Source organism: Stieleria sedimenti (assembly GCF_025060895.1).
Taxonomy (GTDB): Bacteria; Planctomycetota; Planctomycetia; order Pirellulales; family Pirellulaceae; genus Stieleria; species Stieleria sedimenti.
This window is the reverse complement of record NZ_JANZKV010000001.1, coordinates 1-41,896: the sequence shown is the minus strand read 5'-3', so window position 1 is coordinate 41,896 and position 41,896 is coordinate 1. Positions and strand designations below refer to the sequence as shown.

The following is a 41,896-nucleotide window of genomic DNA, read 5'->3' as shown; positions in this document are numbered from 1 at the left end:
ATTGGCCTAAAGGCTAAACACCAACGTCGTCAGCGCGACAGCCAGCCTAGGTCCACGACCAGGCAGCAGTTGTCGCAGATCGAGAGTTGGACGTGTTCTGAGACGGGAACAGATTCGTATTCGCCAAGGTCGCTGAGCCGAAGCAGTTGAACGGAGATGTCGCGGGGATCGGCGATCAGATACCAGGGAACTCGGTTCTCTTGATACAGCGTTCGCTTCTGTTTCGTGTCACGGTCTCGCGTGGAATCGGACAGCACTTCGACGATCATCGCCGGGGTCGATTCGATATGCCCCTCGGGAGGCCCGCCGCAAAGGACGCTTGCATCAGGGCGAACAATCGTGTCGTCCGAGATGATCCAGTCGATCTCGGCGAGCACGCAGGCATCGCACTGGGCTTGATCGATTGCAATCGTCAGCGCGGTACAGAGTTTGACGAGCAGTCCACCGTGCCGGCCGAACGGGCTGGGCGTCATCGCGACGGCCGTCCCGTGCCACAATTCCCAGTCGCCTTCCCACTGTCGGTAATCCGCGACGGTGTAGTGCGGGATATATCGGGCAGCTTCACTCATCCATCACATCTCGAGGGACGACCTGGCGGCTAGGGAACAAACTTTACACGCATCAGTTTAACATGAACTGGGAATCGACACAGCGTTGGTCTTGTTTGATTCCCATGGTGAGTCGTGGGATTAACGGGTGTCGCGGAGGCGAGCTTGCTTTTGAAGTGCGTCGACTTCATCGATGATCTCCAGCAATCGCCGGCCGAACGAAGTCAAATCGTATTCGACCCTCGGTGGGATTTCGGGATAGCTCGTTTTTTCGACCACGCCAAATTCGACGAGACGCTTCAGCCGCTCCGCGAGTACTTTCGCCGTCATCCCTTCGACGGCCCGTTGCAACTGCCCCGGTCGCTTCACGCCGACTTCGATGTGTCTCAGCAGTGCCACCATGTATCGGCACCCCAAACATTTCTCAAAGACCTCGGTCACCTCTGGATCGCTCATCGTTTTTGAATCCCTCCCTAAAAGAAAGTACCCCACAAATTTGTGCCCAGTTGCCCTCGCCGAGTACCCGGACATGATACCGGTACGGTCGAAAAACTACCTTCGCCGACACGCCTTCGGCAACCGCCCAAATTCAGATTGGAGAATTGAGATGAATCACCTGTTGCACATCGATTCGAGCCCGCGGTTTGATCGCTCTCACACGCGTCGTCTAACCGCCGAATTCGCGGAACGTTGGAAACGCACCCATCCGGACGGTACGGTGACGTATCGGGACATCGGTCGAGACCCGTTGCCACATGTGACGCAGGATTGGATTGCCGCCGCATTTACGCCTGCAAATCAACGCAGCGTGGAAATGCAAACGGCCTTGCGGTTGAGCGACGAACTCGTCGACGAACTCTTCAGCGCCGACCTGATTGTCGCCGGGATCCCATTTTACAATTTTGGCATGCCGAGCGGCTTCAAGGCCTATGTCGACCAAATCGTTCGTGTCGGTCGGACGTTCGATTTTCATCCCGATGATCCAGATTCAGCCTACACACCACTGGTTCGCGGGAAACGTCTCATCGCCGTGATCTCACGAGGCGACGGCGGCTACGGGCCCGGCGGTCGCAATGAACCCCTGAACCACCTTGATCCCCACTTGCGAACGGTGTTCTCTTTCATCGGCGTGGAGCAGGTCGAAATCGTCGCTGCCGAGAATGATGAACACGGGGGTACCGCTTTGGCCGATTCCTTGGACTCGGCTCGCGGCAGGCTGCTGAGACTCGCCGGAGACAGTTCGGTCTGCCGTTCCGATCACGGCTGACCCTGTGCCCTGGCAATGCTGCCCTGGCAATGCAGTCGGTAGCGGGGGGCGCCGTGAGGGAGTGTCTGTGCGAGAACGCTCGTGCTGGTACTCGATTTCCCCCGGGGGCAATTTTCTGCCGCGAAGTGGTACCGCGGCGCCGCGCGAATTAGACTCTCTGCTGCGAGGTGGCCGTTCGATTTCGAATCTGATTCGGATCGCTCGTGCGACTCGCTGCAGATCTCCCCGCCTCGGTTCCCCGCTTTTGGCCTATTGCCTCCCATGTCACTGCACCAGAACAAGTTCGGATTCCATTCCGCTGCGGCATTGCTCGTCGCGGCGATGTTGCTGATCCCCGCCGCCGGTTTTGCCCAGAAACCGACGATCATCCCCGGTAAAGGGCCGGCCTACACGGTGCCGCCGGAAAAGGAACCGAATTATCCGTTGATGGGTGAGTTCGTCGGGCAGATCGGTGCCAAAGGCGAAAAGAAAAAGAAACAAAGCGTGGCGTTGCAAATCCGCCCGGTCGCGGGAGACCAATTCCATGCGATCGCGTTTTACGGAGGGCTGCCGGGTGAGCCCAACCACCAAAGTGAAGAGATGCGGCTGATCGGGCTCCGGGGCAACGACAGTCTGGTGCTTTCCGGTGGACCCTGGGCAATCTTCGTCGACCCCAAGGGCTGCAACCTGGTCAGTTCCAGCGGCAAGTTGCTCGGACGACTCAAACGCGTTCACCGTGTCAGCCCCACGCTCGGTGCCAAAGCTCCCAAAGGTGCGACCGTCTTGTTCGACGGCACCAGCGTCGACCACTTCGTCAAAGCCGAGATGACCGATGACGGATTGCTCAAGCAAGGCGCGCTGATCTCGCCGATGTTCCAAGATTTTGACCTGCACGTCGAATTTCGCTTGCCCTACATGCCGCAAGCCGAAGGCCAACAGCGCGGCAATAGCGGCCTGTACCTGCAGAGCCGCTACGAGTGTCAGGTGCTCGATTCGTTCGGAACCGAAAAGATGTTCAACGGCCTCGGGGCTCTGTACCGCATGAAAGCACCCGACGTGAACATGGCACTGCCGCCGCTGGTCTGGCAAACCTATGACGTCCATTTCACCGCGCCCCGCTGGGCCGCCGACGGCAGCAAGATCCGCAACGCACGCGTGACCAGTTGGATCAACGGCGTCAAGGTGCAAGACGACGTCGAACTGGCCAACAAGACCGGTGCCGGCAAACCCGAAGAACCGACGTTGTCACCGATCAACATTCAAGATCACGGCGACCCCGTCCGTTTCCGGAACATTTGGATCGTCGACCGCGGTCTCACCACGGTGGACTTCCCCGTGATCGCCTCCAAAAAGGAGCGTCAAGAAGCGGCCAAGCTGGAGTGGAACGAAAAGCCGAAGCCCGAGGAACCCGCCGCTGAGAAGGCTGAGAAGGAAGACGCCGCCAAATCCGAACCGAAACCAGAGGAAAAGGTTGACGCGAAGCCTTCGGCAAAACCCGCAGCGAAGCCGGAGGTGAAGGAGGCAGCGAAGCCGGAGGCGAAGGAGGCAGCGAAGCCGGAGGCGAAGGAGACAGCGAAGCCGGAGGCGAAGGAGGCAGCGGAGGCGACGCCTTCCAAGAATGAAAAGCCACAGGCCGAGAACCCCAAGCCGGAAAAAAACTAGCGGCAACGGATGCGGCCAGCGGGCTGTCGGTATAAGCCCGCACGCGTTCGCAAGGGCCCACGCGGCGCCCCTCGGTAACGCGTCGCACCTGACATGCTCGCGTTGAAGTCATGGAGATCGACTCAATCGACAGCCCGCCAGGGAAGGGCGTGGTCAAAAGATGGCGTGGTCAAAAGATGGGGTGGTCAAAGGGATGGCGCCGGTTCGGGATTTGATTTTTTGACCACCAACTGTTTTGACCCATTGCTCCGGTTCTCCTGTCGCTGATTCACCCGGCGGTCCAGATTGATCTTGCGCCGCGGGGGCGTTTTGGCGTACTCTCGTCCGCAGCGCTTTTCAGGTGAAGGGATTTCTGTGCGGCAGGCACAAGGATGTGACCGTGGTGAGAGACGACTATTTGCTAGATGATCTCGAGCGTTCTCAGCTCGATGCCACGCGGCGACGACGCTCCAATCGCTCCCGACGCTACTACCGAATGCTGTTGCTAGCGCTCGGATTTCTCGGCCTGCTGGCGCTCGCGGCCCCCAGTTTGGTCAGCCACACCGGGGTCGCCCGGTCCATGCTTGCATCAAGAGCACAGGCCTACGGCTGGACCGCGTCGGCCGAATCGATCGACGTCGGCTGGATCACTCCGCTATCGATCCGTGGGCTCAAGCTGGTCGGTCCATCGGGTGACACGGTCATCCAAATCGACCGCGCCGATACCGCGTTGACGGTGATGGAACTGCTGCGATTGGATCCGGCGGCGGTCGGTGAAGTGTCGCTGCGTGGCGTGGGGCTGGCGTGTAGTGTGGCCGAAGGCGGTTCGTCGATCGAATCGGATTTGGCCCCGTTGCTGGAGCCGAGTGACCAGCCGGAATCATTGGTCTCTGCATCGATCCAGATCCAAGATTTTGGCGCGATCGCCACCGATTCGACGTCGGGTGAGTCTTGGTCGCTGAGCCAATCGAATGTTAGTGTGACAGTTAAGGGAGCGCGGATCACCGGTGAGATCGCCGGGGTGGTCAATGAGCCCGGCGGCAGCGGCGGAGCGATCCAAAGCCAGTTTGTCTGGCAAGCGGAGTCGGCCGAATTGTGGAAGGTGTCGTTCGATACCGAGTCCTTTCCGCTGTCCGTCGCCAACCTCGTTGCCCTTCGCTTTGCCGGGGCGATCGACGGATTGCCGCAAAAATTTTCCGGCGACACGACCGGTCGGTTGCAGCTGGTCGGTGCTGCCGACGGGGCGATCCAGGCCAGCTTGGGTGACGTGCGGATTCGCAACCTGCGGACCAGCGTCTCGGCCGCCGGCGGGCAAGCGTCCGATGGTCGGCCCCAGGCGGTCCAAACGCAATCGGTTCAAGTTCGGCAATGGAACAATGAGCTCGCGACCCTGGATGGAGACGTCGCGCTCGCCGGCGGCTGGCTGTCCGGTCGCGGGCTGGAGCTGACAACCGATTTCGCCTCGGCCACACTCGACGGATCGTTTCCGACCACGATCTCACTGGTCGGTTCGGAAGACAATCCGCTCAGTTGGCTGCAGGCGTTGGACGGCAAGGCACGCGTGGATGTGGATTTGGCGTCACTCGATCGAGCGTTACCGGGGCTGATCCCATTGCGCGACAACGTCACGTTGGTGTCGGGGCGGGCGCACGGCATCATCGAAAATCGACCCGCCGGTTCGTCGGCGCCGGGACCATCGGCGACTCAACGCAGCCATTTGACGCTTTCGAGTGAATCCTTGCGGGCCCGCGCCGATGGGCGGATCGTCATGATCGACCCGATCGAATTAACGGCCACGGTGACCGATGATGAAGGCGTGCTGCGTGCCGAGCGATTCGACGTGAAGAGTTCCTTTGCCGAAGCATCCGGTTCCGGAACGCTTCAAGACGGAACCGCAGAACTGCAGATCGATTTCGGTCGTCTATACACCATGTTGCGACCGGTGATCGATCTCTCGGACCTCTCGTTGGGCGGGACCGCCGGAGGCCAGGTGCGATGGACGGTCAATCGATCCGAAGGTGGGCGAACCGACCAGTGGGATCTGTTGGGCAACGGCGAGGCGAAAAACTTGCTGGTCACCTTGCCCAGCGGGCATCGTTTCAAACGCGCCATCGTGCAGGGCGACGTCGCGGCCAAGGGCCAATGGGACGGACGAACGCTCCAGCAACTGATGTCCGCTGATGTTGGGATTCGCAGCGGCGGTGTTTCCTTGCGTGCCGAACTGATGGAGCCCGTGTCACGACCGACACCGGATTCCATCTATCCGGTTCGGTTGGAGTGCGATGGGCGGCTGGAGAACCTCAGCGAATCGTTGCGACCTTGGCTGCCCGAGTCGCTCCGCAGTGCCGAAGGCCGGTTGACCGGATCGGCGATCGCCAACGTCAGTCGATCGGGCGGTTCGCTTTCCAAAGCCGAATTTGTCGTCAGCCAGCCACGCATCAACTACGACAACCAATGGTACGTCCAACAAAGTGTGACGGTCAATTTCGACGGCGTGCTCGATTGGCCCGGTGGGAACTTCTCGTCGCAAGAGTTGACGGTCCGTGGCGAAGCACTGTCGCTGGCGATCCGTGGTGGTGCGAGTCGTGAGAAAACGAATTTGGACATCGCTTGGAACGCCGATTTAAAGCGGTTGCAAGAGAGCGTCGGTTCGACGATTGCACGCGCGGCGTCGACCAACGTCATTCGACCGATCAGCTACCGACCGGTGCAAGAGCATGCCTACCAGATCAGCGGACTGTCCAGCGGCAAGCTGAACATCACCAGCGGCCCGGTGAAGTGGAATATCGACGCATCGGCCTCGGCAACCAACGTCGCCCTTCACGCTCCGTCGGATCAACGCAATTATCCGCCGGGGACTCCCGCGGGAGCGTATGGTCCAAGCCCACGTCCGACGTTCGGGCAAGGTTTCGGAAATGTCCAACAGACTTCGCCGGGTGAGCTGATTTGGCAGGAACCACGCGTGAAGGTCGAAGGGCGGATGCAATACAACGCCGACAGCGGCATCGTCAGCCTGCCCGAACTGCAACTGGCCAGCGACGGGTTTGCCGGCACGATGGTCGGCGAGGTGCAAACCGCGGGCGAATCGATGGCGGTGCGGTTGTCCGGCCCTTCGCGATGGAAGATGGATGTCGTCGCCGCGCGGCTCTCCAATCTGATGGGGATGCCGATCCAAGCGAGCGGAATCCACGAAGCCCCCTTCGAATTCAAGTGGACCTCGGCAACCGGTCAATCGTCGACCGGCAACCATGCGACGCTGGTCGTCAAGGGAGAACTCGGATGGGACCAGTGCGAGGTCGCCGAGATTCGCATCGGGCAAACTAAGTTGCCGTTCCAGATGACCGACCAATCCCTCAAGATTGCTCGCACTTCGTTCCCCATCCTTTCGCTCGGTCCGACCTCGGATGCGACTCCGGCCGAGGTTGGTCAAGTCGATCTGGCGGCACAGGTCGATTACATGGCCAGTCCGATGATGGTGCGATTGTCACCGGGGGCCAAAGTCAAATCGTTAAAGATCACACCGTCGACCGCAGCCGGCTGGCTCAAATATCTCGCTCCGCTGGCGGCCAATGCGACCACCATTGATGGCAACATCGCGGCCGAGTTCGACGAAGTGGCGTTCAACGTCGACGATCCCTACGCCAGCGTGGTTCGCGGCAGACTCGATGTGCAAAACATGCGACTGTCATCCGGTCCGCTGGCAAACCAATTGATCCAAGGCGTCGAGCAAATCAAATCACTTGCGCGGATGGCCGGCGGGCAAGTCGAACCGGCGAGTGCCAAGACGCTGATCGAGATGCCGCCCCAAAGCGTCGAGTTCAGTTTCGAAAATGGAGTCGCCACTCACCAGCGGATGTATTTCAAAATCGATCGCGCGAATCTGATGACCAGCGGACGGGTCGCCACCGATTCCAGCATCAACCTGGTTGCCCAAGTCCCGCTGGACGCCCGTTGGCTCGGCAGCGATCTCAGGGGCCTGGCCGGTCAAACGCTGACCTTCCCCATCACCGGAACGCTCGATCGCCCCAAGTTGGATGATTCCGCCGTTCGCAACGTGATGACCGAACTGGGCACCAAGGCCGGCGCCGAAGTGATTCAAAACCGACTCGATAGCTTGATCCAGAAACAACTCGGTTCGGGAATGGAGCAAATCAATTCGGGGCTCGAAAAAATCCTCGGGTTCTGACCTGTCTGTCCTGCTCCATTTTTCTGCCATCCCCCACCCCACACCTCCCGAAACCTGTTCGTGCCTCTAAACTACAGGCATGTCACAACAAGAATGGATCGATGCCTGGGAAACGTTAACGTTCGACAACCGCTTCACGCGGCACTTGCCTGCCGATCCGGACGAGTCCAATCAGATCCGTCAGGTGCACGGGGCGTGTTATTCCCGTGTCGTTCCGAAAGCCGTCGCGGCACCGCGATTGATTGCGCACTCACGTGAAATCGCCGAGCAGTTGGGGATCACACCCGAGCTTTTGCAGTCACAGCAATTCGCCGATGTCATGGGTGGCAATGCCCTTCATCCGGCGATGGATCCGTTTGCGATGTGTTACGGCGGGCACCAATTCGGAAATTGGGCCGGTCAACTCGGCGACGGACGTGCGATCAATCTTGGCGAAGTCGTCGACGTCCACGGGCGTCATCAAACGTTGCAACTGAAAGGTGCCGGGCCGACCCCCTACTCCCGATTCGCCGACGGACTGGCGGTGTTGCGCAGCAGCGTCCGGGAGTTTCTGTGTAGTGAAGCGATGCACCATTTGGGCGTGCCGACGACACGGGCGCTCAGTCTGGTGCTGACCGGCGACGCGGTGACCCGCGACATGTTCTACGACGGCAATCCCAAGCAGGAACCCGGGGCGATTGTTTGTCGCGTCGCGCCATCCTTCGTGCGACTGGGGAATTTTCAGATCTTCGCCAGCCGCGATGACGTCGACACGCTGCGCCGTCTGGCCGATTTTACGATCCGGCACGACTTTCCCCATCTGGGCGAGCCGTCACCGGAGGTTTATGCCGAGTTCTTTGCCGAGGTCTGTCAGCGGACGGCCGAGTTGATGGTGCACTGGATGCGCGTCGGTTTCGTCCACGGCGTGATGAACACCGACAACCTGTCCATTCTGGGGCTGACGATCGACTACGGCCCCTACGGGTGGCTGGAAGATTACGACCCGGGATGGACGCCGAACACCACCGATGCCCAGGGGCGACGTTATCGCTATGGGCATCAACCCCAGGTCGCCCAATGGAACTTGGCACAGTTTGCCGGATCGTTGTTGCCGCTGGTCGATCACGACGTCGACGTGCTGCAAAAAGGATTGCATCTGTATGTCGAAACGTTTGACGACGGATGGAATTCGATGATGTCCGCCAAGCTCGGTCTGGACAAGTTTCATGGCGAAGAAGATCAGCGTCTGTTTTCGCAGCTGTTTGACGTTCTGCAACTGGCCGAGACCGACATGACGTTGTTCTACCGACGGCTCGCCGACGTGCCGAGCGACGTTGATGCCGAATCGGTGTGCGACTTGTTACACGAAGCGTATTACAAGCCCGACGAAATCAACGACGAAGTCCGCACGGCGACGGCGGATTGGTTCAGCCGTTACCAAACCCGACTCAGCAGCGCCGGCGTCTCGGATGAAAAGCGGCGCGAGCGAATGAATCGCGTCAACCCGCTGTATGTACTCCGCAACTACTTGGCTCAATTGGCGATCGATCGCAGCGAGCAGGGAGACCATTCCGGGATCGCAGATCTGCTGGAGGTGCTTCGCCACCCCTACGATGAACAATTCGGTCGAGAAGCCTATGCCGAAAAACGTCCCGAATGGGCGCGTCACCGGGCGGGATGCTCGATGTTGTCGTGCAGCTCGTGATGGCTTCAATCCAAAGTGGCGTAAGCTTCCAGCTTGCGATCCCCGTACGCCCCCGGCGTACCCGTGGCTAAGCTTCCAGCTTGCGATTTGCAACGCGTCTAGCGTGCCGGTGGTAAACCACTGGAGATGGCAAACAAGATGCTTACCCCACAGTGGTGCGCATTGCGTCGCTAGGGCTCGTCGTGCCCGGCGAGCTTGTCCGCCATCAGTTTCGCCCTCGCACCAAGCTTGCCAAACCCGCTAAACTGCCGAGGTCCACTTCACTCGCCAGTCCTTCATCCACAAGAGACACGCTCGTGCCCCCGGAAGTTCGCCGCGGATTCGTGATCTTTGCGGGCCTGTTCACTGTTGTCGCAGTGATCTGGGCTGCGCGAATGAACCCCATTCCGCCGGCCGATTTTTCGCTTCAAAACGGCACCGACCCGAGTACGTTGGACCCCCACCGGGCGACCGGCCAGCCGGAGAGCCGGATCATCTTCGAACTGTTTGAAGGTTTGTTGCGAATGCTGCCCGAGGGCGATCCCGATCCGGAAACGGGATTGCAGCCGCTGGCTCCCCAGCCGGCGATGGCGGAGCGTTATGAGGTTTCCGAAGACGGCAAGACCTACACGTTCACGCTTCGCGAAGGCATCCGTTGGACCGACGGAAGCCCGGTGACCGCCCACGATTTCGCCTGGTCGTGGCAGCGGATGTTGCACCCTGCGACGGCTTGCGAATACGCGTATCTGATCAGCGAAGTCCGCTTGGCGACGGAGTACAACAGCTCGGTCGTCAACATCGGCGATCGCGTCGAAGTCGAACTTTGGGATCGTCCCGGTGAGACGCCCCTGAGCGAAGCTAACGTCCAGCATTTTCCGCGCGGCACGATGAAGTACGGAACGCTGCGGGCGATCGTCAAACCCGACGCCCCGGAGTTGAGTGCCGACGCGACGGAAGAAGAACGCGAGCAGGCTCAGCTCGATTGGGAAGACCGATGGATCTATGAAATCGACGTGGCCGATCCGGGCGCAATTGCCGAAAGTGAAGCCGAGACGACGTTGCAGCGTTTCGCCGTTTCGGCCGAGGCGGCCGCCGCCGACGCGTCCGTCGAGCGGATGCACGGGGTGCTGGTCGACTTCAAACATTTTGGCGGCGCTCAAGCCATTGACGATCGAACGTTCGTCGTTCATCTGAACAATTCGGTGCCGTACTTTCTGAACCTGGCCGCGTACTACCCGCTGTTTCCCGTCAACCAGGAGTGCGTGGAAACCCATGGCAGCCCGCTGTGGACCAAGGCGGAAAACATCGTTTCCAACGGCCCTTTCCGATTGAAATTCCGCCGCCTGCGCGATCGTGTTCGGGTGGAGAAAAACCCGTACTATTGGCGTGCCGACAGCGTTTCCTTTGAAACGATCGACTTCGTGTCGTTGGAGAGTCAAAACACGGCGATGAACATGTACGAGACGGGGCAACTGCAATGGGTCTATGATCTGCCCGCCTCGGTGTTGGAAGAGCTGAGGGACCGCGATGATTTCCACAGTGCTCCCAAGCTGTCGATCTATTTCTACAAACTCAACAACGACGTCCCGCCGCTGGATGACGTCCGCGTCCGGCAAGCGATCAGCATGGCGATCGATCGGCGTCAAATTGTCGAGCAGGTGACCAAGGCGGGGGAGCAGCCGGCTTACACCGTCGTGCCTCCGGGGATCGCCGGCTATCAGGGCCCCGAAGGTCTCAAAGAAAACGTCGAGCAGGCCCAGGCGTTGCTTGCCGAAGCCGGTTTCCCCGGCGGGCGTGGTTTCCCCAAGATGTCGCTGATGTACAACACCAGCGAACGTCATCGGCCGATCGCCGAAGTGATTCAACAACAACTGCAGAACAACTTAAACATCAAGTTGGAACTGAAGAACATGGAATGGGGCAGTTTCATCGAGACGATCCAACAGGAAAAGTACGAAATCGCTCGCTACGGTTGGGTCGGTGACTATCCCGACCCCAACACCTTCTTGGACCTCTGGGTCACCGGCAATCCGCAGAGCAACACGAATTGGAGCAACCCGGAATACGATCGTTTGATCAGCGCCGCCAGCAGCGAGTTGAATCCCAAACGCCGGATGGAGTTGTTGCGACAAGCCGAAGCGATTTTGGCGACCGAGTTGCCGATCATCCCGATCTTCTTTTACACGTCTGCCGAGATGGCCAAAACGAACATCGAAGGGTTCGCGCCGTCTGCCCAGGATTTGCACCCGCTGTCGATTCTGCGCTACCGATCCGACGACCCTTCAACGGCGCCCTCGAAGGACTGACTTCCCAGCATGCGAAATCTGATTGGCTATCTGCTCAAAAGAGCGGCATGGATGATACTGACGCTGTGGGCGGTCTACACGGTTTCATTCATTTTGATGCGCAGCGTGCCGGGCAATCCGTTCAGCGGCGAGCGGAGCATTCCACCGGCAATCGAACGCCAGTTGAAAGCGCGCTACAACTTGGATGCACCGCCGCTACAGCAGTATTGGGATTACCTGGTCGGGATCGTCACACGATTCGATTTGGGATGGTGCATGGGGCTGGAAGATTACAGCGTCAATCAGGTGTTGGCCGAAGGGTTTCCGGTGTCGGCGACTCTGGCGATTTTTGCACTCGTGTTTGCGATCGTTCTGGGCGTCACCGCCGGCGTCATCTCGGCGGTCTATCGCCGCACCAAAGCGGACGTGGCGTTGATGTTTGCCGCGGTCTTGGGGATCGCGATTCCGAATTTTGTGTTGGCCAGTCTGGCGATCCTGTTGTTCGTGTTCATGATCCAATTGTTTCCCGCCGGAGGCTGGGGGACGTTGCAGCAGATCGCCTTGCCGGCGTTCTGTTTGGGCCTGCCGGTGGCGGCCTACATCGCCCGGCTCAGTCGCACGGGGATGCTGGAGATGCTGACGAAGGATCATGTGCGAACGGCGATCGCCAAAGGTTTGCCGCACCGCACGGTGATCTTGCGCCACGTTTTGCCCGGCGCCTTGTTGCCCGTCGTGTCGTATCTCGGCCCGGCCGTCGCTCGGGTGCTGACGGGGTCGCTGGTGCTGGAAAAGATCTTTGCCTTGCCGGGGATGGGAAGCCACTTTATCAACGCCGCCACGCAGCGTGATTACACGCTCGCGATGGGCATGGTGCTGACTTACACCGTGATTCTGTTTGTGATGAACACCCTGGTCGACCTCGCCTACGCCATCATCGATCCGAGGGTCAAATTACAGTGAAATCCGAAGCGGATCGCGAAACCTTGGAACGCATTCTCGCCGAAGCACGCGAGATCCGTGGCGTGTCGCTTTGGCAGGACGCGTGGAAACGATTGCGTCGCAACCGGACCGCGATGATTTCGCTGTGGTGCCTGCTGACGCTCTCGGTGCTGGCGCTTCTAACGCCGCTGATACCGCTGCAAAGTCCGATCGACAAGGATTTGGACAACCGTAAATTTCTGCCGCCGGGTTTCCATTCGGTCGTGATGGGCAGTCGTCCCGGATTGAAGTTCGCCGGTGGAACACTGACCGGCGAACTGGCGGAGTTCAATCGATCGCTCGAACAGCTGCGTGCCGAAGTTGCTGCGGCGGGGCCCAAAAAACGCCCGCTGATCGAAGCGACGATCGCCGATCGCATCGACGTGGAGCATCCCTTCAATCAGATGTGGAACGAACTCGGTCCGGTGGCTTGGTGGATGACTGAAATCCGCGTCGCCGTTTTTGGCGACTATGCGATCCCCAGCCTGTTCGGCACCGACAAGCTCGGTCGCGACCTGCTGGCACGGGTTTTCTGGGGCGCGCGCGTTTCGTTGATCGTGGGCATCGTGGCGACGCTGGTCAGTCTGATCATCGGGGTCAGCTATGGCGCGATCGCGGGCTATTTCGGCGGAAACATCGACGCGGCGATGATGCGGTTGGTCGACATGCTGTACTCGATTCCGTTCATCTTTGTCGTGATCTTCCTGGTCACGTTTCTCGGTGAAGACTCGGTCAAGAAGAAACTGGATTCGGTCGGTATCGATCAGATCACGATTTTCTACATCGTGATCGGTGCGATTTACTGGTTGACCATGTCGCGAGTCGTCCGCGGCCAAGTCATGTCACTGCGTCACGAGCAGTTTATTGAAGCGGCGCGGACCGTCGGCGCTTCGTCATGGAGGATCGTGTTTCGACACCTGGTGCCGAACGTGCTGGGCGTCGTGATCGTTTACCTGACACTGACGATCCCCAGCGTGATGCTGTTCGAAGCGTTTTTGTCTTTTCTGGGGCTGGGCGTTTCGCCGCCCGACGTCTCCTGGGGACTGTTGCTCAACGACGGCGTGGAAGCACTGTCGATCATCAAGGTGTTTTGGTGGGTCGTGGTCTTCCCCGGCGGTGCCTTGGCGGCAACCCTCTTTGCACTCAACTTTCTCGGCGACGGCATTCGTGATGCGCTCGACCCGAGGATGAAGAACCGAGATTGACAACATGGTTGAATCAGAGCCGCTGCTGAAAGTCGAAGACTTGCAAGTCAGTTTCAAGACGGATGAATCCCAGGTCCGCGCCGTGCGCGGGGTGTCGTTCGAGGTCTATCCCGGTGAAACCGTCGGACTGGTCGGCGAAAGCGGTAGCGGGAAGAGCGTGACGAATCTGGCGTTGATGGGGTTGGTACCCAAGCCGCCGGGCCGTATTGATGGTGGCCACGTCCACTATCAGGGGCAAGACCTGCTGAAATTGAACGATCGACAAATGCAGTCAATCCGCGGTCGCCGCATCGCGATGATCTTTCAAGATCCCATGACGGCGCTCAATCCCCTGATGACCGTCGGGCAACAATTGACCGAGATGACGCGTTTGCACCTCGGCCTCGGTCGTAAAGAAGCCCATCGTCAAGCGGCCGAGATGTTGGAGTTGGTCGGGATCAGCGGCGCCGAGAAGCGACTTCGCGATTATCCCCACCAATTCAGCGGCGGGATGCGGCAACGCGTGATGATCGCGATGGCTTTGTCCTGCGAACCCGATTTGTTGATCGCCGACGAACCGACGACCGCGCTGGATGTGACGATCCAGGCACAGATCTTGGATCTGCTCCGCGACCTGCAACAGCGTCGCGGTACCAGCATCATCATGATCACCCATGACCTGGGCGTCGTGGCGGAGATCTGTCAACGCGTGCTGGTGATGTATGCCGGACGCGTCGTCGAAAAGGCGGATGCCCCGACCTTGTTCGCCGACCCGAAACATCCTTACACGCAAGGCTTACTTCGCTCGCTGCCACGGTTTGATCAATCCTCCGACACGTTGGAAGCGATTCCGGGGCAACCGCCCGATTTGGGCAACCTGCCCGGCGGCTGTTCGTTTCGGCCACGCTGTCCCCTGGCCATCGATGCGTGCCAAACGCGGGATCCTGAATTGATCAATCTGAACGGCCAACGTGAAGTCGCCTGCCTGGTTGCACAGGAGACGGCCGATGTCTGAAACAAGCTCCGCACTGACCCGACCGGCGACCGCATTGCCCGGGACATCGCCGACCGCACCATTGCTGTCCGTCCAGGACCTTCGCGTTCACTTTCCCTTCAGCCGCGGCTCGTTCCTCAGTCCTCAGCGAGGCGTGATCCGTGCCGTCGATGGTCTGTCGTTTGACATCAACAAGGGAGAGACGCTGGCACTGGTGGGCGAGTCGGGATGCGGCAAGTCAACCACCGCGCGGGCGATCATCAATCTGGTGCATCCCACCAGCGGTTCGGTGCGGCTGGAAGGGGTCGACATCACGCGGCTGGGTGATCGTGAAATGATGCCGTTTCGACGCATCGTGCAAATGATTTTTCAGGATCCGTTCGCCTCACTCAACCCACGCATGACCGTCGGCAGCATCATCGGTGAACCGTTGGCCGTGCACGGATTGGCATCGGGCAAAGACCGCAAGCTGGAAGTCTTGCGGCTGATGGATTTGGTGGGTTTGAACCCGAGGTTTTTGAATCGTTATCCGCACGAATTTAGCGGCGGCCAGCGACAACGGATCGGCATCGCCAGAGCCTTGGCCGTCCAGCCGAAATTGATTTTGTGCGACGAACCGGTCAGTGCGCTGGATGTGTCGATCCAGGCCCAAATCATCAATCTGCTGATGGATCTGCAGCAGCGACTGGGACTGTCGTACTTGTTCATCGCGCACGACCTGAGCGTGGTTCGGCATATCGCCACGCGAGTCGGTGTGATGTACTTGGGGCGGCTGGTCGAATTGGGCGAGGCCGAATCGGTGTACTCACATCCGACGCACCCGTACACCGAAGCGTTGTTGTCGGCGGTGCCGGTTCCCGATCCGTCCAAGGCAGCGTCGCGTCAGCGGATTCGCTTGCAAGGTGAAGTCCCGACGCCGGATCGAGAACACGTGGGGTGTTCCTTCGCCGATCGCTGCCCCCTGGTCGTCGACAAATGCCGATTCGACCGCCCGGTGCACCGGCAGATTGAACAGGCGACCGAAGTCCATACGGTGGCCTGTTGGGAGCGGGGGTAGGGAGAAAGCGGAGCGGGAAGTGGCAGAAAAATGGGGGGCAGGAAAATCTCAAATCTCAAATCTCAAACCTAGATCCTCCGCTGCTTCCGTCTCCAGTATTGATAACCGGGGATGAAGAAGCAGAGCGCCGAGACGATCCCGAAGATCAGATGCGCCCAGCGCGGTGCGATGGCCATCAGCAATGATGCAGCGAACAGTGCGATGGCTTGGAAGTAAAACGCACCGGTCAGCATGCCCGCTTTGACCACAAACACGATCGCGCTGATCACGCCCAGCAGTGGCGAGAGCACCAGCACGTCCAAGCCGAGCAGCCGCTCGATCGGAAACAGCATGCCGATCGCGATCATGCTGCTGCCCCAGACGTGGGCGATCTGGCGTTCGATAAACGTCACCGGCCCCATCCGCTGTCGCAGTTTCCAAAACACCGTCGCCCAGGTGCCCAGTCCGACGGTCCAAACGCCCATGTAGATAAAGCGATTTCTGCAGCCGAGAAACTCGAGTTGCCAGGTCAAATAACAGGCCACCAACAGCACCAGGGAATGCCACATCCAGAGCGTGCCCCAGTTTTCCAGCACGGCGGCGTGGTGCGTTTCGCGAAAAATTCTGGCGATCACTTGTGCAAACCGTCCGCTGCGGGCCGCAACGACTTCGTCGGCCAGAAAGGCATCCAGATCCTTCGCCAGGTCGCCGGCCGTGGCATAGCGGAGATCGATCGGTTTTTGGAGACAGCGAATCACGATCATCTCCAGATCGCGGTCGAGTCCCGGGCGGAGTGCGCGTGGGGGACTGGGGTCCTGTTCGATCACCAGCATCACCATCTCGACGGGCGTTTCCGCGACGAACGGTGGTCGGCCGGTCAAGGTGAAATAGAGCATCGACCCCATGCTGTAGATGTCGGTGGCCGGCCCGAGCAATTCGCGTCTTCCGCCGGCTTGCTCGGGTGACATGTAGGCCGGCGTTCCGACCAGCATGCCGCTGCGGGTCAGATTGACGTTGGTGCCAGATTCTTTGGCCAACCCAAAGTCGGTGATCAACGTTTGGCCTTCCTTGGTGAGCAGAATGTTGCTGGGTTTTAGGTCGCGATGAACGAATCCTTGGTCGTGGGCGAATTGCACGGCACGGGCGACTTCGGCGATGATTCGGGCCGCTTCACGCTGCGGAAGTGGCCCCCGAGCGGTCCGATCGGCGAGCGTTTCGCCCTTGATGTATTGCATGCTGAAGAACGGACGGCCGTCGATGTCACCGACTTCGTAGACGGGGACGATCCCCGGATGGACCAGCCGAGCCGTCGCCGCCGCTTCGGCCAAAAAGCGTTCCAGGTCGACGTCGCTGGCCAACCGGCCTCGCAAAATCATTTTGACCGCGACTTCACGCTCCAGGCTGATCTGACGGGCGCGGAAGACGACGCCCATGCCGCCGCGTCCGACCTCTTCGATCAGTTCGTAATCGCCGATCGTGGTTGGCAGCTTGAGACGTCGCCAGCGGTTGTCGTCCCCGGCAGGTGTCGGCGGCCGTTGGTCGGCTGCGATCCCCGCGGTGTCGGTCACCAACACGGCGCCCCACAGTTTCCGGAGTTCGTCGGCCAGGTCAGGGTTCTCGCGACAGACGCGATCAAAGTCGATCGGTTGGTCACGGCAGATCGCATCGGTCAGTTCGGCCAACAGGTCCGCCAACCGCTGCTCGTCGCGGGCCGACAGATCGCTCACCGGCGAAGCTCATCACTGGTCGATGACGACTGGTCGTCCTCTTGAAGCACCTCACGCAATCGACGCACGGCGCGAAGGTAACGCATGCTTGCCGCGGGCGGATTGAGCCCCAGCACCTCGGCGATTTCCAAGTTGGAAAGATGCTCGTAGTGCCGCATCAGGATGATTTCGCGATCCTGATCATTCATCTTTTCGATCGCCGCTTCGACCTTGGCGGCAATCTCGCGTTGCGTGGCGGCCGCCGCGGGTGTCAAACCGGGATCACACAGTTGGACGGCCAACTCCATCGTCGACTGGTCGGGACCGCCCGGCGAGGTCATCGGTTGCTCGCGGTCCATATTCCGCTTTGCGCTGACCCGATGCCGCCGATAGGTGTCGATGATCCGATCCCAAGCGATTTGGCGTAACCAAAGGTGAAACGCCATCGCCGGGTCGGACAGGTATTTGTCCAGCCGACCGCTGGCTTCGATCATCACGTCTTGAACGACATCGCTGACGTCCACGCGGCGTTGGACTTTCCGGTCCAGACGCAATTCGACCAGTCGCCGGATCGGCGCCCGGTGCTTTTCCAGCAAACGGTTGACCGCGTCGGAATCGCCCGACCGCGCAGCGGCGAGCAGTGTTTCCGTTTGATCGTCACTGGCCCAAATCGACTTTGTCATGAGATACTCCTAACGGGATCATAGTCGATCGGGAAGCCGTCCCGCTGTCACTCGGCCGGGTGCAGCACGATGTTTTTGAACCGCACCACCATCGGGTCGCCGCGGTGCAATTGAAACGCGATCACGCCCGATGACGCAGATTTGCCGGGCTGGTTGTCGAACACTTCGGCCGTCATCGTTTCGTTGATGAAGTGCTGCAGGTGGTTTCCTTTGGCGACGATGCGATACTCGTTCCACTGACCGGGGTGAATGCCGTTGCCGAGTTTGGCTCCGTCGGCAAAGGTCTTGCGGGTTTTCTTCCCTTGCTCGTCGATCGTGACCGACTGACCGCGTTCGGCCAAGATGCCGCGGCCTTTTTCTTCGTAGAGAATCCCGGCGTAGCGGTTCGAGAAATCGATGTCGGCCTGATAACCACCGACGACAAACTTTTCCTTGTCCAAAATCTTGCTGCGATATTGCACGCCGGAGTTCGTGTTTTCGATTTTGAATTGGAACGTCAACTCAAAGTCACTCGGTTCGCTGCCGGTGTAGATCAAAAACGTGTTTTGCTGCAGCGGTTTTTCTGCGACGGTCCGGCCGACAATCTGGCCGTCTTCGACGGACCATAAATCGGCGCGCCCGATCCACCCGGAAAGATCCTTGCCGTTGAACAAGGAGACGGATTCGGAGGGCGTGGTCGAATCGTCTTGGCAGAAACCGGCGGAGGCCAGAAGGGCGAGCGCGGCGAGCGCAGTGGCGAAGCGGGGCATATCAGCTCTGGGTGTCTGGGAGGAACGCCGAACGCCCGTTTCTGGAGAGATGGCGTCGGCTGCGAATGCAGGAATTGTAATCAATCCTGCCGCCCGTCGAGACCGACCACCCGCGGAAGTCCTCTCAGGGCACCAGCGGGGGCCGCGGAGTCGATTGAGCCATGTCAATCGCGGGCGAATCCAAGAAGAATTTCGCTTCCCCGTGTTTGCACCGGGCCGAGCGGGCCTACTTGCGAGGTCGATGGAGGTGCAAATACTCGACGTTCGTCAACCAGACTTCTTCGGACCCGCTGCTGTGAACCAATGAGCTGTGGCAGATGCGGCAGACGATTCCCGGCGCGACGCCATCGTTGAGCGACACGACCGCTTTTTCAAAGTCGGATTTCTGGGAACTCAAGAACGCCAGCCCGCCTTGGCTGATGTCGCGCGTGATCGCGAAGAACGGCCTGCCCGACTCCTTCATCTGGAGATCCATGGGTTGAACCGAGATCTCAAGCGTTCGCGGGATGCGACGACTGGCGCGGCGTTCGGGACCCGTGTATCCGCCAGCGGACGGAATCAGGCAGTGTACTTGATCGTCGCCGGTGGGTTCACCCAAGCCAAACTGTTCCGCGACGGGTTGCGTTTCCGAAGGGGCTATCGCGGTGTTTGGCGCTGAGTTCATGATTGACAGGTGGGCGATTCGTTTCGACTGTCCGACTCACGGCGGTTGGCACAGAACGGCTGCCTCGGGTGGGCGGCCATTGGTGGAACCGATGATGGACCACACCAAACCTATGTCGAAAAACGCCAGCGTGTCGCACACTCTCGCATTTGTCCGATTGCCCTCACGTCGAGAGTCGCGGCGCGTTGGCGGCCGGGCCCGATGTACTTTGCCGGTGGCCTCACGGCTGGCGGCCCGCTCGACGGACCTTACGACGCCTTGCCCTGTCGCGCTTCGGCGCTGGCGATCATTTGTGCGACGATCTCTCGGAGCGAAACGCGGATGGTCCAGTCGGGATAGTCGCGGCGCAACTTGCTCAGATCGCTGATGTAGCAGATGTGATCGCCCTTGCGATTTTCCTCGCCGATGGTGTACCCGACTCGATGTCCGCTGATTTCCTCGATCAACGCGATACACTCAAGCACGCTGGCTGCGTTTTCACGTCCACCCCCGATGTTGTAAACCTCGCCGGGGCGAGGGTTTTTGGCAAAGGATTCGAAGGCGCGGACGACATCGGAGCACTCGATTTGGTCGCGGACCTGTTTTCCCTTGTACCCGAAGATCGTGTAGGGTTTTCCTGTCACGGCGACGTGGACCAGATAGCTGAGGAAACCGTGCAGTTCCACTCCGCTGTGGCTTGCCCCGGTCAGACAACCGCCGCGAAAGATCCCCGTCTTCAATCCGAAGTACTTTCCGTATTCCTGAGCCAGCACATCGGCGGCGGTTTTACTCGCGCCGAACAGTGAATGCATGGTCTGGTCGATGCGACAGGTTTCGTCGATTCCGTGGTGGTCTTCTTCCCGCGCGTAGTCCCAGCGGGTCGGGTGTTCTCGCAGGGGCAGTTCATTGGGGGCGTCGCCGTAAACTTTGTTCGTGCTCATGTGACAGAACACGGCATCGGGCGCGTGGCGGCGGGTGGCTTCCAACAAGTTCAACGTTCCGTTCGCGTTGACTTCGAAATCCAGAAACGGGATCGCGGCCGCTTTGTCGTGCGAGGGCTGGGCCGCACAGTGAATGATCAGATCCGGCGTTTCGTTCTTGAACAAGTCCAGGATTGCGTCGCGGTCACGAATGTCGATGGACTCGGTGCGGAAATTCTGGGTTTCCGATTCCAGCTGCGTTTGGTTCCACTGGGTACTGCCGTCGGGCCCAAAAAAGGTCGAACGCATGTCGTTGTCGATGCCGATCACTTGATCGCCCGCTGCGTCCCAATGACGCACGGCGGCTGAGCCGATCAATCCGCTGGATCCGGTAACGATGACACGCATGAATCGATGGCCAAAAAAGAATGAAGGTCGAAGTGAAAGGAAAGGATCGCTAGAATCCGACGTCGGTCATTCAACACGCTGCTTAGGCATTCGGTGCTATTTAAGACAATAACGAGGGTCTGTCCACCTGGGCAGTCGTCGATGGAACGAAATCGTCGTTCGCTGCCGAGCCCGCGTCACCGGGTGTCCTGGGCGTCCCGCTCGTCGATTTTCACTCTATCGGAACAACCGTGAACGCAATCCAATCTGACAGTGGAACGAAGTCGAATCCCCCCGATTCGCCCGCCGACACGGTGATCATCGGCGGGGGGCTGGCGGGGCTGTCCTGTGCCAAGCGGCTCGCCGGGCGCGGTCATCCGGTCACCTTGCTGGAGGCCAGCGATCGCGTCGGGGGGCGTGTCAGAACGGACGTCGTCGACGGGTTGAAATTGGATCACGGTTTTCAGGTCTTGCTGACCGCCTACCCGGCTTGCCGTGAGTTGCTCGATTACGAAGGCCTGCGTCTTCGGCCGTTTGAGCCGGGGGCGTTGGTGCGCAAGAACGGTCGGTTCGCCCGCCTCGGTGATCCCTGGCGTCGACCGGGACAGGCGTTGGCCACCGCGACCAGTCCGGTCGGGTCCCTGATGGACAAACTGCGGATCGCCAAGGCCCGGTTTCTGGCCGGAAGGGGATCGCTGCAGGACTTGTATCAGCGCCGCGGCGAGTCCACGGAACAGCGATTGGAGCAACTCGGTTTTTCCAAGGCGATGATCGATGAATTCTTTCGGCCATTCCTAGGCGGCGTTTTCCTGAACGAATCGCTTTCGACGTCCAGCCGGATGTTCGAGTTTGTGTTTCGCATGTTTGCCGCCGGCGACATCGCCATTCCCGCCGACGGCATGGCCGCCATTCCGCGACAGTTGGCGGAAGGCCTTCCGCGCGGAACGTTGCGGTTGAACACCACCGTCGCCTCGATCGAGCACGTTGACCCACACCATCGGATTCATCTGACCGATGGCAGCCACATCGATGCGGAATCCGTCGTCGTCGCGACCGAGAGCAACGCCGCAGCGAGATTGCTCGATGCGCCCGATTTGGCCACCCGGTGGAACGATGCCACCACCTTGTACTTCGTCGCCCACCGGTCACCCAACACCGGCAAGCTGTTGATGTTGCGGGGGGATGAAACAGGGCCGATCCAGACCGCCGTCGTGCTCAGCGATGTCGCGCCCGAATATGCCTCCGGCGGCCGATCACTGATTTCCGTCAGCATCTCGGATTCCCAGACCGAGCAACCGGCCGACGCGTTGGAGGATGCCGTTCGTGACCAGGCACGGCGCTGGTTCGGCGAGGGCGTCGATCAATGGGAACGGGTGCAAACCATCCGCGTCCCGTACGGGTTGCCCGAGTTGAACCTGGATCCCGTCGTCCAGCCCGTTCGCGGTGATCAAATCGATGGGCTCCATGCTCCGGCGAATCTCTACGTTTGCGGCGACTACCGGGAAACCCCCAGCATTCAAGGTGCGATGAACAGCGGATTGAGAGTGGCGGCGGAGATTCTCGACGCGAAGTCGGGTTAGGCTTTTCCCCTGTGCTCTGACGATCCGATGGGCTTCGCGCATTGACAGAGTGCCATGCTCAGATCGAGCCGCCGCCTGCGCATGCCAGCACGTTGCGTCACGGCCAATGGCATCTACTTTGACGCCAAGCGGGGTGTTTTTTGTTAGCGGTAGGGTGCGAGCCCTCCGGTCTTTCACAGCGTTTTTGAAGCGCGACCGGACCGCTCACGCCGTTCCGCCAACACCGTTGAAGCCCAAGTAGGTGGCATTGATCGTCAGCCAGTGGCGCGTGAAGGCCATTCGTTGAACACGTGCCGTTCGCTAACGCTTCCCGCTGGGGTGTGGTGTGACGGGGGCTGGGGCCCGCGGGGTACCAACATCGCCCCGACTCTCGGTTTGATCGGAATCGCCGGAGTGGCTATTCTGGGGCTCCCGCCCTTCGAGTTCGTCGCCGGCAGCTTGGCGGCCCGTTCTCACCGTTCTCGTCACCCTTCTCAGCAGCCATGGATCACTCGATGCACATGCATCCGCAGCGAGCGCATTTGTCTCCGACTTCGTGCTCGGAGCGATAGACATGGCCGACCCTGAAACTGCCGGCTCTGAAATTGCCCGATCCGACGCAGCCCTCCCTGAGACCTGGATCGAAGCGATCAACGATGCCGCGAAGGAACTCGGCGACGGCTGGATTGCGCTGCGTCGCTATTTGCACCAGCACCCGGAACTTTCCGGCCACGAAACGCTGACGACTCAGTATCTGAAAACGCTGCTCGCCAAATTGGATCTGCCGATTCGCATCGCCGGTCAGGGGCGTGGATTGATCGCGGACTTGGTGACCGATAAAGCCTTGGCGAATCACCCACGGCTCGCGATCCGCGGCGACATCGACGCGTTGCCGATTCAAGACGAAAAATCCGTCGCCTACCACAGCACGGTCGACGGGGTGATGCATGCGTGCGGGCACGACGTTCATGCGACCGTGATCGTCGCCGCCATGCAACTGCTCTCGCAGCTGCAACGCAGCGGCAGGTTACCTTGGCCGATCGCGGCGCGGGCGATCTTGCAGCCGGCCGAGGAGACCGCCGAAGGCGCCCTGCACATGATTCATCATCATGCCCTCGCCGACGTCGGCGCCGTCTTGGCGTTGCACGTCGATCCCACCCGCCAGGTCGGCTGTGTCGGGTTGCGAGAACACGCCTTCACTGCGGCCTGTGACATGCTGGAGGTCAGATTCATCGGTTCGGGAGGCCACGCCGCACGGCCGCACTTGACCAACGACCCGATCGATGCCTGCACCCGTTGGATTCAATCCGCCTATCGGCGGGTCCCGCGTGCCATCAACGCGCATGATACCGTCGTGCTATCGATCGGAATGATCGACGCGGGGCACAGTCCCAACGTCATTCCGGACACCGCGACGATCACCGGGACGCTTCGATCACTGAGCGTTGAAGCACGCCGACGGACACTGGAGGTGCTCGAAGACATCGGCGAGGCGACGGCGCGAGAAACGGGATGCGAGGTCCGGCTGCGACTCGGGTCCTCTGCTCCAGGTGTGATGAACGACCCGGCGCTGATTCGATTGCTGCACGATTCGGCGATCCAAGTCCTGAACCCGGCGTCGGTCGATTGGATCGACGAACCGAGTATGGGCAGCGAAGATTTTTCGTTTTATTTGGAGCACGTCCCCGGCGCGATGTTTCGCCTGGGTGTCGCCGGTGATCAGGTCGGCGGGGCGCCCCTGCACACCGGAAATTTTGATGTCGATGAGCATGCCATCGCCCATGCCGCTAAACTATTTGCAGCGTCGATCATCAACTATTTTGACCCGGGCCGGTGATGAGCAAGTTTCAGTTTCATTCGAACACGTCGCAAACCGTCGGGGTCGAATTGGAACTCGGGATCGTCGACACCGATTCGATGGCGCTGTCCAACCGCAGCAATGACCTGTTAGCGACCCTACCCGACGACATCTCTGAATCGTGCAAGCACGAACTGATGCAGTCCTGCGTCGAAGTCATCAGCGGCGTCTGCACCACGGTGTCCGAGGCCCGCGTGGATTTGTCCGAAAAACTCAGGTCGCTGCAACACGCCGCCGACAATCTAGGACTCGGCCTCTGGTGGGGCGCGACACATCCCTTCAGTCATTGGCAGGACCAAGTCGTCACCGATGACGAACGCTATCGAGGGCTGGTCCGATTGCTGCAGGAAATGGCGCGGCGACTGATCACGTTCGGGTTGCATGTCCACGTCGGCGTCGATTCGGGCGACAAAGCCGTCATGATCTGCGATCGGATCATGCAGCACCTGCCCTTGCTGCTGGCGTTGTCGGCGAGCAGCCCCTATTGGGAAGACCGTGACACCGGACTGCACTCGCATCGCAGCAAAGTCATGGAAGGGCTGCCGACGGCGGGCCTGCCGACGCTGATGCGCAACTGGAGTGAATACGTGTGGCTGGTCAACCACATGGAAGAGACCGGATTCATCAACACGATTCGCGAGATCTGGTGGGATGTGCGTCCGCACCACAACTTCGGCACCGTCGAAGTCCGGATGTGTGACATGCCGGGGAACATCGATCACGTCTGTGCCTTGGCCGCGTTGATCCAGTGCCTGGTCAAGTACCTCAGCGATCGGATCGATGAGGGGACGTACCAGTTCGATTGCCACCCGATGATGGTCCGGCAAAACAAATGGCGGGCGGCGCGTTATGGAGTTGCCGCAACGCTGGTCGACACTTTCGACTATTCCGAGAAAACCGTCGCAGAAATTGTCGAACGCCTGCTCGGTAAATTGCGCGGCGTCGCCCAAGACCTGAACTGCGAATCGGAATTGTTGATGGTCCGAGAGATCGCCGGCCGAATCGATTGGGCCGACCGCCAGCGTCTGATCTTGCAAAAGGCCGGCACGCGAGAAGACATCGTCAAGCAGCTGATCCAGCAGTCGAGGATTCAGTAGTGACGCCGTGAATAAACGGGGGAGGTTGTCCACGAATCACACGAATCACACGAATCACACGAATCACACGAATCACACGAATCACACGAATCACACGAATCACACGCGAATACACAGCGGAGACGAGGAACGCCGACGAACGACTGTCACGCGTCGAAACCCATGGTCTTGGCATCGGCTACCTTACTATGCGCTCTGATTGCAACTTAGGGTGGGAGCCGAAATTGACGAGCAAGCCCAATCGATAGTCGGTCGCTTTAAGATAGTTGTGTACCTGGGCTCGGTGTTGACCGGTGAAATCGGAGAGTGCCTTGATTTCTACAATGATATTATCAAAGCAGATAAAGTCGGGTATGAAAATACTCTTTAATTGGCGTCCCTTATACCGAAGTTGAAGTCTATGTTGTGCAACGAAGGGGATTCCACGCTCAGCAAACTCAATTTCTAGACATTCTTGAAACACGGACTCCAAGAATCCGCTCCCCATTTCGTTGTATACCTCGAAGTAAGCACCAATGATTTGGTAGCTTTCTTCCTTTGTTTCCTGTAAACCGTCCCGAAATCAAACAGGATTTTGACAGCAACTCTTGCGTTCCGCGGGCCGGACCCGTTATTCGTGCAATTCGTGTGATTCGTGGACAACTTCTCCAATTCTCAAAACGAGCCGCCGCCTCCCATCCCGCCTCCCATGCCCCCGCCAAACCCTCCCCCCATCCCGCCTCCGCCGGAGCGATTGAATCGCAGGTCGTTGCGCATCTGCTGTTCGACGTCGTTGCTGACGATCGATTGCGTCCGGTCCATTTCGATCGTGTAGAGGTAGTGATGGTCATACGCGGTGCTTCCGAAGCGTTTGGCGGGGATCGTCAAATCCCAACGCAGGATGCCCGTCGGACGCTGCATCCTCAGGTACTTGGCGTCCGTGGACAGGCTTCCCAGTGAAGCGGAATCGGTGACGACGTTGACCGTTCCCGAATCGCTCGTGATCGGAATTCGGTCATACAACTGAATCTCGATCTCCTCGGGATGGTAGTTGGAGATGACGAGCCGGTATTCGAGTTTTGAGAGTCGGTTGCCACCTTGGATGGATTCGTCGCGGGCGAGTAATTCGCGTCGCGTGCGGACTTGTCGGTCGGCCCCCAATCCGACGGCAAACTCGCCACCGGCCGCGGTCGGTGGCAGCGTGGTCCTTCCGACGAATCTCCCATCCAGAAAGACGGTGGCGTCCCCGCCGACCAGACTTTGGCCGGTTCGGTTTTCCAACGCGGCCTCGCGGTAGGCGAAACTGCTCAGCAGCGGCGTGACGACACGATAGATCGGGCTTTCGATGTTCCAACGCAAAATCGTGATCGCCTGGTCGGCGGTCTGGTCGGCCACATCGATCCGTTCGGCCACGCGATAGGTTTCGTCGGTCAGGTTGGTGTTCGCGTCATCGGCCATTTCCCGCTGCACACTTTGTCGCCGATTGATTTCGTAAACCTGCCTGCCCGCCGCTTCGGTGTTCAGTGCAAGGTTACGTTGCCACAACGCCGGATCCTCCCAGGCCGGTGGGGTGCCCGCCGACTGTCGAGACTTGGCATAGCCGGCCATCGGATCGGTTTGATCACCGGCCTTCTGATTGACCGAAACTCGTAGCGGTACCAACAGCGGTGTGGCGGCTTGCAAGTTGGGCACACCGGTGCAGAATGCCAGTCGGACGCCTCGCCAGTCTTCGCCACTGTGTTGCGTGACGGTCCCGTCCAGTTGTACGACAAACCCATCGGCACCTTGCTGACGGGCCGTTGCGTGAATGGTGTACTGCGGCTCCCAAGAAACCTCGTCGACCCAATAGCTCATCCGCAGCAACCCGCCGCGTGGTGCGTCGACCATCAACGTCGCATCGAAAGTCGCTTCGGGTTTTGAATCGGTGTCGTTTTGACTTCGACGCATCGATTCTTCCATTTGATTCTGCAGCGTCTGTAACTCCCGTCGCGCGACGTGCAGTTCTTTGGCGAGCGCTCGTCGGCGCTGCATGACAAAATCCGCAATCGCCGTGACCGAATCGACCTTCAGTTCGGATTGCCTGAGATCGTCGTTGGTTTGCGCGGACGAAAACCTCACCAAGTCCTCGATCGTTTCCAAGTCTTGTTCGATGACTGCGACTTCATGTGCCGCGTCCTGCAGGGCTTGGTTCTGTGCGGCCCGTTCCTCCTCCCGCTGTCGTCTCTTTACATCGTCGGGTGCGATTTGATGCGGGGTGACACGCAATGAACGGACCGTGATTTCGGCGTCGGATTCCCAGCGAACCGATTGATCGCGGATGGTTTTTGGTAGCCCCGTGACGCGGAGCATTTGACCTCCAGCAGACGGTGCGACATTGATTTCCCGCACGACGTTGGCCTGGCGTTGAAAGACCGTGACGGCGGTGATGGGACTGTCGACGTCGACCACGGTCTTTGGCTCTTGTGCGGAAACGGGCGCAGCGGCAAGTAACAACGCCGCGCTCGATGCAAACACGATGCTGCGAAAGAAGACGGCGGCTTTGATTGTTCCGATAATCGCTTGCATGTTCCAACCTCGTTGAGTGGCCTGCTGTAGCAAAACGCTACAGTCGCAGGATTGACTGCGACGCAAAATCGAACGCTCGATTCCCGATCTTGCGTGCAGCAGGGTAGTGTTGCATTCGGCATGCCAAGTGCAGTGGCGTACGCTTCCGGCTTGCGATTCGCACCGAACACCAATGGCAAGCAAGATGCTTGCCCCACAAGAGGAACGCCGCGTTCATGAGATTCATCGCCTTATCGTTTCTGCTCTTCATGTCGCCAGTTCTTGTGATTGCGCAGAGGACAGCAACTTCCGTTCATTGGCTCAGCCCAGGCCTGAGCGACGACATTTCTCGCTCGGCGGTGACGAAAGCCGGCGGGCCAGTGGTTTCCTTTCCCTGTGATCCGCTGATGAGCTTGAAGCAGGAACGAGCGCTGGCCGTTGCGTTGATGAAGCCATCGACGTTTCATTGGGTTCCCGGTCAGCCGCTGAGCCAGATGGCCGCGGAGCTCAGTGAGCAGGTTCCGGTATTGCTTGACCGAAGGGCATTGGAAGAAATCGGCATCGATCCGGACGCTGAGATCGGTGCAGGAGTGATGACTCACCAGCACGCCGGATCACCAGATCGGAACGGCGAGCGGGAGCGATGGTGGCAGCGCGATGAAGCTGCGGTGATCGAAGGCCGTCCCAGTTTGATCGTCGATGTCTTGAGCCGTCTGAAAGACTTGTATCTGACGCTGATGATCGTTCGCGGCCAGGTGATCATCACCACCGTCGAGGCCGCCGAAGACGACTTGGCGACGAGGATCTATGATGTGACGCCACTGATCAACATGGTGCCGCGCGCCCCCTGGGAATCCGTTCGACCGTCAAACGCGATCGCTGAAACCTCTCCCGATTTCGATACCTTGCTCGAGACGATTCAAACCAGCCTCGACGCCGATACTTGGGAACGGCTCGGTGGGAATTCGACGATTGTCCCTTCGACGATTCGCGAACGGCACTGGATCGTGGTTTCAACGACGACGATGACGCACTGGAAAATGCAGCGGTTACTCGATCGGCTGAATCAGTGATCGAGCACAGGCCCACGACTGGTGCTTCATTGAGTCTGCATTGGTGTGTCGCCGTGTAGGGCATGCTGAGCATGCCAGTGGGTGAACGGCAAACCTGTGAGATAGGCTTCCAGCCTGTTGATACCAGCCTACTGATTCAGCTGCTCCTCGATCACTTCACCTTGGGCGCGGGTTCCCAGTGCACCCCATAGCCCGTAGGGGCTGTGACTGCCGGGGGCGCGCGGACCGGTTCCGCCCCGGACGACGGTGCCGATGTTCGGATCTCCGCTGTCGATCGAATTGGTGATGAACAACACCGCTCCGTCGGCCATCAACACATGCACTCCGCCCTGGTGACGACTCGACGGAGGCAGCATGCCGATTCCGGAATCAACCCCGGCCAGACAAACCTCTCGGTTCGGAGGCAGGATGGTATTGAACCCGGTGTGCAGGGCCGCGCCGTCGGCCCAACGAAAGCCGCGTTTCTGGTCCTCGCTGCCGAGGCTTTGGGGGCCGTCGTCGGCCTGCGACCAGAACATTGGTCGCTGCAAATCGATTTGGCTTTTGCAAAGTGTGGGTGTGTCGTGAATCTTGGTCCAATCATTCAGCAAGGACCCTGAGGTTCGAATGTCACCGTCATCAAGATCGGTGGAGATTTCTCCAGCCAAGATCGTGTTGCTCAACCCGTCGTGAATGTCACGCCAACGCGTCACTTGTCTGGGAACGAACACCCCGCGACCGGACGCGGCCACTTCATCGCTGCGATCGGCGACCCAGGCTTGTGCGTCTTGGCTCCAACGAATCGGACCGGTGTTCATCCCTGCGGTCGCGTCACCTATGCAGACGGCCAGATTGGTGCGGCCGTGAGCGGGCAAGCCGAGGCCCGGATCAGAGGGGCAGCGAAAGACTGGGAATTCCGTTTGCCATGGGTGGAATCCACGCGTCCAGGGAGCCGGTCCCATCGGCGCGTACGTCGTGTTGTTCGAAGCCGATTCTCCATCGACAATCGCTTGCCAGGTGTTCGGCTGTTCGAGGAACGGCAGCAATCCGACCAACGCGCTCAAACGGTAGCGGTTGTTGCCCGGGACGGACGTGCCTCCGGAATCGGAAGACGGGTCGAAGGTTCCGCCCATCTGCTTGGGAAGTTGCTCGTTGGCCGAATGGTAGTTGTGAAACGCCAGACCGACTTGTTTGATATTGTTAGAACAGCTCATGCGTCGCGCCGCTTCGCGCGAGGTGCGCACCGCAGGCAACATCAGCCCGACCAAGACGCCGATGACCACAATCACGACCAGCAGCTCGATCAACGTTAATCCGGAGGGGTTCGTTCGTTGGTTCATGCGGTGCTCCTGTTTTGGGCTTGTGTTGGAGTTTTCGTGCCTGCGAAGAGAAAGCGGAGAGCCGCATTTTTCGATCGGATGTTCGCCTTGGATGAAACTAAAACCCATTCGTACACGGCCAGCGGCACGAGCCAGCTGAGCCATGCGTTCAAGCGGTAGGTCCATTCTGATTCCAGGTTCGAAACGATCATCAATCCCGCCACGACGCGCAGCAACAGCGGTGACCAAAGCAGCAGGTAACAACGGTTTGCCCAGCGACGGTGGGCCGCGAGGTTGCCGGCGCGGACAAACGACACCGCAACGAGGATCGTCGTGCCGGTCAGAATCGACTGGACGATGAAGCCGAGTTGGGCGATCGGTCCGGCGTACGCTTGCAGCGACATCACCAAACCGCTCGGGACGACCATCAATCCAATCAGGGCGCACTGTGTCTTGCCGACTGTGCGATGGACACGCCGCCAGCGCGACTTTCCACCGCTGTAGAGCAAGAACGTGCCAAGGATCAACGCGGCTGGCCCGGCGAACACGTGCAAATAGAATGCCCAGCGATAGAGTCCGACGAAGCTGAATCGGCGTCCGGCGAGAAACGGCGAGGCATCGAAATCGGCTGGAAAGTACCAACGGTATTGGTACAGAATCGCCACAAACACCTTGATCGAAACGATCACGCCGCCCCAAAACAGGACCCTGATCAGTCGCCCAGATCGTTTGGGGTGTGCGTTCTGTTCCACGTGATCCCCGGGGCTGCCGATTGATGGTGGATGCGAGAGAAGACTTGGTTTCTACGCCGCCGGACGAATCTGGTTCAGATTCTGCTGTTTTCGCATTTTAGCCGTTGCGTTATGTTCTGGGGAAACCGAAGCATGAGTGCTTCATCATTGCTCCACTGCGGCGACGAAAGGATCGTTTTCGCGGTGTCAACGTGAATGGAGTGATCCATGTTGTTGCTCTCTCGTCGTGAAAATGACCGCATCGATTTTCTTGGATTGGGAGTTTCGATCGAGGTGGTCCGGCTGACGCGATCGCGCGCCACCCTGGCCATCAAAGCACCCCGGCATATTCGAGTCGTCAGGCACGAACTGCGACCTGTCGGGAATGAGGCTGCGGCCCGTGAAGCGTTTTGCGCCGTGGTCCGCCGCGAAGTGATGTCGATGATCCAAGCCGAGATCAACACGACCACGACGAAGCTAAAGCTTGCTCAAGAAAAGCTGTTGGCCGGTGATCGCGACGACGCGTTGACCGCCCTGGAAGAGGCGATGGTGAGACTGGAGGTGTTGCGCAGCGAAGCTTCCAGCCTTCAGTCCGATTGCTTCGAAGAACGTTGTGAAACGGCGTTTGCTGATGATTGGACGGTTGCCGGCGGTGTCGCCGAGTCGTCGGTCGGATATGCCAATTCATCCGCCGGAGAGGTTTCCGATCAAACCGGCACCGTTTGGGTCGTTCATTCGCCCGATGATTCGCCGGCAGCCGATTGGTCGCAAGCGGGAGACGCACTCCTGTCGGATCCGGATGCCGTGACGGTTTTGGTTCTCGCGATCGGCTAACGCTCGGGTGTCCGGTGCGCTCCGAAGCTCCTGACGTGATTGGCTGCGACCCCGTCCGGGGTCGTGGTTGGTGGGTCGGGATTTCCGGAGGTGTCGCTGCGCTCACCTCCGGCTACGTGCTGGGACCCCATCCGGGGTCCAGCCCTCGCGTCCGCGTCCCCCACCGATCCCGACGGGATCGCAGCGATTAGCCGGAGGTCAGCGCAGCGCCACCTCCGGTGACGGACGCCTCGCGTCCCACCGATCCCGACGGGATCGCAGCGATTAGCCGGAGGTCAGCGCAGCGCCACCTCCGGTGCCGACGCGCCCGCGTCCAATCGATCCCGACGGGATCGCAGCGATTAGCCGGAGGTCAGCGCAGCGCCACCTCCGGAGCCGGACGCGCCCGCGTCCAATCGATCCCGACGGGATCGCAGCGAGTAGCCGGAGGTCAGCGCAGCGCAACCTCCGGAGCCGGACGCGCCCGCGTCCCACCGATCCCGACGGGATCGCAGCCAGTAGCCGGAGGTCAGCGCAGCGCCACCTCCGGTGCCGGACGCCTCGCGTCCCACCGATCCCGACGGGATCGCAGCATTTCCACCCACAATCCTAACTCCCTCAAAGGAGCCGCCATGTCCACGTTCCACAGCATTCACCTTCACGTCACCTTTAGCACCAAATATCGCATGAAATGGATTCACCGTTCCTGGGAAAAACGCCTTTACGACTACCTGGGAGGAACTCTCCGTGGCTTGAACCTGGCGCCCCAAGGGGTCGGCGGGGTGGAAGACCACGTGCATCTGTTGATCGGGTTCAAACCCTCTCGAACGATCAGCGATACGATGCGGGAACTCAAAAAGGCGTCGTCGGCGTGGGTTCACTCAGACGTCGGCATGAAGGACTTTGCCTGGCAAGAAGGCTACGCGGTATTCTCGGTCAGCGTGACCGAGCGATCCAAGGTGAAGGGATATATCGCGCGGCAGCGTGAACACCATCGGCGACGGACGTTTCAAGAGGAGTTGGTTGAGATGCTCGATCGCGCGGGGGTTCAGTATGATCCGAAGTACTTGACTTGATTGGCTGCGACCCCGTCCGGGGTCGTGGTTCGTAGGGTCGTGGTTTCCGGAGGTGTCGCTGCGCTCACCTCCGGCTACGCGCTGGGACCCCATCCGGGGTCCGGCAATCGCATTCGCTTCGCGCCCGACCCAGCACCGATCCCGAAGGGATCGATGCGAAACGTGGTTGCAAACCTACGCGGTTCCCTCGGCTTCCGATTCCGCTTCGACTTCGGATTCTTGGATGTACTGCTTTCCGCGATAGGTCACTGCGACGGCGATAAAGAGCACGGCGGCGACGAGCATCAATCCGGTGAAGAACCAGTAGTAGGACGCGCCGGGCAACTTGGACGTTCCGTCGGCGTTGCTGATCACGGCATTGACGCCGGCGGTGATGAAATTACCCAGCGACACCGACAACATATAAAAGCTCATCACGATACTTTTCATGCTGTTGGGCGCCTGGGTGTAACTGAATTCCAAGCACGTGATGGAGACCATGACTTCGGCAGCGGTCAGCAGAATGTACGCCAACACCTGCCACGAAATACTGGGTGTCCCTCCGTTCTGAATCGAGGTTTCAATCAAGGCGCTGATCGAGAACGCGAAGACGGTGACAAACATCCCGATCGTGATTTTGCGGAGCGGGGTGAGGGGAAAGAATTTGCTGATCGCGGGATAGACGGCGTAGCTGAACAGCGGCACCAGGATCAGGATCAGGAACGGATTGGCGGCTTGGATCTGGCTGGACAACAATTCGACGCCCATCACCGTGCGGTCCATGTTTTCGGCCTGTAAGACCCAGGCGCTGGCCGTCTGATCGAACAGGCTCCAAAACACCGCGACCAGCACGTAGATCGGGGCCAGCCGAAGCAGCGCCCGACCGCCTTCGCCGGTAAACGCGTCGCGAAAGACTTGGGGACCCCGCGGCGGAATATGAACGAACTTGTTGCGTCCCATCCAAAACAGCAAGGTCGCAATCGCCATCAAGATACCCGGCACACCGAACGCGATTTGCGGTCCGTATCGATCCAACAGCCAGGGCGTCAACACGGTGGAGGCAAACGCGCCCAGATTGATCGCGACGTAGAACCAGCCGAACACCTTGCTCAGCAGATGAGAGTTTTTGGTCCCGAACTGGTCACCGACGTGGGCGGAAACACAGGGCTTGATGGCACCGGTGCCCAACGCGATCAGGCTCAGTCCGATCGCCAGCCCCAAACGGGTTTCGTCCAACGCCAAAGCGAGGTGCCCGAAACAGTAGAGCACCGAGAGGTAGAGAATGGTTTTGTATTTTCCGAACAGCCAGTCGGCCAGGAACGCACCCAGCAGCGGTGTGAAGTAGGCGGCCATCACAAAGGTGTGGACCCAGAACTTGGCATCGTTGTCGCTCATCGGGTCGACGCCGCCGCCGCTGCCGATCAGATATTGGGTCATGAAGACGGTCAGGATCGCCTTCATGCCGTAGAAGCTGAACCGCTCGGCCGCTTCGTTGCCGACGATGTAGGGAATCCCCGGCGGCATCGTCGTGATGGGATACGGCGTGGTTTGCCAGCCCTGGTGGTTTTCCGGGGGCGTGTTCGAATCCGACGTTTCGCTGGGCGGTGTATAGGGCACGATGCTTCGCCATGGTTGCGTGAAAGGAATCGTTCGCTTCGACGCACATCATGCCCGACTGGCCCCATTGGGACAACGGAGGTTTAGAACCCTCCCCGGCCTTTTCAAACGCCGGCTTGTCCCACCGCCGCCGGCTCGGCCGGGCAATGGGGTGTGATCAGTTCGCCTCGGCTGATCACGACCAATCCGCTTTCGGTGACCTTGAATCCACGCTCGGCATCGGCGATCGGGTCGAAACCGATCTCGGTTTCCGGCGGGATCGAAACCCCCTTGTCGACGATCACGCGACGCAGGCGGCTGCGGCGGCCGACGTTCACCTCGTCAAACAAGATGCTATCCTCGACCGAGGAATAACTGTTGATTCGCACGCCGGGGCCGATGACGCTGCGGGCGACACTGCCGCCACTGATGATCGCGCCCTGGCAAACCAACGAATCCATCGCCGTCCCCCGACGTGTCGAGATGCCTTCGCTGCCGAAAACAAACTTCGGCGGCGGCAACATCGGCTGGAACGCACGCACCGGCCAATGCTTGTCGTACAAGTTCAACTGCGGATCGATGCTGATCAGGTCCATCGTCGCTTCGTAGTACGCGTCGATCGTTCCGACGTCGCGCCAATACGCGTCCGACTTGCGGTTTTCGTCCAAGAACGGAAACGCGCAGACCAGGTGCGAATCGATCGCCTGGGGGATGATGTTCTTGCCGAAATCGTGATCGCTGTCCATCCGCGTGGCGTCGGCGCACAACTGCTCGTACAGGAACCGGGCGTTGAAGACATAGATCCCCATCGACGCCAAGCAGAACTCGGGGTCCTCAGGCGTCGGAATCGGGTTCTCGGGCTTCTCTTGAAATCCGATGACGCGGCCGTCCAGATCGGTTTGCATGACGCCGAACTGCCGCGCCTCGTCGACCCGCACGCGCAACGCACCGATCGTGATGTCGGCATCGAGCTTGCGGTGGTGATCGACCATCGGCCCGTAGTTCATCTTGTAGATGTGGTCGCCCGCCAGGATGACGATGTGCTCGGGCTGTTCCCGCTCGATCGCATAGATGTTCTGGTAGACCGCATCGGCAGTCCCGGAATACCAATTGCCCGCGATTCGCTGCTGGGGCGGAACGACGTCGATGAACTCGCCGAGTTCGCGACAAAAGTAATTCCGCCAAGCCAGATTGATGTGTCGGTCCAGCGATTGTGCTTTGTACTGAGTCAACAACAACAGCCGCCGCATGTCGCTGTTGAGACAATTACTGAGCACAAAATCGATGATCCGGTAGAGACCACCAAAGGGCACCGCGGGTTTCGCGCGGTCGCGTGTCAGGGGTTCCAATCGCGAACCCCGACCGCCTGCCAAAATCACCGTCAATGTGTCACGCATTCGAGCCACCCGTTCCATGGTCGGGTGCTTCGCCCAATTCCGGACGGACCACCCAGTAAATCGTTGCTAATCAATTTGGGTCGGAATCGATTTTGGTCGCCATCGATCGTCCCACGGGGGCCACCGGGTTTGCTGCCGGCACCCCAAGCTCTAAACAGCAATACCGAATAGCGTACCAGAATTTCGAGACCCGCCGCAGCTGGAAACGGCGTGAAATCTACCCAAAAAACGGAATATCGTCGGAATATCTGCCGTGAATCGGGTTTGGCCTGCTGTTTGCTACCGCCTGACGGGGCGTGCCAAGTTGTCAGCCCGCTTGCGGCGATCGGATCGATCGCCGGCGGCGGCGTGCAAAAATGTCAGCAGAGAACGAAGTTTTTTCAATCAAAACATAAGGGAGTCTCAACGATGCCCAATACGGAAATGTCCCCATCCTGGAAGCCGATCAGTGGTGCCCTCGGTGCGATGATCTTGGGATCGCTCGTCACCGGCGCGGTGATGACCGTACCGGGATTCATGCGTCATGACCCGGGCGCCCAAGAGGCGGTCGCGACGCAGCCGGCTGCCGTCGCGGGGCCGGTCGGCCAAGCGTCGCCGCTGCCAGGACAGAACCTCGGAGCCGCACAGGATCTGTCGACGGCGTTTCGCAACGTCGCCAATTTGATGCGGCCGAGCGTCGTCAGCATCAATACCAAGGCGACCCAGATCATTCGCGGGCAACGGGTTCCGCCAGGGCTGCCGCCGGGGTTTGAACAATTTTTCAATCTGCCCGAAGGCCAGCCGCAACGTCGCGAAGAGAGCGGAATGGGAAGCGGAGTGATCGTTCGCAGCGACGGCTACATCTTGACCAACAACCACGTTGTCGAGGGCGCCGATGAGCTGGAGGTCGAGTTTTCTGACGGAAGGAAAGCCCCAGGACGCATCATCGGCACCGACCCCCAGACCGACCTGGCCGTCGTCAAGGTCGACCGCACCGATCTCAAAGCGGCTTCGTTGGGCAACTCCGACGCGATCCAAGTCGGCGATTGGGTGGTCGCGATCGGCAGCCCCTTCGGACTCGATCAAACCGTCACGGCGGGAATCATCAGCGGGAAGAACCGGATCCGCGGCATCATCGGCGATGGGGCCGGGTTTGAAGACTTCCTGCAGACCGACGCGGCGATCAACCCCGGAAACTCGGGCGGCCCGCTGGTGAATCTGCGCGGGGAACTGGTCGGGATCAACACCGCCATCATGTCCCGCAGCGGATCGAGCGCGGGCATCGGTTTCGCCATTCCGGTCTCACTGGCCGCCCCGGTTTTGAATTCCATTATCGAAAACGGAACCGTACGACGCGGATTCTTGGGCGCCAGCTTGGGGCCGGTCAACGAGGAAACGATCGAAGGCTACCAGTTGAAGGCCAAACGCGGTGTGCTGATCGAATCGGTGCTCGAAGGGATGCCGGCCGACCAGGCGGGGATCCAGCCCGGCGACGTCGTCGTGGCGATCGACGGACGCCCGATGAGGACCCACGCGCAGATGCGGAACTATGTCGCCAGCCGTCCGCCGGGAGCCCAAATGCTGCTGGAGCTTGATCGTGACGGCAAGCCGCTGCAGGTCCGCGTCGATCTGAAGGAGCGCACCGAAGAGGTGATGGCCCAATTCGGATCCGGCGAAGTGATGGGCGCCGAATTGGTCCCGGTCACCCCGGCGACCGCCCAAAAATATGGCTACCGGAACCTGGAATCGGGACTGATCATCACCGGCATCAAGGACAACAGCATTGCCGAACGCGATGGACTGGAAGTCGGCGATGTGATCCAGACGGCCGGAGGTTTGCCGCTGACATCGGCCCGCCAATTGGAGGTGATCCTGGACGAATACAAACGCCAGAGCCAGCCCTGTCGCGTGACCATCCGTCGCGGCAATCAAATGTTGTTGATGGTCGTGCGGGAATAGGTTGACGCCTTGCAAGACTTTCCTGCCCGGTTAGTGTTAAGCTGGCCGGTTCGAATCCCCCGACTTTCCAACACGCGAGTTTTTCCATGGCTCTGACCATCATGCGTCGCATCAAATTCTGTGCCGGACACCGTCTGTTCGGCCACGGCGGAAAATGCGAGCACTTCCACGGCCACAACTACGTCGCGGATTTTTTCGTCCAAGGGGATGTCCAGGACGATGTCGGCCGGGTTCTCGACTTTTCGGTGCTCAAGCAGCGGGTCAAAGGTTGGATCGATGAGCATTGGGATCACAGCTTCCTGATCCACCAGGACGACTCCAACGCCCGTCAGGCACTGGAGCTGGTCAAGCCCTGCCGATTCTTCGTGATGCCGTACAATCCGACTGCGGAGAACATGGCCAAGTACTTGCTCGAGGAGATGTGCCCCGAAGTGCTGGAAGGAACCGGGGCGCGAGCCTGTCAGGTCCGGATCTGGGAAACCGACGAATCGTACGCCGAAGCATCGCTGGACCCGATCGGCGGAGAAGCGGTGACCTATTCCGCGATGGCCGTCGGCGAATGAGCGTGATGCGGTAAAGAAGTGGGATAGGCTTCCAGCCTATCGACGCCGGATTGACAGGCTGGAAGCCTATCCCACGCTCAACATCCGACACGTTTCTTGTGCCTGCTTCTCAGGCGAACCAGTCGTCGACGACACGGCCGTGGACGTCGGTGAGACGAAAATCGCGTCCGGAATAGCGATAGGTCAATCGGGTGTGATCGATGCCCATCAGGTGCAGCACGGTCGCGTGCAAGTCGTGGACGTGGACTCGTTTTTCGACCGCGTGCATGCCGAAATCATCGGTCGCCCCGTGCGTGTGTCCGCCGCGGACCCCGCCTCCGGCCAGCCACATCGAAAATCCGGTGTGATGATGGTCTCGTCCCGCTTTCTTGGGATCCTTGTCTTTGTCGACCTGGGCGTAAGGGGTGCGTCCGAATTCGCCGCCCCAGATCACCAGTGTGTCGTCCAGCATCCCGCGGCGTTTCAAGTCCGACAGCAGCGCCGCGGTGACTTGATCGGCGTCGGCGCAGAGTGTTTTGTGGCCGGAGTTGTTGTTGCGGTGGGTGTCCCAAGGTTGTTTGCTGTTCTTTTTGACATAGAACACTTGGACCACGCGGACGCCACGCTCGAGTAGCCGTCTGCCCAACAAGCAGCTGCGGCCGAATTCCGAATCGCCATAGGACTGTCGCGTCCGTTGGCTCTCACGTTGCAGATCAAACGCCTCGGAGGCTTCACGCTGCATCTCAAAAGCCAACTCCATCGATCGAATGTGCGTTTCCAACGCTGCTTCGCCGGGGCGTTGCTGTCGATGAAGCCGGTTGAATTGTTGCAGCAGATCCAGTTGCTCGCGTTGGTCGGAACGCGACAGATGCGGGTGCCGAATATTGTGGATCAATTTTTCGACATCGGAATGATTGGTGTCGATCTCGATGCCCTGGTGTTGACCAGGCAGAAACGCGTTGGACCATAGCTGCGGGCCGACGACGGGCAGCCCCGGCGAGAGTGCGACGAACGACGGCAGGTTTGCGTTTTCACTGCCCAATCCGTAGGACAGCCACGACCCCATGCTGGGACGCGTCGGTTGTTGATGCCCCGATTGCATCAGCAGCAAGCCGGGTTCGTGATTGGGGACATCGGTGTGCATCGAACGAACGACGCACAAGTCGTCCGCATGATCGGCCAGTTTGGGAAACAGCTCGCTCATCACGACGCCGCTCTCGCCATGGGCGCTAAACTTGAACGGTGACGGCATGTAACCGCCGGCGCGGTTCTTCTTGTCGACCGAATGGTCATTCGGTGATTGGCCCGCGTGTTTAGCCAGCATCGGTTTGGGGTCAAACGTGTCGACGTGTGACGGTGCACCATTCATGAACAAGAAGATCACCCGCTTGGCCCGCGCCCGGTGGTGCAGCCCATCGCTGACAGAGGCAGCACTGACAGAGGCATCGCCGGCAAGGAGCTGATGCGACGCCAGGGCCGACATCAATCCGACCGACCCGAAGCCGGCGCCGCTGCGACGGAAGAGATTTCGGCGAGAGAATGAATCGTGCATGATCAATCCAACATGAACATTTCGTTGCTGATCAACAGCGTCTGTGCGAGGCCGTTCCAACGCTCACGGTTGCCGTCGGCGACATAGCGTTCGGCAATCTCGCGTTCTTCGTCGCTGGGCATTCTTCCGTAGACCAATTGCCACGCAAACGCGATCCGCTGGGGATCGGTCGGGCGGGCGGTTCGGATTCGTTCGGCCAGCGTCGACGCGTGGTGGATCAGGAACGGGCTGTTGAGCAGAAACAGTTTCTGCAAGGGAGTGGTGGTTTCGTGGCGACCGGGGCTGTGCGCATTGGGGTCCGGGAAATCGAATCGCGCCAGCATGGGGCTCAAGTCCAATCGGCTGACTTCGCTGTAAACGGTTCGGCGTCCCGTCGAGGTCTGTTGGGGATCGATCGATCGGCCGCCGATTTTGGTATCGAGTCCACCCGACGCGGACAGGATGGCGTCGCGATAGGCTTCCAGACTCAACCGTCGTCGCGGCATCCGCCAACGCCATTGATTGTCCGGATCGGTCTCGGATTTCAGCGGGTCAATTTCGCTGCTTTGTCCGTAGGTGGCCGACAGAACGATTTCCCGCTGCAACCACTTCAGTGACCATCCGGCGTTCATGAATCGAACCGCCAAGTCATCCAGCAGTAACGGGTGGGAGGGACGTCCACCGAGCGAACCGAAGTTGCTCGGAGTTGCGACGATCGGCGCGCCCATCAACTGGTGCCAGACCCGATTGACGATCACGCGTGCGGTCAGCGGATTGGAGGAATGACCGACCGCGTCGGCCAGCGCCGCTCGGCCGCTGCCGTTGCTGAATCCGCCGGCCGCCGCAGGCTCGGTCTGGGGAGTTGTGAGCACGGTCAAGAAACCGCGCGGGACCGTTTCGCCAAGCCGTTTGGCATCCCCGCGGATCATCACCTTTAAATCTTGCGGTTTGCCTTCGCGGACGATGTGCACGGCGTCTTGTGGTTTTTTCGCTTGGGGGCCGTTGGTTTCGACGGACTCATCGAGCGGCCGATTGAACATTTCGGTGCTGGCAAAGACACCGGCCAAGGCGTAGTAATCCGAGGTCGGGACGGGGTCGTATTTGTGGTCGTGGCAGCGTGCACAGGCGACGGTCAGCCCCAGCAAGCCACGCGAAACGGTGTCGATGCGATCTTCCCATTCATCCGCCATCACCTCCGGGGCGTTGCGACGGTAGTACTTGGGGCCGAGTCCGAGGAATCCGAGTGCAACGTGGCGTTCCGGGTCACCGGGGTGAAGCAGATCGGCCGCCAATTGGTTCCTGACGAAGTCGTCATACGGCATGTCGCTGGCCAACGCGTGGATGACCCAATCGCGGTACAGGTAGGCGTTCGGATAGGTCAGCGAATCATTGTTGCCAACGATGTGCGCCTGGTCTTCGGCATAACGTGCGACGTCCAGCCAGATGCGAGCCCACCGTTCACCGTGTTGGGGTGAAGCCAACAGTCGATCGACGACGCGGAGTTTGGCTTGGGGACTCTTGTCGGCCTGGAATGCTTCCACCTCCTCGATCGTCGGCGGCAACCCGGTCAGATCAAAACTGACACGCCGCAACCAGATCCGTTTGGATGCCGGCGGATTGGGCGAGAGCCCGTGCTGCGAAAGTCTGGCGAAGACGAATCGGTCCAATTTGTTTGAAGCCCAGGACGTTCCGGCACGATCGTGACCGGCGATCTCACTGGGTTGATGCAGGGCGGGTGGTTGGAACGACCAAAATTGTCTGGCCTGTTCCCAATCGATTTGCGGTTCGTCGGCCGCTTTGGCGTGCAGGGCATCTGTCGTGGAAGCCTCGGGCATCACGGCGCCCCGTTCGATCCATCGTTCAAAATCGCGGATCACGTTTTCCGGCAACGGCTCGTCCGGCGGCATTTCCATCCCGTCGTAACGCAACGCGGCAAGCAACAAACTGGCGGCGGGTTGGCCGGGCGAGATCGGCGACCCCGAATCGCCCCCGCGGAGCATCGCCTGGGGATCATCGACGCGGAGTCCGCCTTGGAC

The 41,896-nt window shown here is 59.8% G+C and carries 31 protein-coding genes and 1 pseudogene; 17 read left to right on the top strand and 15 right to left on the bottom strand.

The window, feature by feature from the left end; translation table 11 throughout:
- Nucleotides 1-29 precede the first annotated feature (29 nt).
- Nucleotides 30-569 (bottom strand): Uma2 family endonuclease, encoded by a 540-nt coding sequence (locus NZK35_RS00160; RefSeq protein WP_259630578.1) that lies wholly within the window; start codon nucleotides 567-569, stop codon nucleotides 30-32.
- Between the two features lie 120 nt (nucleotides 570-689).
- Nucleotides 690-1,004 (bottom strand): winged helix-turn-helix transcriptional regulator, encoded by a 315-nt coding sequence (locus tag NZK35_RS00155; protein WP_259630577.1) that lies wholly within the window; start codon nucleotides 1,002-1,004, stop codon nucleotides 690-692.
- A 151-nt stretch (nucleotides 1,005-1,155) separates the two neighbouring features.
- Between NZK35_RS00155 and NZK35_RS00150 the strand changes: the two genes are divergently transcribed.
- The 9 genes from NZK35_RS00150 to NZK35_RS00110 all read left to right on the top strand — a co-directional run bounded on the left by NZK35_RS00150 (nucleotide 1,156) and on the right by NZK35_RS00110 (nucleotide 15,782).
- Nucleotides 1,156-1,815 carry an FMN-dependent NADH-azoreductase gene (locus NZK35_RS00150; protein ID WP_259630576.1) on the top strand — a complete coding sequence of 220 codons (660 nt, stop codon included), beginning with the start codon at nucleotides 1,156-1,158 and terminating at the stop codon, nucleotides 1,813-1,815.
- A 261-nt stretch (nucleotides 1,816-2,076) separates the two neighbouring features.
- Entirely contained in the window at nucleotides 2,077-3,456 is a 1,380-nt protein-coding gene (locus tag NZK35_RS00145) for a 3-keto-disaccharide hydrolase (RefSeq protein WP_259630575.1), read from the top strand.
- 382 nt (nucleotides 3,457-3,838) lie between these two features.
- Nucleotides 3,839-7,621: a translocation/assembly module TamB domain-containing protein gene (locus NZK35_RS00140; protein WP_259630574.1), complete on the top strand. Its 3,783-nt coding sequence runs from the start codon at nucleotides 3,839-3,841 to the stop codon at nucleotides 7,619-7,621.
- Between the two features lie 79 nt (nucleotides 7,622-7,700).
- Nucleotides 7,701-9,305 (top strand): protein adenylyltransferase SelO, encoded by a 1,605-nt coding sequence (locus tag NZK35_RS00135; protein WP_259630573.1) that lies wholly within the window; start codon nucleotides 7,701-7,703, stop codon nucleotides 9,303-9,305.
- Nucleotides 9,306-9,679: 374 nt separating this feature from the next.
- Entirely contained in the window at nucleotides 9,680-11,590 is a 1,911-nt protein-coding gene (locus tag NZK35_RS00130; RefSeq protein WP_259630572.1) for a peptide ABC transporter substrate-binding protein, read from the top strand.
- A gap of 9 nt (nucleotides 11,591-11,599) precedes the next feature.
- Nucleotides 11,600-12,529: an ABC transporter permease gene (locus tag NZK35_RS00125; RefSeq protein ID WP_259630571.1), complete on the top strand. Its 930-nt coding sequence runs from the start codon at nucleotides 11,600-11,602 to the stop codon at nucleotides 12,527-12,529.
- On the top strand, nucleotides 12,526-13,752 hold the full coding sequence (locus tag NZK35_RS00120; RefSeq protein ID WP_259630570.1) for an ABC transporter permease: 1,227 nt from the start codon (nucleotides 12,526-12,528) through the stop codon (nucleotides 13,750-13,752). Before NZK35_RS00125 ends, NZK35_RS00120 begins: the two co-directional genes overlap by 4 nt.
- Before the next feature lie 4 nt (nucleotides 13,753-13,756).
- Nucleotides 13,757-14,746, top strand: a complete 990-nt coding sequence (locus tag NZK35_RS00115) for an ABC transporter ATP-binding protein (protein WP_259630569.1) — start codon at nucleotides 13,757-13,759, stop codon at nucleotides 14,744-14,746.
- Nucleotides 14,739-15,782: an ABC transporter ATP-binding protein gene (locus NZK35_RS00110; RefSeq protein ID WP_259630568.1), complete on the top strand. Its 1,044-nt coding sequence runs from the start codon at nucleotides 14,739-14,741 to the stop codon at nucleotides 15,780-15,782. The genes NZK35_RS00115 and NZK35_RS00110 overlap by 8 nt, the downstream gene beginning before the upstream one ends.
- A 68-nt stretch (nucleotides 15,783-15,850) precedes the next feature.
- Here NZK35_RS00110 and NZK35_RS00105 read toward each other — a convergent pair whose 3' ends face one another.
- From NZK35_RS00105 to NZK35_RS00085, 5 genes are all read right to left on the bottom strand, one after another.
- A complete protein-coding gene (locus NZK35_RS00105; protein ID WP_259630567.1) occupies nucleotides 15,851-17,488 on the bottom strand; it encodes a serine/threonine-protein kinase in 1,638 nt (545 codons plus the stop codon).
- Nucleotides 17,485-18,150 (bottom strand): sigma-70 family RNA polymerase sigma factor, encoded by a 666-nt coding sequence (locus tag NZK35_RS00100; RefSeq protein ID WP_259630566.1) that lies wholly within the window; start codon nucleotides 18,148-18,150, stop codon nucleotides 17,485-17,487. Before NZK35_RS00100 ends, NZK35_RS00105 begins: the two co-directional genes overlap by 4 nt.
- A 47-nt stretch (nucleotides 18,151-18,197) precedes the next feature.
- A complete protein-coding gene (locus NZK35_RS00095; protein WP_259630565.1) occupies nucleotides 18,198-18,899 on the bottom strand; it encodes a 3-keto-disaccharide hydrolase in 702 nt (233 codons plus the stop codon).
- Between the two features lie 226 nt (nucleotides 18,900-19,125).
- On the bottom strand, nucleotides 19,126-19,563 hold the full coding sequence (locus NZK35_RS00090; protein ID WP_259630564.1) for a PilZ domain-containing protein: 438 nt from the start codon (nucleotides 19,561-19,563) through the stop codon (nucleotides 19,126-19,128).
- Between the two features lie 248 nt (nucleotides 19,564-19,811).
- The gene (locus tag NZK35_RS00085) at nucleotides 19,812-20,870 is read right to left on the bottom strand and encodes an NAD-dependent epimerase/dehydratase family protein (protein ID WP_259630563.1); all 1,059 of its coding nucleotides are present in this window, start codon (nucleotides 20,868-20,870) and stop codon (nucleotides 19,812-19,814) included.
- 230 nt (nucleotides 20,871-21,100) lie between these two features.
- On the opposite strand from NZK35_RS00085, the gene NZK35_RS00080 reads away from it, so the two are divergent.
- From NZK35_RS00080 to NZK35_RS00070, 3 genes are all read left to right on the top strand, one after another.
- Nucleotides 21,101-22,429, top strand: coding sequence for an NAD(P)/FAD-dependent oxidoreductase (locus NZK35_RS00080; RefSeq protein ID WP_259630562.1), 1,329 nt, complete (start codon nucleotides 21,101-21,103; stop codon nucleotides 22,427-22,429).
- Between the two features lie 553 nt (nucleotides 22,430-22,982).
- Entirely contained in the window at nucleotides 22,983-24,245 is a 1,263-nt protein-coding gene (locus NZK35_RS00075; protein ID WP_259630561.1) for an amidohydrolase, read from the top strand.
- Nucleotides 24,245-25,363 carry a carboxylate-amine ligase gene (locus tag NZK35_RS00070; protein WP_259630560.1) on the top strand — a complete coding sequence of 373 codons (1,119 nt, stop codon included), beginning with the start codon at nucleotides 24,245-24,247 and terminating at the stop codon, nucleotides 25,361-25,363. The genes NZK35_RS00075 and NZK35_RS00070 overlap by 1 nt, the downstream gene beginning before the upstream one ends.
- Nucleotides 25,364-25,541: 178 nt before the next feature.
- Here NZK35_RS00070 and NZK35_RS00065 read toward each other — a convergent pair.
- Together NZK35_RS00065 and NZK35_RS00060 are read right to left on the bottom strand one after the other, a co-directional pair.
- A pseudogene (locus tag NZK35_RS00065) lies at nucleotides 25,542-25,886 on the bottom strand (GxxExxY protein); the annotation flags it as partial.
- 131 nt (nucleotides 25,887-26,017) lie between these two features.
- Entirely contained in the window at nucleotides 26,018-27,907 is a 1,890-nt protein-coding gene (locus tag NZK35_RS00060) for a DUF4139 domain-containing protein (protein ID WP_259630559.1), read from the bottom strand.
- A gap of 386 nt (nucleotides 27,908-28,293) precedes the next feature.
- Between NZK35_RS00060 and NZK35_RS00055 the strand changes: the two genes are divergently transcribed.
- Nucleotides 28,294-28,959 carry a hypothetical protein gene (locus tag NZK35_RS00055; RefSeq protein WP_259630558.1) on the top strand — a complete coding sequence of 222 codons (666 nt, stop codon included), beginning with the start codon at nucleotides 28,294-28,296 and terminating at the stop codon, nucleotides 28,957-28,959.
- Between the two features lie 128 nt (nucleotides 28,960-29,087).
- On the opposite strand, the gene NZK35_RS00050 is transcribed toward NZK35_RS00055, so the two are convergent.
- Nucleotides 29,088-30,278 (bottom strand): DUF1559 domain-containing protein, encoded by a 1,191-nt coding sequence (locus NZK35_RS00050; RefSeq protein ID WP_259630557.1) that lies wholly within the window; start codon nucleotides 30,276-30,278, stop codon nucleotides 29,088-29,090.
- Nucleotides 30,275-31,009 carry a DUF2306 domain-containing protein gene (locus tag NZK35_RS00045; RefSeq protein WP_259630556.1) on the bottom strand — a complete coding sequence of 245 codons (735 nt, stop codon included), beginning with the start codon at nucleotides 31,007-31,009 and terminating at the stop codon, nucleotides 30,275-30,277. The genes NZK35_RS00050 and NZK35_RS00045 overlap by 4 nt, the downstream gene beginning before the upstream one ends.
- 207 nt (nucleotides 31,010-31,216) lie before the next feature.
- Between NZK35_RS00045 and NZK35_RS00040 the strand changes: the two genes are divergently transcribed.
- Together NZK35_RS00040 and tnpA are read left to right on the top strand one after the other, a co-directional pair.
- The gene (locus tag NZK35_RS00040) at nucleotides 31,217-31,822 is read left to right on the top strand and encodes a carbon storage regulator (protein ID WP_259630555.1); all 606 of its coding nucleotides are present in this window, start codon (nucleotides 31,217-31,219) and stop codon (nucleotides 31,820-31,822) included.
- Between the two features lie 611 nt (nucleotides 31,823-32,433).
- Nucleotides 32,434-32,877 carry an IS200/IS605 family transposase gene (tnpA, locus tag NZK35_RS00035; protein ID WP_259630554.1) on the top strand — a complete coding sequence of 148 codons (444 nt, stop codon included), beginning with the start codon at nucleotides 32,434-32,436 and terminating at the stop codon, nucleotides 32,875-32,877.
- Between the two features lie 174 nt (nucleotides 32,878-33,051).
- On the opposite strand, the gene NZK35_RS00030 is transcribed toward tnpA, so the two are convergent.
- Together NZK35_RS00030 and glgC are read right to left on the bottom strand one after the other, a co-directional pair.
- Complete coding sequence (locus NZK35_RS00030) at nucleotides 33,052-34,473, bottom strand: POT family MFS transporter (RefSeq protein ID WP_259630553.1); 1,422 nt, start codon at nucleotides 34,471-34,473, stop codon at nucleotides 33,052-33,054.
- A 104-nt stretch (nucleotides 34,474-34,577) separates the two neighbouring features.
- Nucleotides 34,578-35,867: a glucose-1-phosphate adenylyltransferase gene (gene glgC, locus NZK35_RS00025; protein ID WP_095737515.1), complete on the bottom strand. Its 1,290-nt coding sequence runs from the start codon at nucleotides 35,865-35,867 to the stop codon at nucleotides 34,578-34,580.
- A gap of 390 nt (nucleotides 35,868-36,257) precedes the next feature.
- On the opposite strand from glgC, the gene NZK35_RS00020 reads away from it, so the two are divergent.
- Entirely contained in the window at nucleotides 36,258-37,787 is a 1,530-nt protein-coding gene (locus NZK35_RS00020) for a Do family serine endopeptidase (protein ID WP_259630552.1), read from the top strand.
- Nucleotides 37,788-37,873: 86 nt separating this feature from the next.
- Complete coding sequence (locus tag NZK35_RS00015) at nucleotides 37,874-38,350, top strand: 6-pyruvoyl trahydropterin synthase family protein (RefSeq protein ID WP_259630551.1); 477 nt, start codon at nucleotides 37,874-37,876, stop codon at nucleotides 38,348-38,350.
- 109 nt (nucleotides 38,351-38,459) lie between these two features.
- Here the strand turns inward: NZK35_RS00015 and NZK35_RS00010 are convergent, their stop codons facing one another.
- Nucleotides 38,460-39,881 carry a DUF1501 domain-containing protein gene (locus NZK35_RS00010; RefSeq protein ID WP_259630550.1) on the bottom strand — a complete coding sequence of 474 codons (1,422 nt, stop codon included), beginning with the start codon at nucleotides 39,879-39,881 and terminating at the stop codon, nucleotides 38,460-38,462.
- A gap of 2 nt (nucleotides 39,882-39,883) precedes the next feature.
- Nucleotides 39,884-41,896, bottom strand: a 2,013-nt coding sequence (locus NZK35_RS00005) for a PSD1 and planctomycete cytochrome C domain-containing protein (protein ID WP_259630549.1), incomplete at its 5' end; no start/stop codon positions are given.

Bases quoted from the DNA above. Each gene is read 5' to 3' on its own strand.
- NZK35_RS00160 (WP_259630578.1), bottom strand. From the start codon at position 569: ATGAGTGAAGCTGCCCGATATATCCCGCACTACACCGTCGCGGATTAC.
- NZK35_RS00155 (WP_259630577.1), bottom strand. From the start codon at position 1,004: ATGAGCGATCCAGAGGTGACCGAGGTCTTTGAGAAATGTTTGGGGTGC.
- NZK35_RS00150 (WP_259630576.1), top strand. From the start codon at position 1,156: ATGAATCACCTGTTGCACATCGATTCGAGCCCGCGGTTTGATCGCTCT.
- NZK35_RS00145 (WP_259630575.1), top strand. From the start codon at position 2,077: ATGTCACTGCACCAGAACAAGTTCGGATTCCATTCCGCTGCGGCATTG.
- NZK35_RS00135 (WP_259630573.1), top strand. From the start codon at position 7,701: ATGTCACAACAAGAATGGATCGATGCCTGGGAAACGTTAACGTTCGAC.
- NZK35_RS00130 (WP_259630572.1), top strand. From the start codon at position 9,680: ATGAACCCCATTCCGCCGGCCGATTTTTCGCTTCAAAACGGCACCGAC.
- NZK35_RS00125 (WP_259630571.1), top strand. From the start codon at position 11,600: ATGCGAAATCTGATTGGCTATCTGCTCAAAAGAGCGGCATGGATGATA.
- NZK35_RS00115 (WP_259630569.1), top strand. From the start codon at position 13,757: ATGGTTGAATCAGAGCCGCTGCTGAAAGTCGAAGACTTGCAAGTCAGT.
- NZK35_RS00110 (WP_259630568.1), top strand. From the start codon at position 14,739: ATGTCTGAAACAAGCTCCGCACTGACCCGACCGGCGACCGCATTGCCC.
- NZK35_RS00100 (WP_259630566.1), bottom strand. From the start codon at position 18,150: ATGACAAAGTCGATTTGGGCCAGTGACGATCAAACGGAAACACTGCTC.
- NZK35_RS00095 (WP_259630565.1), bottom strand. From the start codon at position 18,899: ATGCCCCGCTTCGCCACTGCGCTCGCCGCGCTCGCCCTTCTGGCCTCC.
- NZK35_RS00090 (WP_259630564.1), bottom strand. From the start codon at position 19,563: ATGAACTCAGCGCCAAACACCGCGATAGCCCCTTCGGAAACGCAACCC.
- NZK35_RS00085 (WP_259630563.1), bottom strand. From the start codon at position 20,870: ATGCGTGTCATCGTTACCGGATCCAGCGGATTGATCGGCTCAGCCGCC.
- NZK35_RS00075 (WP_259630561.1), top strand. From the start codon at position 22,983: ATGGCCGACCCTGAAACTGCCGGCTCTGAAATTGCCCGATCCGACGCA.
- NZK35_RS00070 (WP_259630560.1), top strand. From the start codon at position 24,245: ATGAGCAAGTTTCAGTTTCATTCGAACACGTCGCAAACCGTCGGGGTC.
- NZK35_RS00060 (WP_259630559.1), bottom strand. From the start codon at position 27,907: ATGCAAGCGATTATCGGAACAATCAAAGCCGCCGTCTTCTTTCGCAGC.
- NZK35_RS00055 (WP_259630558.1), top strand. From the start codon at position 28,294: ATGAGCTTGAAGCAGGAACGAGCGCTGGCCGTTGCGTTGATGAAGCCA.
- NZK35_RS00050 (WP_259630557.1), bottom strand. From the start codon at position 30,278: ATGAACCAACGAACGAACCCCTCCGGATTAACGTTGATCGAGCTGCTG.
- NZK35_RS00040 (WP_259630555.1), top strand. From the start codon at position 31,217: ATGTTGTTGCTCTCTCGTCGTGAAAATGACCGCATCGATTTTCTTGGA.
- tnpA (WP_259630554.1), top strand. From the start codon at position 32,434: ATGTCCACGTTCCACAGCATTCACCTTCACGTCACCTTTAGCACCAAA.
- glgC (WP_095737515.1), bottom strand. From the start codon at position 35,867: ATGGAACGGGTGGCTCGAATGCGTGACACATTGACGGTGATTTTGGCA.
- NZK35_RS00020 (WP_259630552.1), top strand. From the start codon at position 36,258: ATGCCCAATACGGAAATGTCCCCATCCTGGAAGCCGATCAGTGGTGCC.
- NZK35_RS00015 (WP_259630551.1), top strand. From the start codon at position 37,874: ATGGCTCTGACCATCATGCGTCGCATCAAATTCTGTGCCGGACACCGT.
- NZK35_RS00010 (WP_259630550.1), bottom strand. From the start codon at position 39,881: ATGCACGATTCATTCTCTCGCCGAAATCTCTTCCGTCGCAGCGGCGCC.